This is a genomic window from Rhizobium sp. 768_B6_N1_8 (assembly GCF_051811225.1).
Taxonomy (GTDB): domain Bacteria; phylum Pseudomonadota; class Alphaproteobacteria; order Rhizobiales; family Rhizobiaceae; genus Rhizobium.
In genome coordinates this window covers 1,620,714-1,677,941 of record NZ_JBPWPV010000001.1, presented here as the reverse complement: position 1 = coordinate 1,677,941, position 57,228 = coordinate 1,620,714, and the positions used below count along the sequence as shown (strand labels likewise).

Annotated in this window: 51 protein-coding genes, 1 tRNA gene and 1 pseudogene (1 of these 53 cut by a window edge); 34 read left to right on the top strand and 19 right to left on the bottom strand. The window is 61.0% G+C overall.

The window, feature by feature from the left end:
• Positions 1-47: 47 nt before the first annotated feature.
• On the top strand, positions 48-887 hold the full coding sequence (locus tag AB8B33_RS08540; RefSeq protein WP_439015017.1) for a lysophospholipid acyltransferase family protein: 840 nt from the start codon (positions 48-50) through the stop codon (positions 885-887).
• 27 nt (positions 888-914) lie between these two features.
• On the opposite strand, the gene AB8B33_RS08535 is transcribed toward AB8B33_RS08540, so the two are convergent.
• Positions 915-2,021: a hypothetical protein gene (locus tag AB8B33_RS08535; RefSeq protein ID WP_439015015.1), complete on the bottom strand. Its 1,107-nt coding sequence runs from the start codon at positions 2,019-2,021 to the stop codon at positions 915-917.
• A gap of 113 nt (positions 2,022-2,134) precedes the next feature.
• Between AB8B33_RS08535 and AB8B33_RS08530 the strand changes: the two genes are divergently transcribed.
• The 3 genes from AB8B33_RS08530 (at position 2,135) to AB8B33_RS08520 (ending at position 4,574) form a co-directional block, all read left to right on the top strand.
• The gene (locus AB8B33_RS08530; RefSeq protein WP_439015013.1) at positions 2,135-2,719 is read left to right on the top strand and encodes a nitroreductase family protein; all 585 of its coding nucleotides are present in this window, start codon (positions 2,135-2,137) and stop codon (positions 2,717-2,719) included.
• Positions 2,719-3,321, top strand: a complete 603-nt coding sequence (locus AB8B33_RS08525; RefSeq protein ID WP_439015011.1) for a flavin reductase family protein — start codon at positions 2,719-2,721, stop codon at positions 3,319-3,321. Before AB8B33_RS08530 ends, AB8B33_RS08525 begins: the two co-directional genes overlap by 1 nt.
• Positions 3,322-3,443: 122 nt before the next feature.
• Positions 3,444-4,574, top strand: coding sequence for a DUF2336 domain-containing protein (locus tag AB8B33_RS08520; RefSeq protein ID WP_439015010.1), 1,131 nt, complete (start codon positions 3,444-3,446; stop codon positions 4,572-4,574).
• On the opposite strand, the gene AB8B33_RS08515 is transcribed toward AB8B33_RS08520, so the two are convergent.
• Complete coding sequence (locus tag AB8B33_RS08515) at positions 4,571-4,978, bottom strand: hypothetical protein (protein ID WP_310388107.1); 408 nt, start codon at positions 4,976-4,978, stop codon at positions 4,571-4,573. The genes AB8B33_RS08520 and AB8B33_RS08515 overlap by 4 nt on opposite strands.
• A gap of 130 nt (positions 4,979-5,108) precedes the next feature.
• Between AB8B33_RS08515 and AB8B33_RS08510 the strand changes: the two genes are divergently transcribed.
• A complete protein-coding gene (locus AB8B33_RS08510; RefSeq protein ID WP_439015007.1) occupies positions 5,109-5,567 on the top strand; it encodes a GNAT family N-acetyltransferase in 459 nt (152 codons plus the stop codon).
• Positions 5,568-5,579: 12 nt separating this feature from the next.
• On the opposite strand, the gene AB8B33_RS08505 is transcribed toward AB8B33_RS08510, so the two are convergent.
• The 3 genes from AB8B33_RS08505 to parE form a co-directional block, all read right to left on the bottom strand.
• Positions 5,580-6,764 (bottom strand): AI-2E family transporter, encoded by a 1,185-nt coding sequence (locus AB8B33_RS08505; protein WP_113323448.1) that lies wholly within the window; start codon positions 6,762-6,764, stop codon positions 5,580-5,582.
• Positions 6,765-6,869: 105 nt separating this feature from the next.
• Positions 6,870-8,006 carry an esterase-like activity of phytase family protein gene (locus tag AB8B33_RS08500; RefSeq protein ID WP_439015005.1) on the bottom strand — a complete coding sequence of 379 codons (1,137 nt, stop codon included), beginning with the start codon at positions 8,004-8,006 and terminating at the stop codon, positions 6,870-6,872.
• 143 nt (positions 8,007-8,149) lie between these two features.
• Complete coding sequence (gene parE, locus AB8B33_RS08495; RefSeq protein ID WP_113323450.1) at positions 8,150-10,219, bottom strand: DNA topoisomerase IV subunit B; 2,070 nt, start codon at positions 10,217-10,219, stop codon at positions 8,150-8,152.
• Positions 10,220-10,423: 204 nt separating this feature from the next.
• Between parE and AB8B33_RS08490 the strand changes: the two genes are divergently transcribed.
• From AB8B33_RS08490 to AB8B33_RS08475, 4 genes are all read left to right on the top strand, one after another.
• Positions 10,424-11,308, top strand: a complete 885-nt coding sequence (locus AB8B33_RS08490; RefSeq protein ID WP_439015003.1) for an alpha/beta hydrolase — start codon at positions 10,424-10,426, stop codon at positions 11,306-11,308.
• 126 nt (positions 11,309-11,434) lie between these two features.
• Positions 11,435-12,205 (top strand): triose-phosphate isomerase, encoded by a 771-nt coding sequence (gene tpiA / locus AB8B33_RS08485; protein ID WP_310388097.1) that lies wholly within the window; start codon positions 11,435-11,437, stop codon positions 12,203-12,205.
• Between the two features lie 108 nt (positions 12,206-12,313).
• On the top strand, positions 12,314-12,841 hold the full coding sequence (gene secG / locus AB8B33_RS08480) for a preprotein translocase subunit SecG (RefSeq protein WP_439015001.1): 528 nt from the start codon (positions 12,314-12,316) through the stop codon (positions 12,839-12,841).
• Positions 12,842-12,984: 143 nt separating this feature from the next.
• Positions 12,985-14,613 carry a CTP synthase gene (locus AB8B33_RS08475; protein ID WP_310388093.1) on the top strand — a complete coding sequence of 543 codons (1,629 nt, stop codon included), beginning with the start codon at positions 12,985-12,987 and terminating at the stop codon, positions 14,611-14,613.
• Between the two features lie 47 nt (positions 14,614-14,660).
• On the opposite strand, the gene AB8B33_RS08470 is transcribed toward AB8B33_RS08475, so the two are convergent.
• Positions 14,661-15,749, bottom strand: a complete 1,089-nt coding sequence (locus tag AB8B33_RS08470) for a citrate synthase/methylcitrate synthase (protein WP_439014998.1) — start codon at positions 15,747-15,749, stop codon at positions 14,661-14,663.
• A gap of 84 nt (positions 15,750-15,833) precedes the next feature.
• Here AB8B33_RS08470 and AB8B33_RS08465 point away from each other — a divergent pair, with 84 nt between their 5' ends.
• From AB8B33_RS08465 to AB8B33_RS08450, 4 genes are all read left to right on the top strand, one after another.
• Positions 15,834-16,973, top strand: a complete 1,140-nt coding sequence (locus tag AB8B33_RS08465) for a citrate synthase (protein ID WP_439014997.1) — start codon at positions 15,834-15,836, stop codon at positions 16,971-16,973.
• A gap of 137 nt (positions 16,974-17,110) precedes the next feature.
• Entirely contained in the window at positions 17,111-17,629 is a 519-nt protein-coding gene (locus tag AB8B33_RS08460) for a FecR domain-containing protein (protein ID WP_310388315.1), read from the top strand.
• A gap of 8 nt (positions 17,630-17,637) precedes the next feature.
• Positions 17,638-19,494 carry a CHASE2 domain-containing protein gene (locus tag AB8B33_RS08455; RefSeq protein WP_439014996.1) on the top strand — a complete coding sequence of 619 codons (1,857 nt, stop codon included), beginning with the start codon at positions 17,638-17,640 and terminating at the stop codon, positions 19,492-19,494.
• A 98-nt stretch (positions 19,495-19,592) separates the two neighbouring features.
• Entirely contained in the window at positions 19,593-21,530 is a 1,938-nt protein-coding gene (locus AB8B33_RS08450; RefSeq protein ID WP_439014994.1) for a DEAD/DEAH box helicase, read from the top strand.
• 54 nt (positions 21,531-21,584) lie between these two features.
• Here the strand turns inward: AB8B33_RS08450 and AB8B33_RS08445 are convergent, their stop codons facing one another.
• A complete protein-coding gene (locus AB8B33_RS08445; RefSeq protein ID WP_113323459.1) occupies positions 21,585-22,367 on the bottom strand; it encodes an alpha/beta fold hydrolase in 783 nt (260 codons plus the stop codon).
• A 163-nt stretch (positions 22,368-22,530) separates the two neighbouring features.
• On the opposite strand from AB8B33_RS08445, the gene AB8B33_RS08440 reads away from it, so the two are divergent.
• From AB8B33_RS08440 to AB8B33_RS08430, 3 genes are all read left to right on the top strand, one after another.
• Complete coding sequence (locus tag AB8B33_RS08440; protein WP_439014992.1) at positions 22,531-23,193, top strand: class I SAM-dependent methyltransferase; 663 nt, start codon at positions 22,531-22,533, stop codon at positions 23,191-23,193.
• A 97-nt stretch (positions 23,194-23,290) separates the two neighbouring features.
• Positions 23,291-23,743 carry a MarR family winged helix-turn-helix transcriptional regulator gene (locus AB8B33_RS08435; RefSeq protein WP_439014990.1) on the top strand — a complete coding sequence of 151 codons (453 nt, stop codon included), beginning with the start codon at positions 23,291-23,293 and terminating at the stop codon, positions 23,741-23,743.
• Positions 23,740-24,981 carry a multidrug effflux MFS transporter gene (locus tag AB8B33_RS08430; RefSeq protein WP_439014989.1) on the top strand — a complete coding sequence of 414 codons (1,242 nt, stop codon included), beginning with the start codon at positions 23,740-23,742 and terminating at the stop codon, positions 24,979-24,981. The genes AB8B33_RS08435 and AB8B33_RS08430 overlap by 4 nt, the downstream gene beginning before the upstream one ends.
• On the opposite strand, the gene AB8B33_RS08425 is transcribed toward AB8B33_RS08430, so the two are convergent.
• Genes AB8B33_RS08425 through AB8B33_RS08405 form a run of 5 tightly spaced genes read right to left on the bottom strand, consistent with a single transcriptional unit; the run spans position 24,950 to position 30,413 of the window.
• Positions 24,950-26,173 carry a molybdopterin molybdotransferase MoeA gene (locus tag AB8B33_RS08425; protein ID WP_439014987.1) on the bottom strand — a complete coding sequence of 408 codons (1,224 nt, stop codon included), beginning with the start codon at positions 26,171-26,173 and terminating at the stop codon, positions 24,950-24,952. The two genes, AB8B33_RS08430 and AB8B33_RS08425, sit on opposite strands and share 32 nt — an antisense overlap.
• A complete protein-coding gene (gene moaC, locus AB8B33_RS08420; RefSeq protein ID WP_439014985.1) occupies positions 26,170-26,667 on the bottom strand; it encodes a cyclic pyranopterin monophosphate synthase MoaC in 498 nt (165 codons plus the stop codon). Before moaC ends, AB8B33_RS08425 begins: the two co-directional genes overlap by 4 nt.
• Before the next feature lies 1 nt (position 26,668).
• Positions 26,669-27,481: an indole-3-glycerol phosphate synthase TrpC gene (trpC, locus tag AB8B33_RS08415; protein WP_439014984.1), complete on the bottom strand. Its 813-nt coding sequence runs from the start codon at positions 27,479-27,481 to the stop codon at positions 26,669-26,671.
• Positions 27,482-27,490: 9 nt separating this feature from the next.
• Positions 27,491-28,507, bottom strand: a complete 1,017-nt coding sequence (gene trpD, locus AB8B33_RS08410; RefSeq protein ID WP_439014982.1) for an anthranilate phosphoribosyltransferase — start codon at positions 28,505-28,507, stop codon at positions 27,491-27,493.
• Positions 28,508-28,520: 13 nt separating this feature from the next.
• The gene (locus AB8B33_RS08405) at positions 28,521-30,413 is read right to left on the bottom strand and encodes a SurA N-terminal domain-containing protein (protein WP_439014980.1); all 1,893 of its coding nucleotides are present in this window, start codon (positions 30,411-30,413) and stop codon (positions 28,521-28,523) included.
• 217 nt (positions 30,414-30,630) lie between these two features.
• Here AB8B33_RS08405 and AB8B33_RS08400 point away from each other — a divergent pair, with 217 nt between their 5' ends.
• Positions 30,631-30,912, top strand: coding sequence for a hypothetical protein (locus AB8B33_RS08400; protein ID WP_113319955.1), 282 nt, complete (start codon positions 30,631-30,633; stop codon positions 30,910-30,912).
• 65 nt (positions 30,913-30,977) lie between these two features.
• Here the strand turns inward: AB8B33_RS08400 and AB8B33_RS08395 are convergent, their stop codons facing one another.
• The 3 genes from AB8B33_RS08395 to AB8B33_RS08385 all read right to left on the bottom strand — a co-directional run bounded on the left by AB8B33_RS08395 (position 30,978) and on the right by AB8B33_RS08385 (position 33,150).
• Entirely contained in the window at positions 30,978-31,232 is a 255-nt protein-coding gene (locus tag AB8B33_RS08395) for a GlsB/YeaQ/YmgE family stress response membrane protein (protein WP_037102415.1), read from the bottom strand.
• A gap of 494 nt (positions 31,233-31,726) precedes the next feature.
• Complete coding sequence (locus tag AB8B33_RS08390) at positions 31,727-32,839, bottom strand: NAD(P)/FAD-dependent oxidoreductase (protein WP_439014978.1); 1,113 nt, start codon at positions 32,837-32,839, stop codon at positions 31,727-31,729.
• Between the two features lie 221 nt (positions 32,840-33,060).
• A tRNA-Ser gene (locus AB8B33_RS08385) sits at positions 33,061-33,150 on the bottom strand.
• 454 nt (positions 33,151-33,604) lie between these two features.
• Between AB8B33_RS08385 and AB8B33_RS08380 the strand changes: the two genes are divergently transcribed.
• The 4 genes from AB8B33_RS08380 to AB8B33_RS08365 all read left to right on the top strand — a co-directional run bounded on the left by AB8B33_RS08380 (position 33,605) and on the right by AB8B33_RS08365 (position 37,840).
• Complete coding sequence (locus AB8B33_RS08380) at positions 33,605-34,732, top strand: septal ring lytic transglycosylase RlpA family protein (RefSeq protein ID WP_113319946.1); 1,128 nt, start codon at positions 33,605-33,607, stop codon at positions 34,730-34,732.
• A gap of 83 nt (positions 34,733-34,815) precedes the next feature.
• Positions 34,816-36,009, top strand: coding sequence for a D-alanyl-D-alanine carboxypeptidase family protein (locus AB8B33_RS08375; RefSeq protein WP_439014976.1), 1,194 nt, complete (start codon positions 34,816-34,818; stop codon positions 36,007-36,009).
• A 135-nt stretch (positions 36,010-36,144) separates the two neighbouring features.
• Positions 36,145-36,822 carry a dTMP kinase gene (gene tmk / locus AB8B33_RS08370; RefSeq protein ID WP_439014974.1) on the top strand — a complete coding sequence of 226 codons (678 nt, stop codon included), beginning with the start codon at positions 36,145-36,147 and terminating at the stop codon, positions 36,820-36,822.
• Positions 36,815-37,840 carry a DNA polymerase III subunit delta' gene (locus tag AB8B33_RS08365; protein WP_439014972.1) on the top strand — a complete coding sequence of 342 codons (1,026 nt, stop codon included), beginning with the start codon at positions 36,815-36,817 and terminating at the stop codon, positions 37,838-37,840. Before tmk ends, AB8B33_RS08365 begins: the two co-directional genes overlap by 8 nt.
• On the opposite strand, the gene AB8B33_RS08360 is transcribed toward AB8B33_RS08365, so the two are convergent.
• The gene (locus AB8B33_RS08360) at positions 37,841-38,629 is read right to left on the bottom strand and encodes a sulfite exporter TauE/SafE family protein (RefSeq protein ID WP_439014970.1); all 789 of its coding nucleotides are present in this window, start codon (positions 38,627-38,629) and stop codon (positions 37,841-37,843) included.
• Between the two features lie 234 nt (positions 38,630-38,863).
• Here AB8B33_RS08360 and metG point away from each other — a divergent pair, with 234 nt between their 5' ends.
• Genes metG through AB8B33_RS08345 form a run of 3 tightly spaced genes read left to right on the top strand, consistent with a single transcriptional unit; the run spans position 38,864 to position 42,018 of the window.
• Positions 38,864-40,414 (top strand): methionine--tRNA ligase, encoded by a 1,551-nt coding sequence (metG, locus tag AB8B33_RS08355; protein ID WP_439014968.1) that lies wholly within the window; start codon positions 38,864-38,866, stop codon positions 40,412-40,414.
• Positions 40,415-40,418: 4 nt separating this feature from the next.
• Complete coding sequence (locus AB8B33_RS08350; protein WP_439014967.1) at positions 40,419-41,201, top strand: TatD family hydrolase; 783 nt, start codon at positions 40,419-40,421, stop codon at positions 41,199-41,201.
• Positions 41,202-41,205: 4 nt separating this feature from the next.
• Positions 41,206-42,018, top strand: coding sequence for an MBL fold metallo-hydrolase (locus tag AB8B33_RS08345; protein ID WP_439014966.1), 813 nt, complete (start codon positions 41,206-41,208; stop codon positions 42,016-42,018).
• Here AB8B33_RS08345 and AB8B33_RS08340 read toward each other — a convergent pair.
• Complete coding sequence (locus AB8B33_RS08340; RefSeq protein WP_439014965.1) at positions 42,015-42,626, bottom strand: TerC family protein; 612 nt, start codon at positions 42,624-42,626, stop codon at positions 42,015-42,017. The two genes, AB8B33_RS08345 and AB8B33_RS08340, sit on opposite strands and share 4 nt — an antisense overlap.
• Before the next feature lie 192 nt (positions 42,627-42,818).
• On the opposite strand from AB8B33_RS08340, the gene AB8B33_RS08335 reads away from it, so the two are divergent.
• The 5 genes from AB8B33_RS08335 (at position 42,819) to AB8B33_RS08315 (ending at position 50,413) form a co-directional block, all read left to right on the top strand.
• Positions 42,819-43,487: a DUF2161 domain-containing phosphodiesterase gene (locus AB8B33_RS08335; protein ID WP_439017202.1), complete on the top strand. Its 669-nt coding sequence runs from the start codon at positions 42,819-42,821 to the stop codon at positions 43,485-43,487.
• Between the two features lie 131 nt (positions 43,488-43,618).
• Positions 43,619-44,986 (top strand): ISNCY family transposase, encoded by a 1,368-nt coding sequence (locus AB8B33_RS08330; RefSeq protein ID WP_439017201.1) that lies wholly within the window; start codon positions 43,619-43,621, stop codon positions 44,984-44,986.
• A 322-nt stretch (positions 44,987-45,308) separates the two neighbouring features.
• Positions 45,309-46,736, top strand: a complete 1,428-nt coding sequence (locus AB8B33_RS08325; protein ID WP_439014963.1) for an ISNCY family transposase — start codon at positions 45,309-45,311, stop codon at positions 46,734-46,736.
• A gap of 417 nt (positions 46,737-47,153) precedes the next feature.
• Positions 47,154-49,991, top strand: coding sequence for a M16 family metallopeptidase (locus AB8B33_RS08320; protein ID WP_439014961.1), 2,838 nt, complete (start codon positions 47,154-47,156; stop codon positions 49,989-49,991).
• 194 nt (positions 49,992-50,185) lie between these two features.
• Positions 50,186-50,413, top strand: a complete 228-nt coding sequence (locus AB8B33_RS08315; protein WP_113319935.1) for a hypothetical protein — start codon at positions 50,186-50,188, stop codon at positions 50,411-50,413.
• On the opposite strand, the gene AB8B33_RS08310 is transcribed toward AB8B33_RS08315, so the two are convergent.
• A complete protein-coding gene (locus AB8B33_RS08310; RefSeq protein ID WP_439014960.1) occupies positions 50,377-50,859 on the bottom strand; it encodes a phage regulatory CII family protein in 483 nt (160 codons plus the stop codon). The two genes, AB8B33_RS08315 and AB8B33_RS08310, sit on opposite strands and share 37 nt — an antisense overlap.
• Before the next feature lie 333 nt (positions 50,860-51,192).
• Between AB8B33_RS08310 and fdhA the strand changes: the two genes are divergently transcribed.
• Complete coding sequence (gene fdhA / locus AB8B33_RS08305) at positions 51,193-52,383, top strand: formaldehyde dehydrogenase, glutathione-independent (protein WP_439014959.1); 1,191 nt, start codon at positions 51,193-51,195, stop codon at positions 52,381-52,383.
• A gap of 254 nt (positions 52,384-52,637) precedes the next feature.
• Here the strand turns inward: fdhA and AB8B33_RS08300 are convergent, their stop codons facing one another.
• A complete protein-coding gene (locus AB8B33_RS08300) occupies positions 52,638-52,859 on the bottom strand; it encodes a hypothetical protein (protein WP_439014958.1) in 222 nt (73 codons plus the stop codon).
• 185 nt (positions 52,860-53,044) lie between these two features.
• Here AB8B33_RS08300 and AB8B33_RS08295 point away from each other — a divergent pair, with 185 nt between their 5' ends.
• From AB8B33_RS08295 to fabF, 4 genes and pseudogenes are all read left to right on the top strand, one after another.
• Positions 53,045-55,393 carry a calcium-binding protein gene (locus AB8B33_RS08295; RefSeq protein WP_439014957.1) on the top strand — a complete coding sequence of 783 codons (2,349 nt, stop codon included), beginning with the start codon at positions 53,045-53,047 and terminating at the stop codon, positions 55,391-55,393.
• A 125-nt stretch (positions 55,394-55,518) separates the two neighbouring features.
• Positions 55,519-55,826, top strand: a pseudogene (locus AB8B33_RS08290) (hypothetical protein).
• Between the two features lie 63 nt (positions 55,827-55,889).
• Entirely contained in the window at positions 55,890-56,396 is a 507-nt protein-coding gene (locus AB8B33_RS08285) for a winged helix-turn-helix transcriptional regulator (RefSeq protein ID WP_439014955.1), read from the top strand.
• Positions 56,397-56,510: 114 nt separating this feature from the next.
• A protein-coding gene (fabF, locus tag AB8B33_RS08280; RefSeq protein WP_439014953.1) for a beta-ketoacyl-ACP synthase II crosses the window boundary here: on the top strand, positions 56,511-57,228 show its 5' portion. The gene runs 548 nt beyond the window's last position; only the first 718 of its 1,266 coding nucleotides appear in the window; its start codon is at positions 56,511-56,513; the stop codon falls past the right edge of the window.

The window sequence follows — 57,228 nt, the reverse complement described above, 5'->3', positions numbered from 1 at the left end:
TAGCCGCCAAAAAACAGGGGACGGGTTTCATCCCGGCAGGCATTCGAGTGCGCTTCAAAGAGCTTTCCTACGCGAACGAACGGGATCCGCGCCTGAAGCGCTGGCTCATCCGCTCCATCGAGGGCCTTTCCGGCCGTGACCGCTATGTACGGCTCTACGACATCTGGCGCTCCGACATTGTCGGCAAAAGCGACCGCGTCTTCGGCAAGATGCTCGACCTCATCGATGTCGAGATCAATGTGAAGGGCAGCTGGCCGCTCGAGCCGGTGCCGGACGAGCCGATCGTCATCGTCGCCAACCATCCCTTCGGCATCGGCGATGGCATTGCAGTGCTGGCGCTAGCCGAGCAGATTGGTCGTCCATTCCGGGTACTGATCCACAATGATCTCCTGAAGGTGCCGGAAATGGCGCCTTATTCGCTGCCGATCTCCTTCGAGGAGACCAAGGAAGCGATGGCGATGAACATGAAGAGCCGGCACGAGGCAGTTCGCCTGCTGAAGGAAGGCACGACGATCGTGATTTTTCCGGCTGGTGGCGTGGCCACCGCCAAGAAGGGCTTCGGCCGCGCCGAAGACCTGCCGTGGAAGATGTTCCCGGCCAAGCTCATCCAGGCGACCCGCGCCAGCGTGCTGCCGATCTATTTCGAGGGCCAGAACGGCCGGCTCTTCCATCTCGCCAGCAGGGTTTCGATGACGCTGCGCCTGTCGCTGCTCATCCGCGAATTCCGCCGTCTTTCAGGCAGCACGATCACCGCGCATGTGGGTAGGGTACTGTCCTGGGAAGAACTCAGCAGCGGCAGCGACCGCAAGGATCTGCTCGCCCGTCTCTTTGACGCAGTCTTCTCGATGGCGCCGAAGAAGAAGGCCTTCCTCAAGCGCGCAAGCTGAGCATTTCCGGAGATTTCGGACGCGGCGTCAGTCGAGGCTGGCGCCGTCGCCGCTTTGCAGATCTTCATAGGACGGCAAGGGCGGCTGCGGCGGGATCTCGCCGCCCGGCTGGGGCACACCCTTCGGCCCGGCCGCGGCCTGTCCTGGCGGCACGGCTGTGGCGGCCGGAGCAATCGGCTGCTGGGCCTGCTGGTTCTTCATCAGCACTTCGACATCGGTATTGACGCCGGCAGCGACGGTGAAGTCACGCTGATAGATCTTGTCCTTGTTGCGGGCGACCGCCGTGTATTCACCTTCCGCCAGGACCATGGCCGGAAAGGCGCTCACACTTTCGCCGACGCTGTCGCCGGCTGCCGTCAGGATCGACCAGGCGGTATCGGCGATCGCTTCGCCACCGGTTTCCGAGACCAGCTTGAAATTGATCTGTGCCGCCCTGTGCTGGATCGTCGCTTCGGTGAGCTTGCCGGCCTCCACCTGGATGTCGGCACGGATGGTCGCGTTGACATTGCCGTATTCGGAGACGACGTGATAGGTGCCGGCGTTGAGGCGCACGACCGTATTCGGTGGCACATCGGCCATGACAAGGCCGCGCTCGCCGTCGTCGCGGACTTCCGCGGAATAGATCGAGAAGCTCAGCTGGTTGGGCCGAATGCGGACATCGGAGCCGGAGACGGCGTTGAGCAGCAGCCCGCCGGCATCGAGAACCATCACCTGCTTGTCGACTGCGCCTTCATCCGACACCGTCAGCTTCTTGGTGACGCCGGCGCGGCCGAAGGAAACGTTGACGAAATAATCGCCGGCAGCGAGCTGGAAGGCTGCGGTGCCACCGCGGGAGCTTGCGATGAGCGGCAGCTTGCCATCATTTCCAGCGACGGGACTGAATACATACCAGGAAAGCCCGTCTTCGACAGGCGCGCCATCGGCCGTGAGCTTGGCTTCCAGCGAGACGTCACGCAGATGCACGCCCTCCTGCGTCGTGCCTGGCGCGATGAACGCGTTGAGCTTCGGCATTTTCGGCGTCGATTCGAGCTGCTTGAACTCCTTGAAGGCGTCCTGGGCGGCGGCGCCAAACGGCGTCAGCAACATCAGGGCAACAGCAAGGCCGATCCGTGCAAAAGGCAAAATGCCAAACATCCTGTTCGTGAACCGATTGACTTCTGAAATCGCAGAGTCCACTTCAAGACCAATGCCATGGCAAATTCAAGACCTGTGGCCAGCCTCTGCATACAAATGAGAGTTTCTCCCGCATGAAATCCGACATCAAGCTGATCGATTATCTCGCCGTGCGCCGCTCCATCCCTGCGTTCCAGATGTGCGAACCGGGACCGGCAAGGGACGAGATCGAGGAAATCCTGCGCCTTGCATCGCGCGTTCCCGATCACGGCAAGCTCGCCCCCTGGCGCTTCATCGTCTATCGCGGCGAAGAGCGCGTGCGGCTGGGCGAAGAACTGCTGAAGCTGGCGCTCGAAGCAAAACCCGATCTCTTAGAGGAAATGATCCTGGTGGAACGCGCACGCTTTACCCGTGCGCCTGTCGTCGTCGGCATCGTCAGCAAGGCCGGTCCGCATTTCAAGATCCCGGAATGGGAACAGATCATGTCGGCGGGCGCGTTGTGCCTCAACGTCATCCTGGCTGCCAATGCGCATGGTTATGTCGCCAACTGGCTGACAGAATGGTTCGCCTTCGACGAGCGCGCCTATCCGCTGCTCGGCGTCCAGCCGGGCGAAAAGGTTGCCGGTTTCATCCACATCGGCTCCACTACCTTTCCACCCGTCGAGCGTCCACGCCCTGAGCTAACCGAGACGGTCACCTGGCTCGGCGGTGAAGACTGATGTTCTACACAACGGACACCAACCGGCACGGGTTGGCGCATGATCCCTTCAAGGCGATCGTCGCGCCACGGCCGATCGGCTGGATCGGCAGCAAGGGCAGGGACGGGTCGATCAATCTCGCGCCCTATTCCTTCTTCAATGTGGTAGCCGACAAGCCGAAGCTGGTGATGTTCTCATCGAGCGGGCACAAGCATAGCCAGAAAAACGCCAGGGAGACCGGCGTCTTCACCTGCAATTTCGTCAGCCGCAACCTCGCGGAGAAGATGAACCTGACCTCGGCCGCCTTGCCCTACGGCACCAACGAGTTTGAATTCGCCGGGCTGACCCCAAAGCAGGCAGAGCTCATCGATGCGCCCTATGTGACAGAGGCCTTCGCCGCGCTGGAATGCAAGGTGACCGAGATCATTGAGCCGAAGACGCTGTCCGGCGAAGCATCCGAGAATGTCTTCGTTTTCGGAGAGGTCGTCGGCATCCATATCGATGAGGCGATCGTCAGAGATGGCCGGTTCGATGTGGCGCTGGCGCGGCCGATCGCACGCATGGGCTACATGGACTATTGCGAAGGCAGCGAGGTCTTCGAAATGTTCAGGCCGAAGGTCTGACCTCGGCACAAGGCTTGAACAAAGCCTAATAAATATGGTGAACCAATCATAAACTTTTTCCGGCTATCGTCCTTGTATTAAATAAGACGCGAAGGAATCGCGTTCAGTGCTGGGGCGTTGTCGTGATCATTGAAGCATTTCTTCGTTGGGTCGAAACGGCCAAGACGGCTGACAGGGCGGCCGCTGCAAATGCTCTGGGACGCGTCTATCTCAAATCGGAAATGTCGGACGAGCGGCGCGACGCTGCTGAAAAGGCGATGACCTACCTGCTCGACGATCCGTCGCCGCGTGTGCGGCTTGCGCTCGCCGAAGCGATCGCCTGGGCGCCGCATTCGCCGCGCAACATCATTCTCTCGCTTGCCGAAGACCAGCCGGAGATCGCCTGCCATGCGGTGACCTGCTCGCCGGTCCTGACCGATGCCGATCTCGTCGATCTCGCAGCACGCGGCAGCGGTGCAACGCGCATGCTGATTGCGGCACGCGCCCATCTGACCCGCCCCGTTTCGGCGGCACTTGCCGAAGTCGGCGACGAGGACGAAATTCTCTGCCTGCTCGAAAATGACGGCGCGGCGATTTCCGCCCAATCCCTGAAGCGGATTGCCGAACGGCTCGGTGATGTCAGCGACATCAGAAACCTGCTTCTCGACCGCATCGATTTGCCGGCCGATGCCCGCCAGCTTCTGACGCAGCATGTCAGCAATGCGCTGGTCGGCCTGCCGCTGGCGCAGGCGGCAATCGGCCTGCAGAGGCTGCAGCGCATCAGCCGCGAGGCGACGGAAGCGGCGATCGTTTCCATCGCCGGCGATATCGCGCCGATCGAAGTGCCAGATCTCGTCGAACATCTTCGCCTGAACGACCGGCTGACGCCTTCCTTCCTTATGCACGCGCTCTGCTGCGGCAAGGTGGAATTCTTCGCCTGCGCCATCGTCAACCTGTCAGGTTGCAGCGACCGGCGCGTGCGGGCAATCCTTGCCACGGGCCGCATGCATGCCGTGCGCGCGCTCTATGAATCGGCGGGCCTGCCGCGCGATATCAGCATCATTTTCGTGGAAGCGACATTCCTGTGGCGCGAGGCTTCGCGCAACACCTCGGCCTCGCTGCTCGGCAGCATCTGCGGGCGCTTGCTCCAGAAATTCCACAGCCGGGTCGGGCAGCATGACGCGGTCGGCGAGTTGCTCGATATGGTCGAGAAGCTTCATGTGGCCGAGCAGCGCCGGTCGGCCCGTGTTTATGCCTCGCTTGCAGCGGCCTAGTCGGTAAACCGGGCCGCAGCCCAGGAATAGCTTGCAGAGACGAAGTGCAGCGGTTTCGCCAGGCTGTTCTTCACGTCCTGGCCGGAAGGCAAGTTGGCGCGCACGCGCCCGGCAATAGTATCCACAAAACCGCCAAGGCCATCCCGTTGTTCGGCTACCTCGGGCGCTGCTGGCGCAGCGGGCGCCGGATTGGCCGGTTCGGTAGCGGCAAGCGACTTCGGCGCCTCGCAGACGGCAATGACGGTCGGATAGCTGGCATTGGCATAAGTCTTCAGCCGCTGTTCGGCCTCGGCATCGCAGGCGACGACGGTTTCCCAGTGTTTGTCGACCGTGGCGACGTAATTGCACTGGCTGACGGAATCGTCGCAACCGAGGATCGTCATGGCGATGAGGACGGCTTGCATATTTTGCCTCCATGGCTATTGAGCGTGTCATCCCCTTCGAAAGCACAATTCCAACGGAATGAAGGCAGCGATATTAACTCCTTGTCATCAAGGGAAAAATCACGCGTTTCGCCGGAACAGGAGAGAGAAAATGTCCGTCACCATCGCTCTGGAACCGCCGCGCCAGGATGGCGTGATCCGCCTTCTTGATCTCTCCGACGCCTATGCGCAGTCGCTCTATCCGCCCGAGAGCAACCACCTCGTCGATATCTCCACGCTGGAAAAGCCATCCGTGAGCTTCTTCGTGGCGCGTAACGGCGGCGAGATCGTCGGCTGCTGTGCTTTGGTGGAGGCAGGTGACGGGACGGCCGAGATCAAGCGCATGTTCGTCGATCCCGAGGCGAGGGGCCTGAAGATCGCCAGCCGCCTGATGGACCGGCTGGAGGAGATCGGCAGGGAGAAGGGTTTCGACGCAATCCGCCTGGAGACCGGTATCTATCAGCCGGAGGCGATCAGCCTTTACAGGAAATACGGATATCGCGAGATCGAGCCGTTCGGCTCCTATCAGCCGGATCCGCTCAGCCTCTTCATGGAAAAGCGGCTGGCCTAAGCCGGAAAGGCCCTAGCCTTCGGCAGCACGCTGCACCGGCGGCGCCTGCTCGTCGAGGATGATCTGCGGTCCCGCATCGGCGGCGCGGACTTCATGTATCCATTCGCGCCAGATCGCGACCAGCAGCGCCATCAGCACCGGGCCGATGAACAGGCCGAGGAAGCCCATCGTCTTCACGCCGCCGACGAGGCCGAAGAAGGTCGGCAGGAACGGCAGCTTGATCGGTCCGCCAACGAGCTTGGGGCGCAGTGTCTTGTCGACAATGAAGAGTTCGACCGTGCCCCAGACGAACAGACCGATACCGGCGACATGCGAGCCGCTGGCCAGCAGATAGACGGATACCAGGGTGAAGGAGAGCGGCGCTCCGCCCGGGATCAGCGCCATGACGCCGGTCAGCACGCCAAGGGTGACGGGCGAGGGTACGCCGGCAATCCAATAGGCAACGCCGAGCACGATGCCTTCGCCGATGGCAATCAGCGTCATGCCCATGACGGTCGAGCTGATGGTGGCAGGCACGACGCGGGAAATACGCTCCCAGCGGTTCGGCAGGATACGCTCGCCGAGCATGTCAATCTGCTTGGAGAAGGAGAAACCGTCGCGATAGACGAAGAAGAGCGCGATCAGCATGAAGAGCAGCGTCAGGAACAGGTGGAAGGCACCACCGCCGGCCGCCAGAATTGCGCGGTAGATATTGCCGATATTGGCACCGCTGACGGCCTGGATGAGCTCACCCATGGCGCCGGGGCTACCGATATATTTCGTCCAAAGTTCGTCGAGGTAGGAACCGGCCAGAGGCAAGGCGACGATCCATTGGGGCGTTTCCGCCCCGAAGCGGTTGGCGTGGATCGCCCATGCGACCCAGGTGCGCACTTCACCGGTCGTATAGGCAACCGCAAGGCTGATCGGAATGACGAGGAAGGTGACGATGAGGATGATCGCGATCGTCGCGGCGATCGTCGTATTGCCACCGACGCGGGCAACCAGCTTGCGGTAAAGCGGCCAGCTCGCAAAGCCTATGACGAGGGCTGCGAGCACAGGCACCACGAAGCCATAGAAGAAATAGACGCCGGCTGCGGCAACAAGCACGAGCAGCCAGCGGGCAGCCGAAATGGAGGGTATCAGCGGCGTACGTATCGTCGCCGACGGCCCCAGCCATCGCGGCTCCGTATTGGTTTTCTGACGATCAAACACACCCACGCGCGCCTCTTTTTATTGTTGTCCTAGTTTATGGGCTATGAACCGGGCGGTTTCAAGGTCCGCCCGGACAAAGCGTGGTTATCTGGTCCGTAAATCCTTGAGATATTATTGCGGGCGGCGGTTGATCTTGAAGGCGTGGAACTGAGTCTTCTGGCCGGTCGAGAAATTATTGTCCGCGCCGAGGATCAAAACGTCGGTCCCGTCCTTTGCCTTACCGATCGCCATGGCCTCGATATTATCAGGCGTCAGGCCGATGGCGCGCAGATCCAGCACCTGGCTCTTGCGAGCCGGGACGACGCGCTGGTCGTTCTTGGCAAGCGAAGCGATGCCGGAAACGTCGGTCGCGCCGTCGAGATCCATCATGAAGAGCTTGATGTTGTTGCCGAAGCCCTGGGCATAGCTGCGCTCGACGGCGAGGAGGCGATGATCGTCAAGGGCGATCATTTCCGACATGCCGTTGTCGTTGCCGCCGTCGGGCTTGGCGGCAGCCTGTGGGATCGGTGAGACCGGATAGACATATTGAGCCTTCGGCTCGCCGGTTGCGCCGTCATAGCGGATGATGCGTGAGAGACTGCCGGTTGTCAGACTGGGGTTCGGGCCGTCCTGGTAGAGGGCTGCCTCGACGCCGACGAAAACGTCACCGGATGGGGATACGGCAAGATCCTCGAAAGCGAGATTGTCGCGGATGCCGGTCGACTTGTCGGCGGTCGGTGCAAAACCGTCCGGCAGCTTGAACTCGCGCACGAAAGCACCGTCAGGCGAGGTGACGCGGACGAAGGGGGCAATCAGCGCCTTGGCGTCACCCTCGCTGCCCCAGTAGATGCCGTCCTTGCTGAAGCGGATGGATTCCGGATCGACGGTGCGGATAGCGAAAGGCTGGCCGTTCTTGTCCTGAAAGGTAACGTGCTTGACGATGGTGACGCCTTTGAGGCCTTCGGCGCTGACATCGATATCCAGATCGTAGAAGCGGGCCGGGGCCTTTTCGGAGCGGTCGTCGCTGATGGCGACGTAATGGCCGGTCGCAGCATCGAAATCGAGGCCGGAAATGCCGCCGAATTCGACGCCGTTTTCCATCTGGCCGGTCGGGATGACGAATTCACCGAGATAGGAAAGGGAGGTCGCTGCCGCGCAATCGCCGAACGGGCAGGCGGTCTCGACGGTCGCGCCAATATCGGTCGCGTAAACGGAAGCGGCGCTGGACAGAAGAACGAAAGCGGCAGTCGCAAGAAAACGCTTGGTCATGGCAAATATCCGGCAAAGGGTTGAAACAGAACGGCCGGCGCTGCGTGGACCTCGCTGGAGGACAGAGCGCCGGCCGTTCTATTGCGCCGGTAATTTGACGGACTCGTAACGGTTCTTCGTCAGTTCGATGAATTCGCTACAACTTAAATATCCAGATCCTCTGCGAAGGCCGCACGCTCCTGGATGAAGCGGAAACGGGCTTCGGCCTTGGTTCCCATCAGGTCGTCGACAGCGTTACGCGTGCCCTCGAAATCCACCTCGTCGATCAGCACCCGCAGAAGCGTGCGCTTGGACGGATCCATCGTGGTTTCCTTGAGCTGGGCGGGCAGCATTTCGCCGAGACCTTTGAAGCGGCTGATCTCGATCTTGGCCTTGCCCTTGAATTCCGTCTCCATCAGCTCGGCACGATGCTCGTCGTCGCGGGCATAGGCGGATTTTGCCCCTTGCGTGATCTTGTAGAGCGGCGGCACGGCGAGGAAGAGGTGCCCGCCGCGAACGAGCTCCGGCATCTCCTGATAGAAGAAGGTAATCAGCAGCGAGGCGATATGCGCGCCGTCGACGTCGGCATCGGTCATGACGATGATGCGTTCGTAGCGAAGGTCCTCTTCGCGGTATTTCGAGCGCGTGCCGCAGCCGAGCGCCTGGACGAGATCGGATATCTGCTGGTTGGCCGAGAGCTTCTCGCGGCCGGCGCTGGCGACGTTGAGGATCTTGCCGCGTAGCGGCAGGATCGCCTGGTTGGCGCGGTTGCGCGCCTGCTTGGCGGAACCACCTGCCGAGTCACCCTCGACCAGGAAGAGTTCGGCGCCTTCGGCGGTGTTCTGCGAGCAGTCGGCGAGTTTGCCGGGCAGGCGCAGCTTGCGCACTGCTGTCTTGCGGTTGACTTCCTTCTCCTTGCGGCGGCGCAGGCGCTCTTCGGCGCGCTCGATCACCCAGTCGAGAAGCTTCTCGGCCTCGTTCGGATTGTCGGCGAGATAATGGTCGAAGGGGTCGCGCAGCGCATTTTCGACAAGGCGCTGGGCTTCGACGCTCGCGAGACGATCCTTAGTCTGGCCGACGAATTCCGGCTCGCGGATGAAGACCGAGAGCATGCCGACTGCCGAGATCATCACGTCATCGGTGGTGATCTGTGCGGCACGCTTGTTCTGCGTCAGCTCGGCATAGCTCTTCAGGCCCTTGGTCATCGCAATGCGAAGACCGGCCTCATGCGTGCCGCCTTCGGGCGTCGGGATGGTGTTGCAGTAGGAATGGACTTGCGGATCGCCGCCATACCAGGTGATCGCCCATTCCAGTGCACCGTGGCCGGCTACTTTCTCGGTCTTGCCGGCGAAGATCTCGCGGGTGACCGTGAATTCCTTGCCCATCGTTGCCTGCAGGTAATCCTTGAGGCCGCCGGGGAAGTGGAAGACGGCCTTGTCGGGCAGATCCGATCCCTCAGGCAGCACTCCCGGCTCGCAGCTCCAGCGGATCTCGACGCCGCCGAAGAGATAGGCCTTGGAGCGGGCCATGCGGAACACACGCGCCGCATCGAACTTCGCATGATCACCGAAAATCTGCGGGTCGGGATGAAAGCGAACCTTGGTGCCGCGACGGTTGTGCACATCGCCCAGCTCTTCGAGCCCGCCCTGCGGCACCCCGCGCGAGAAGCGCTGGCGATAGAGCTTGCGGTTACGGGCGACCTCGACTTCGAGATGATCCGACAGAGCGTTGACGACAGAGACGCCGACGCCGTGCAGACCGCCCGAGGTCTCATAGGCCTTGCCGTCGAATTTGCCGCCGGCATGCAGCTTGGTCATGATGACTTCGAGCGTCGATTTGCCGGGAACCTGCGGATGGTTCTCTACTGGAATGCCGCGGCCGTTGTCGGTGACCGTCAGATAGCCCTGGGTATCCAGATGGACATCGATGAAATCGGCATGGCCGGCCACCGCTTCGTCCATCGAGTTGTCGATGACTTCGGCGAAGAGGTGGTGCAGCGCCTTTTCGTCGGTGCCGCCGATATACATGCCGGGGCGCATGCGAACCGGTTCCAGGCCTTCCAGAACGCGGATCGAGGATGCACCGTAATCATCGCCGTTCGACGTCGCCGGGGCGGGGCGAGGGGCTGCCGGTGCCGCTGCAGCGGGCCGTTCGGCTGGCGCGGCAGGCTTTGCAGCCTCCTCCTGCTTCTGGGACAGGGGCATTCCGGAAAAGAGGTCGTTGCTGTCTTCCATGGAACCGTTCAGATCTTATTCTCGTGAAGGGCCGCCGCTGGCCCACAATAGTCACAGTCCGCATCGCGTTTGCGAATCAGGGGGATTCTGACAGAAAGCGCCCCGATACGCGACGCGCCCCGGATTTGCGGAGCTTTTCAAGATGTGATTTGCGTTGCTGGACGCCGAATGGCAAGTCGCGGCAGCTCTCTGGGAACCATCCGCATGCCGATGTCCACAAGTCATTGCACCATAATTACCGCAATTGCGGCCTTTTTCCTGTCCGCGGCCATCACGACCGCCACAGCCGATGCCCTGCCGCCCTACAAGGACGATCTGTTTTCAACGCAGAAAGTGCTGCAGACGGGCGATGACGGCGCCTTCGATGTGATCGATTACGATGAGATGCGCGACATCAACGGGCGCGACCAGATCCCGCAAAAGCGGGTGCAGCAGAAATATGTCTCGCTTGGCGTGAAGAAACTGCAGGCAGATGAAACGCTGTCGCTCGACGGCATCAGGCTCGATGTCACCAGCGTGGGACCGACTCAGAATGCCGCCTTCACGGTCATCTTCATCCACGGTCGCGACGGCGACCGGCGGCTCGGCGCCAACGACTATTCCTTCGGCGGCAATTTCAACCGGCTGAAGAACCTTACGGCCGGCAATGGCGGCATCTATTATTCGCCGACCGTCAGGACCTTCGACGCCAATGGCGTTGCAGCCATTGGCGGGCTGATCCGCTATGCGAGCGTGCAATCGCCCGGCCGGCCGGTCATTCTGAGCTGCGCCTCCATGGGCAGCCAGATCTGCTGGGGCATCACGCGCGATGCCGAAAGCGTCAAGCGGTTGAAGGGCATGCTGATCATGAGCGGGGTCTCTGATCCGGATTTTGCGAAGAGCCCGTTCTACAAAGCGAAGCTGCCGCTGTGGTTTGCCCATGGCAGCCGCGATCCTGTTTATGCGGCAACCGACCAGCAGGCGCTGTTCGAAAAGCTCTACAAAGCGAAGTACCCGACGCATTTCACGCTCTTCCAGAATGGCAACCACGGGACGCCGATCCGCATGATCGACTGGCGGAAAGTGCTGAACTGGATTCTGGCGTCCTGAACGGACGGATTTCACACCGCGCAGAGCTTTTAAACGATCATATTCCCCCAACGTTACGCGGGGCGCTTTCCTTTACCGCAAGCTTTTGCTAAGGCCGCCCGATATGCGGATTTTGGGAGGAGCAGCATGACACCTGACGTACGCCCGCTCGTGGCGGGGAACTGGAAGATGAACGGCACACGTGCCTCATTGGACCAGATCAAGGCGATTGCCCAAGGCGTCAGCTCCCCCTTGTCGGAAAAAGTCGAAGCCCTGATCTGCCCGCCGGCCACGCTGCTTTATGTGGCGACCGCACTCGCCACCGACAGCCCGCTCGCGATCGGCGGCCAGGACTGCCATCAGGCGCAATCCGGGGCGCATACCGGCGACATTTCGGCCGAAATGATTGCCGATTGCTACGGCACCTATGTGATTGTCGGCCATTCGGAACGGCGCATCGACCATGCCGAGACCGATCATATGGTGCGGGCCAAGGCGCAGGCCGCCTATCTGGCTGATCTCACCGCAATCGTCTGCGTCGGCGAGACCGGCGACGAGCGTGACGCCTATCAGACGCTCGACATTCTCAAGCGCCAGCTTTCCGGCTCGCTGCCCGAGGAGGCGACGGCCGAAAATACTGTCATCGCTTATGAACCCGTCTGGGCGATCGGCACGGGACTGACGCCGACGGCAAAGGATGTGGAAATCGTCCATGCCTTCATCCGCGACGAACTCGTCCTGCGCTTCGGCGACGAGGGCAAGGGTATGCGCATTCTCTACGGCGGTTCGGTCAAGCCCGCAAATGCCCGCGAGCTGCTCGCCGTCGACAATGTCGATGGTGCGCTGATCGGCGGGGCGAGCTTGAAAGCCACGGACTTCCTCGCCATCTACGGCACATATGAAGCGCTGCTTGCCTGAGGCGATTGTATATTCCTGGCCGAAGGGCTTGGAATAGCTCAAGACCTCATGTAAAGAGCCGCCAGATTTTTACTTTATGTCCGTCCTCAGACGGGCAGGACTGGACCCATGCAGACCGTATTGATTGTCATCCATCTCATGATCGTGCTCGCGCTCGTTGGCGTCGTGCTCATCCAGCGCTCCGAAGGCGGCGGCCTCGGCATCGGCGGCGGATCGGGCTTCATGTCGGCCCGCGGCACGGCCAATGCGCTGACGCGCACGACGGCGATCCTGGCGACGCTGTTTTTCCTCACCTCGCTCGGCCTCGGTATCCTGACCCGTTACGAAAGCCGCCCGACCGATATTCTCAACCGCATTCCGGCAACGAGCGGGCAGGGCAACGGCATCCTCGATTCGCTCGGCGGCACCAATACGCCGGCTCCGGCACAGCCGGCTGACAATAGCGGCATTCCGAACGGCGGCGCTGCCGCTCCGGCACCGGCTGCCCCTGCAGCTTCGGCACCAGCAACCCCGGCTCCGGCTCCGGCTGCGAGCGCCCCTGCGGCGACTGCTCCGACGACGACGGCTCCGGCTCAGCCTGAGGCACCGGCCGCGACTGCGCCGGCACAGCCTTCCGGCGTCCCCACGGGACAATAAGCCGGTTCAGAAAATAAACCGCCGGCAGGCCTTCGGGTCTGCCGGTTTTCTTTTGTTCAGATTCCTGCGCCACGCACCAAAAGTTCCGGAAAAGAATTTTTGGGCTGGTGGAATCGTTTTTGAAAAGGTATCCGGTGACTCCCATGGCGCGATACGTATTCATCACTGGCGGCGTGGTTTCTTCCCTCGGAAAAGGAATTGCGGCCGCGGCTCTCGGAGCGTTGTTGCAGGCCCGTGGTTATCGGGTCCGGCTTCGCAAACTTGACCCCTATCTGAACGTGGATCCGGGCACTATGAGCCCGACCCAGCACGGCGAAGTCTTCGTCACTGACGACGGCGCGGAAACCGACCTCGATCTCGGCCACTACGAGCGCTTTACAGGGCGCTCGGCGACCAAGACCGACAACATCACCACCGGCCGCATCTACAAGAACATCATCGACAAGGAACGCCGCGGCGACTATCTCGGCGCGACCGTTCAGGTCATTCCGCACGTCACCAACGAGATCAAGGATTTCGTCACCGAAGGCAATGACGACTACGACTTCGTCATCTGCGAGATCGGCGGCACGGTCGGCGACATCGAGGCGATGCCCTTCATGGAAGCGATCCGTCAGCTCGGCAACGACCTGCCGCGTGGCACGGCTGTTTACGTCCACCTGACGCTGATGCCGTATATTCCGGCAGCCGGCGAGTTGAAGACCAAGCCGACGCAGCATTCCGTCAAGGAACTGCAGGCGCTCGGTATTCATCCCGACATCCTGCTGGTACGCGCCGACCGGGAAATCCCGGAAGCTGAACGCCGCAAGCTGTCGCTGTTCTGCAACGTGCGTCCCTCCGCCGTCATCCAGGCGCTCGACGTCGCCAATATTTACGACGTGCCGATGGCCTATCACAAGGAAGGCCTGGACGACGAAGTGCTCGCGGCCTTCGGCATCGAGCCGGCTCCGAAGCCGCGCCTCGACCAGTGGGAAGAGGTCTGCAACCGCATCCGCACGCCGGAAGGCGAAGTAACGATCGCAATCGTCGGCAAGTATACCGGCCTCAAGGATGCTTATAAGTCGCTGATCGAAGCGCTGCATCACGGCGGCATCGCCAATCGCGTCAAGGTGAAGCTCGAATGGATCGAGTCGGAAGTCTTCGAAAAGGAAGATCCGGCGCCCTACCTCGAAAAGGTCCATGGCATCCTGGTGCCCGGCGGCTTCGGCGAGCGCGGTTCGGAAGGCAAGATCCATGCGGCGCGTTTTGCCCGCGAGCGCAAGGTGCCGTATTTCGGCATCTGCTTCGGCATGCAGATGGCCGTCATTGAGGCTGCCCGCAATCTGGCTGATGTTCCGAATGCCTCCTCGACCGAATTCGGCCCGACGCCGGAGCCGGTCGTCGGCCTGATGACAGAGTGGGTGAAGGGCAATGCGCTGGAGAAGCGCGCCGCTTCCGGCGATCTCGGCGGCACGATGCGTCTCGGCGCCTACAAGGCGGCGCTGAAGAAGGGCACCAAGATTTCGGATATCTACGGCTCGACCGATATTTCCGAGCGTCACCGCCACCGCTATGAAGTCAATATCGACTACAAGGACCGGCTGGAAAATTGCGGCCTGGTCTTCTCCGGCATGTCGCCTGACGGCGTGTTGCCGGAGACGGTCGAATATCCTGACCATCCCTGGTTCATCGGCGTTCAGTACCATCCGGAACTGAAGTCCCGCCCGCTCGACCCGCATCCGCTCTTTGCAAGCTTCATCGAAGCTGCGACGGAACAGAGCCGGTTGGTTTAAAATTCGGCCGCTCCCTCAACAACGAGGGAGCGGCCTTTTTCTTCACATCACGCCGCTTCCGGCAACGGCCCGACATAGACCGAGCGCGGGCGGATGAGGCGACCTTCCAGTGCCTGTTCGCGGGCATGGGCAATCCAGCCGACGGTGCGGCCGATGGCGAATACGCCAGTGAAGGCGTCGCGGGGGAAGCCGAGGCTTTCCAAGAGCAGCGCGGTATAGAACTCCACATTCACGTCCAGCGGCCGGTCGGGCTTGCGTTCCCTGAGGATTGCGAGCGCTGCCTGCTCCACGGCTTCGGCAAGTGCGATTCTGATGGCATTGACCTGGCCTGCGGCAACGAGCGGCTTCAGCGCATTTTTCAGGGCGTCCGCACGTGGGTCGCGCACGCGATAGACGCGGTGGCCGAAGCCCATCAGCCGCTCACCGCGATCGAGCGCGGAACGCAGCCAGGGGCCGGCATTGGCCTCGCTTCCGATCCCATCGAGCATATCGAGCACCGGTCCCGGCGCGCCGCCATGCAGCGGTCCCTTCAGCGCGCTGATCGCCGCCAGCACCGAGGAGGTGAGGCCGGCGCGGGTGGAGGCGATGACACGCGATGCGAAGGTCGAGGCGTTCAGGCCGTGATCCGAGATCGTCACGAGATAGGTGTCGAGGGCTGCGGTCTGCTCGGCGCTCGGCACCGCGCCTGAGAGCATGCGCAGGATGTCCGTCGACTGTGAGAGGCCCGCATTGGGCTTTAGCGGCTTTTCGCCTCGCTGCAGGCGCAGAACCGCCGGCAGGAAGACGGCGGGTGCGGCAAGCAGACGGAGCACGGTATCTATATCCTCGCCGTCAGGTAGGCGGGCAACAAGAGCACGCATAGCATCGACCGGCGGCAGCTTCAGCAGGCGAGTATCGGCAGTCTTGACTTCGGCGAAAACCTCCATGCGCGCCTGGCCGAGCCGGCGGCGCAATTCGCTTGCGTCGAGATGCGGCTCGATCAGGCCGTCCAGCAGCAGGGCGGCGACATCCTCATAGGTGCTGCTTCCTGCCAGATGATCCAGCGATACGCCGCGGATGATCAGCCGGCCGGCTTCGCCGTCGACATCCGAGAGCTGGGTTTCAGCGGCGATGACATCTTCCAAACCATTTTTCATAGGTCTTTCTCCTTTACCGGATGAAAGATCGGCTCTAGTTTAGTTGACGTCAATCTTGACGTAATTGATCAATGTGAGGCTGACATGAGCTGGCTGACAGCGGAGGAAGCGTTGGCCGAACTCGGCACCAAGCCGCAGACACTTTATGCCAATGTCAGCCGCGGGCGGATCCGCGCCAAGGCCGACCCTGCCGATCCACGCCGCAGCCTCTATCAGGAAAGCGATGTCACGCGGCTTGCCGAGCGGCATGCCGGCCGGCGCAAGAGCGAGACGGTCGCCGCCGAAGCGATCAGCTGGGGCGATCCGGTACTGACATCGTCAATCTCGACCATCGCCGCAGGACGATTGCTCTATCGGGGGCAGGATGCGGCAGAGCTTTCAGCTCATGCGACGCTGGAAGAGACGGCGCTGATACTGTGGAATGCAGAGAGTTTTGCCTGCGTACCGGCCTCTGCCCTGGAGCCGGCGGCGCCTTCCATTCAAGCCGTGCTGCTGGCGCTGGCGGGACGGGTGAGCGCCGATCTGCCGTCTCTCGGACGTGCGCGCGCTGCCTTGCAGATGGAAGCATGCAGCGTGCTTTCAACCGTCGCCGATGCGCTGGCGCCGGGATCGACGGATCATCCGCTGCATCACCGTCTTGCTGCATGCTGGGGCAGGCCGGAGGCTGCCGATTGCCTCAGGCGGGCGCTTGTCATGCTCGCCGATCATGAGCTCAATGCCTCTACTTTCGCCGTCCGCGTCACGGTTTCGACGGGGCCAGCACTTTCTGCCGCCGTGCTCTCGGGTCTCGCAACACTGACCGGACCATTGCATGGTTCGGCATGGCGAAGCGTCGATGCCCTTGCCAAGGCAGCATCCGGCGCTGGGGCGGAGCATGCGATCCGCCACCTGCTGCTGCGGGGAGGTAAGCCTGTCGCCTTCGGGCATCCGCTTTATCCCGATGGTGATGTGCGGGCGAGCGTGTTGCTCTCCTCTTTCGACGTGCCGCCTGTCTTTCGCGATGTGCAGGTGGCCGGCGAAGAAATGGTGGGCGAGAAGGTCAATGTCGATTTCGCGCTTACCGCCATGACCGCAGCCTTCGACCTGCCTGAGGAGGCACCGATCATCATCTTTGCGCTGGCGCGCACGGCCGGCTGGTTGGCACATGCGATGGAGCAGATCGAAAGCGGCCATCTGATCCGCCCGCGTGCCCGCTATGTCGGGCCTTCGCCAGCCGACGCATGAGTTGAGCGACGCGCGCCCTGAATGACTTGCGCAATTTCACGTTTTTGCATAGGGAAACCGGCGAATTCAGCTAGTATGGGCCGGCCGGCGCATTTGCGAATGTGCCGGCGAGTCACGAGGGGCGGATCATGAAAGCCATGTCAGCAATCTCCCGCAGCCTGTTTTCCGCTGTGCTGATCACCAGCCTGCTGCCTGATGGCGCAGCTTATGCCCAGTCTGCCGGCTGCGCGATTTCGCGTGCGGCAAACGGCAACCAGATTTTCCGTTGCCCTGGTGGCGTCAACATCACGGCTGAGCGTGGCGCGTCCTTCAAACTCACCGACCGCAATCGCGACGGCAGTCCGGATTCGCTTGCATTGCGCAGCAAGGCTGCGCTCGTCGACGTCGACAGCAGCCAGCACCGCGGCGGCTTCCAGGTGGTGACACCGCAGGCGATCGCAGCCGTCCGCGGTACGCAATGGGCCGTCGATGTCAAAGGCGGCACGACTTCCGTACTGGTCACACGCGGGCGCGTTGGCGTACGGCGTCCGGCAGGTGCAGCCGTCGTGCTTGGACCGGGCGAGGGTGTGGACGTAACGCGCGGAACCGCTGCGCTCACCGTTCGCACGTGGCCGGCGCCCCGCGTCGCGGCGCTTCTTTCACGCCTCGGTCAATAAGTCGTCTCATGAACCGTCGGCTTCAGACTGTGATCGCGCTGCTGCTCGCCGGTCTGTGGGGAGCGGTGCTCGGCTATTTCCATCTGCAGTCGGACTCCGGCCTCATGGAGCGCATGGAGGCCACGCTAGCCGATCTGCGCAGCACGATCGTCGGCGTCCGCGCGCCGCCCGATATCGTTTCCATTATCGCGATCGATGACCGTACCGCCGCAGCACATGGCTACCCGCTCAAGCGGGAGAGGCTTGCGGAGCTCGTCACGTCCATCGGCGCGTTGAAACCAAAGGCCTTGGCTCTCGATATATTGCTTGTCGATTCCGACACGGAGGAGGGGGATGCGGCGCTTGCAACAGCCATTGGGGCGACGCCCAGCATCATCGCCGGTGCTGCGACCTTTCCGCAGAGTCTCCAGTCGGTGACAGCGAATGCGGAGGATCCGCTTGCCGCGATCCCCGAAGCGCAGCAGCTTCTGCTGCCGCAGCCTCGCTTCGCAGAGGCTGCGGCGCTCGGCATCGTCAATGTGGCGACGGACCAGAGCGGCGTACCGCGATTCATTCCGCTGTTTTCTCGCGCCGCCGACCGGCTGGATGCAGCCTTTCCGTTGCGCGTCGCCTCGGTTGCGCTCGGCGCCGAACCATTGATCGAAAAGGATGGCATCCGGCTTGGCGCCCGCCGCATTCCAACGGACACGGGCCAGCGCCTGCCGCTGACCTTCTATGGTCCTGCAGGCAGCATCCGCACCTTCAGCGCTGTCGACGCGCTCGATGGCAAGCTGCCGGCGGATGCCATTACCGGCAAGGTGGTGGTGATCGGTGCGACCGTGACCGGCGGCGGCGATGTCTTTCCGACGCCGTTCGATCCCATCCTGCCGGGCGTCGAAGTGATGTCGACGGCGATCACGCATCTGATAGCAGGCGACGGCATGGTGCGTGACAGCAGGACACGGCAGGTGGATGCCGGCATTGCGACGGCCTTGCCCATTCTTCTGGTCGCACTGATCGCATGGCGCCGCAGCGCCCTCGGCTTCGTTATCATCGGCCTGACGGTCATTGTCTGGGCGATGCTCAACCTTGCTGCCTTCGCGAACGGTTACTGGCTGAGTGCTGCATTGCCGATTGCCGCCGCCCTTCCACCCGCAGTTATTTTCGGGGCCGCAGAACTCTGGCGCGACCGCAGCCGTGCGCGGCACTTCGCCGACCAGTCCGAGCGGCTGCAGCGCATCGAAGCGCCGGGCCTCGGGGAATGGCTCGCGCGCGACCCGGCCTTTTTGGCCGAGCCGGTGCGCCAGAATGCATCCGTCGTCTTCATCGATCTTTCGGGCTTCACCGGCCTCAGCGAGGCGGTCGGACCGGCCGCGGTACGGGAGATCCTCAGCAGCTTCTTCGAACTGATCGACGAGGAAGTAAGGTTGCTTGGCGGGGCGATCACCAGCTTCATGGGCGATGGAGCCATGATCCTCTTCGGGCTGCCGGAACCAACAGCGGACGATGCAGCCCGGGCAGCAGCCTGCGCCGTGCGGCTTGCCGACCGTACACGCAGCTTCCTTGCAGGCCATCCAGAGCTTCGCCGCAGGAAGATAGGCTTCAAGCTCGGCGCCCATTGCGGCCCGATCGTCGCCTCACGGCTCGGTAGCGGCGACCGGCAGCAGATCACCGCGACGGGTGATACCGTCAATGTCGCACAGCGGCTCATGGAGGTGGCGGCAAGCCGCGGCGCAGAGCTTGCACTCAGCGCCAACCTGCTCAATGCTGCGGGTCCGGGGGCTGTTCCATCGCAGGCAGGCCAGTTGACCGGACCGTTCGAAACAAGGATTCGCGGACGCTCCGGCGGCATCGCCATCTACACATGGCGTGGCGAGACACTTTGACATTCGCAGCCGGAGCGAGTAGGAACGGCCCAACTCTTCGGCCGGACGATTCCGGCTACGACGCGTTATGCGTCTGACAGCTCCGAAAGATCGAACACATGACTGACTATAACGGCGTCTCTCCGGCGATCGCCAAGGCGTTGCAGAAGCGCGGCTATACCGAGCTCACACCTGTCCAGAAGGCGATGCTCGATCCGGCGCTCGCAGCATCGGATGCACTCGTCTCCGCACAAACCGGCTCGGGCAAGACCGTTGCATTCGGGCTAGCACTCTCACCAACGCTTCTGGGAAGCGCGGAGCGGTTTGGCCCCGCCGCCGCTCCCGTTGCCGTTGTGATCGCGCCGACGCGCGAACTGGCGCTGCAGGTGAAGCGCGAGCTGGAATGGCTTTATGAAATGACCGGCGCCGTGATTGTCAGTTGCGTCGGCGGCATGGATATCCGCAGCGAGCGCCGCGCGCTGGAGCGTGGCGCCCATATCGTCGTCGGCACACCGGGACGCCTCTGCGACCACATCCGCCGCAATGCGCTGGATATGAGCGAACTGAAGGCCGCAGTGCTGGACGAAGCGGACGAGATGCTCGATCTCGGCTTCCGCGAAGATCTGGAATTCATCCTTGACGCGGCACCCGACGAGCGGCGTACGCTGATGTTTTCCGCCACCGTTCCCGCAGCCATCGCCAAGCTGGCGAAGAGCTATCAGCGTGATGCCGTGCGCATCAGCACGCAGGCGGAAGAAAAGCAGCATATCGATATCGAGTATCGCGCGCTTGCCGTCTCGCCGAGTGACCGCGAAAACGCGATCATCAACGTGCTGCGCTACTACGAAGCGCGCAATGCGATCGTTTTCTGTTCGACGCGTGCTGCCGTCAATCATCTCACGGCACGGTTCCACAACCGCAATTTCCACGTTGTGGCGCTGTCGGGCGAACTGACGCAGAACGAACGCAGCCACGCGCTGCAGGCAATGCGTGATGGACGGGCTCGCGTCTGCATCGCAACCGACGTTGCTGCACGCGGCATCGACCTGCCGGGCCTCGACCTCGTTGTGCATGCCGATCTGCCGACCAATCCGGAAACGCTGCTTCACCGCAGCGGCCGTACGGGCCGTGCGGGTCGCAAAGGTGTCAGCGCTCTGATCGTGCCGCTCAATGTTCGCCGCAAGGCAGAGCGGCTGCTCGACAATGCCGGCATCGCCGCCACCTGGGCGCGGCCGCCTTCCGTGGAAGAAGTGACGGAGCGTGATGACGAGCGGCTGCTGGCGGACCCGATCTTCGCCGACAAGCCGCAGGAGGAAGAGCAGGGGCTGGTGCAGAAGCTGATCGCCAGCCATGGCGCCGAGACGCTTGCCGCCGCTTTCGTGCGTCTTTACCGCGCCAACCAGTCGGCGCCGGAAGACCTGATCGAAGTTACGGTGCAGGACGATCGCGCCCGCAAGCGCCGCGACAATGGCGAGGCACGCGAATTCGCGCCGGCGCAGAAAGGGCCCCGCGATGATTTCGGCCCCAGCGTCTGGTTCTCAGTCTCCGTCGGCCGCAAGCAGAATGCCGAGCCGCGCTGGCTGATCCCGATGCTCTGCCGCGCCGGCAACGTGACCAAGCGGGAGATCGGCGCGATCAAGATGCAGCCGGATGAGACCTTCGTGGAAATCGCCGCTGACAGCGCTGAGAGCTTTCTCGGCGCCCTCGGCCCGAACAAGACAATGGAGCGCGGCATCCGGGTGGTGAAGCTGAACGGTACGCCCGATTTCAGCAAGCAGGCCAAGCCCGCCTACGCCAAGAAGCCGTTCGAAGACCGCGGCGAAGACCGTTTCCGCAGCGACAAGCCGAAGGGCAAGTTCGGGACGGACAGGCCCGTCGGCGCCGGGCGTCAGGACGACAAGCCCTGGACGAAGAAAGGCCCGAAGCCGAAATTCGAAGGCGCCAAATTCGAGGGCGGCAAGAACAGGTCCGAAGGTGCAAAATTCGACGGTCCCAAGTTCGATGGCCCCAAGTTCGATGGTGGCAAGGGCAAATTCACCAAGAAGAAAGACCGCTGAGGCGGGTCGCCGGCCGCACCAATAAGGTGATGCGGCCGGCAGGCCGCAGCGGTCTCAGATCTTGTCGCTTTGACCCGCTGCTGCGAGGATGAGATTGGCGACGGCGAGCGGCTGTGAAATCAGCGAAACGTGGCTGGCGTCGAGTTCGATCGTCGTTGCGTTCATACGCTTTGCCATGAAGCGTTCGAGATCCGGATTGATGGTGCGGTCGTTTTTCGAGACCGCGTACCAGGATGGCTTCGAGCGCCAGGCAGCGACGGTCGTCTTGGCGTTGAACAGCGTGTCGGAAATGCGGCCCTGCACGGCATAAAGCGCTTTGGCGCGGGCAACCGGCAGATCGCCGGCGAAATCCCTGACGAAAGCTTCTTCACTCAACTGGGCATAACCGCCGTTGTGAACGAGGCCTGCACTTGCAGGCGGCGTCGGATACTGCTTGGCGAGCGCGGTATAATCCTCGCCGGCGTCAGGGGCGCGGGCAGCGATATAGACGAGCGCAGTTACTTTGGGATCAACGCCAGCCTCGGTGACGAGCATGCCGGAATAGGAATGGCCGACGAGTACGGTCGGGCCGTCCATCAGCGCCAGGATGCGCTTGGTCGCCTCGACGTCATCGGCAAATGAGGTGAGGGGGTTCTGCACGGCCATCACATTCAGGCCGGCAGCCTGGAGATGAGGGATGACGTCCAGCCAGCAGGATGCATCGGCATAGGCGCCGTGGACGAGAACGACATTCTTCGCCTTGACGATATCGGCGGCCCGGCCGGCGGCCGGAAACATGCTGAGTGCGGCCCCTGCAACGAGCGCGGCCGAAAATGAGCGTCTGGTGATCGGTTGCATAACGTGTCCTCCGGCTTGTAGGAAATCTGGGGCGATGCCCTTCGGGATCGCTGAAAAAAAGTTAGCCCGAGACGTGGGCTTCCATAACTATACAAAGGTCCAGCGAGGTATTATGCCATCCAACGGGGCCTGATAGCCTGTCGCAGCGAGGGCAATCGACCAGATGAGACCGGCTTCAGCAGATGATCGTCTCGACCTGACGGCCTTCATCGAAGCGAACCTGCCGCTTGCGAGTGTTCCTTCCATCCCTAACGTAAGATTGCATATGGCGACTCCGAGGAGCGGCCTCTATCGCCTTGCAATGGCTGACGATTCCGATCTGATGCCGCCTTACTGGGCCTATCCCTGGGCGGGCGGCGCCGTGCTTGCGCGCTATCTTTTCGACCATTCCGAAGAGGTGGCCGGCAAACGTGTCGTCGACCTCGGCACCGGCTCCGGCCTTGTCGCCATCGCAGCGATGAAATGCGGTGCAGCCCATGTGCTCGCCATCGATATCGATGCGAAGGCGATTGCTGCGGCGCAGCTGAATGCCAATGCCAATGATGTCGTGATCGAGACGCGACTCGGCGACATCATCGAGGATGCCCCGCCTGTCGCCGACATAATCCTGGCCGGCGATATCTTTTATGACGAGGCCTTGGTGGAACGTGTTCTGCCTTTCCTTGAACGTTGCCGCACGGCCGGTCTCGATGTGCTCATCGGCGATCCGGGCAGGGCGTCTCTTCCTATGAGCTCCCTGCTGCAGATTGCGGACTATGCCGTGCCGGATTTTGGCGGAGCCAAGGGCAACTCGACCGCCAGTAGCGCGGTTTTCCGATTGAGGTGAAACGAGGCGAATGCCTCTCATCAAGCTACGTGGCGACACTTTGGCCTTGCACCAAAATAGATGACATGTCATCTATTGCTATCTCATCGATATTCCTATGACCGACGACAAGATCACAACCTCATTCGGGAGCCTCGTCTCCCAGACCGCGCGCTACTGGCGCCGGGTCGCGAACCTGCGCCTGCAGCCCTTCGGACTGACCGAAGCGACATGGCTGCCGCTGCTGCGCATCGCCCGTTCACCGACAGCAATGCACCAGAAAGAACTGGCCGCCTCGCTCTCGCTCGACAATTCATCTGTCGTGCGCCTGATCGACAATCTGGAGAAAGCCGGACTCGTCGAGCGGCGGGAAGGCGGGGACAGGCGGGCCAAGGAGATTCTGCTGACGGAGGAGGGCAGGAAGACCGTGGAGGAGGTAGAGCGCGTGGCACAAGGTATCCGCGAGGAGGCGCTTACTCTTCTCCCGCGCGAGGACATCGAAACCACATGGCGCGTGCTCGATCACATCAGCGACGTGCTTGCCCGGCAGCTTGAGGAGCCTGAACAGTGAACTCGCATCCCGGCCCGATAACCGAAGCCCGACCGCTTGGCGCAAAGCTTCACATACCGATCTGGCTGCTCGGGTTGATCACCTTCAGCGGCACGCTTGCCATGCATATTTTCGTGCCCGCTTTGCCGGCAGCGGCAACTGATCTCGGTGCATCGATCGGCGAAATGCAACTGACCGTCAGCCTCTACATCTTCGGTCTTGCCGTCGGCCAGCTTATCTACGGGCCGCTTTCGGACCGTTACGGGCGGCGGCCGGTACTGATGAGCGGGCTTGTGCTCTATACAATTGCCGGCGTTGCGGCGCTGGTTTCACCCGGCGTGCATGCGCTGATCGCAGCAAGGCTCTTTCAGGCCTTCGGCGGCTGCGCCGGTCTCGTGATTGCACGCGCCATCGTGCGCGACATGTCCAGTCCCGATGAAACGGCGAAGCGGCTTGCGATCATGAACCTGATGGTCACGGTCGGGCCGGGGCTTGCACCGATCGTCGGCGGCGCTCTTGCCGCCACGCTTGGCTGGCGCTCGATCTTCGTGGCGCTCTGCGTTCTCGGCATCGTTAACCTCCTGCTGACGTGGCGCAAGGTACCGGAAACCGGCACGCGCAATGTCGAGACCTCGGTGAAATCGCTGAGCCGCGATTATCTCGGCCTGCTCGCGTCGCGCTCCTTCGTCGGCTACGCCATCGGCGGCGGCTGCGCGACGACCTCCATGTATGCTTTCACGGCGTCTGCGCCCTTCATCGTCATCAACGAGCTCGGCCGTCCGGCAACCGAAGTCGGCATTTGTCTTGCGCTGCTGATCTTCGGCTACTGGATCGGCAGCATGATCGCCACACGGCTGATCGGCCGGTTTGCGATGAAGCGGCTGATGGTGATGTCCAACCTCGTCAGCATCGCGGCCGCGCTCGTCTTCTTCGGCTTTGCCGCTACCCACCATCTGACGCTGCTGCCGATGATGGCCTCGATCATGGTCTATACGGTCGGGGCGGGTGTAGCTTCGCCCAACGCGCTGACGCTCGCCGTCAGCGTCAATCCAAAGGTCACCGGTTCGGCTTCCGGCCTTTATGGCTTCACGCAGATGGCTATTGGAGCCGTCTGCAGCGCACTTTCCGGCATCGGCAGCGATCCCGGTCTTGCGGCTGCTACCGTCATTCTAGGCGCAAGCGTACTGGCTCAGATCTGCTTCTGGATCGCGGTGACTTCAGGAAATATCAGGCGAAGAGATCTGGCCGCAGAAGCATGACCGGGCAGATGGTTCCTGCCGGCAATTCCGGTGCATGCGGCGGGCGGATGATCAGGCAGTCCGAATGGGCGAAAGCCTTCATCATCGACGAATCCTGCTTGTCGAAGGGTTCGACCAACCATCCGCCGGCGGCCGATTTCGAAAGCTTCGCGCGCACGTAATCCTGGCGGTGATCATTGGCGCGCAGCGTCGCGGCGGCTTCCACCGTTATCTCCCGTTGGACAGCTGGCAGCGAGGCGAGCTTGCGGATCAGCGGCTCAAGGAAAAGCAGCGAGCAAACGAGGCTCGAGACCGGATTGCCGGGCAAGCCGAGCACCTGCGTCTTGCCGAAGCTGCCGACCATCAGCGGCTTGCCGGGGCGCATGGCGATGCGCCAGAAATCGAGCTCCATACCGGCTTCGATCAACGTGGCCTGCACCAGATCGTGGTCGCCTACGGAAGCCCCGCCGAGTGTCACGATCACGTCGACCTTGGCGTTACGCGCCTTGTCGATCGCCGTAGTGATCTGAGCCTTGTCGTCAGGCACTATGCCGAGATCGAGCACGTCGGCGCCGGCCCTGCGGGCAAGAGCTGTGATGCCAAGGGTATTGGATGCGATGATCTGCGACGGGCCCGGCGTGCTTCCGGGCGGCAGCAGTTCGTCGCCGGTCGCGAGGATCGCCATCAGCGGGCGACGCAACACCTCGACATCAGGCCGGTTCATGCCGGCGGCTACCGTCAGCCGCGAGAAATCGAGCACCGTACCGGCGGAGAGCACGGCCTCACCCTCGACGAAATCCTGGCCGCGGGGGCGAACATTCTGGTTCTGCCGTACGGGAAAATTCGTTCTGATCCCGCCTTCGATCTTTTCCGCATCCTCCTGCAGCAGGACACTATCGGCACCCGAAGGAACAGGCGCGCCGGTGAAGATGCGAACGGCCTCCCCCTGACCGACACTTCCCTCGAAGCCATGTCCGGCAGACGATGTACCGATGACCTTCAGCACCGCGCCGGGCTCTGGCGCGTCCTCGCGGCGCAGCGCATAGCCATCCATGGCGGAGGAATTGAAGGGCGGTTGCGTCAGGCCAGCCGTCAGATCAACGGCGAGAACACGGCCTTCGGCCTCGGCAAGGGGCAGCGTTTCGGATGCCTTGACGGGATTTGCGCTGGAGAGCAGGCGGCTCAGCGCCTCGGCGACCGGCAGAAGGTTCATCTTGCCTCCGGATGGCGGAAATCGCCGGATTTGCCGCCGGATTTTTCCAGCAGCCTGATGCCACCGATTTCCATTGCCTTGTCTGCGGCCTTGGCCATGTCGTAGATGGTAAGACACGCGACCGAGACGGCGGTCAGCGCCTCCATCTCCACACCGGTCTTGCCAGTGAGTTTTGCGGTTGCGGTAACGCGCAGGCCGGGCAGGGCCGCGTCTTGCTCGATCTCGACCGTGACCTTTGTCAGCATCAGCGGATGGCAGAGCGGTATGAGGTCGGCGGTACGCTTGGCGGCCATGATGCCGGCAAGGCGAGCAGTGCCGATCACATCGCCCTTTTTCGCATTACCTTCACGGATCAGCGCCAATGTTTCCGCCGCCATCTTCACATGCCCCTCGGCGGTGGCGATGCGCACCGTTTCGGCCTTGTCCGAGACATCGACCATATGCGCCTCGCCGGACGCGCCGATATGGGTGAGGCCGGGTTTTGCGCCGCTCATATCATTCGGCCGCGATGGCGGCTTCACCAAACAGCAGCGAGCGGGTGGCAGCCGTCACGTCGTCCTTGCGCATCAGGCTTTCGCCGACGAGGAACGTATTGATGTCGACGGCTTGCAGGCGCTTGCAATCCTCATGGGTGAAGATGCCGCTCTCGCCGACCAGAAGCCGGTCATCCGGGACCATGGCAGCCAACGTTTCGCTCACCGTAAGACTGACTTCGAAGGTGCGCAGGTTGCGGTTGTTGATGCCGACGAGCGGCGAAGACAGCTTCAGGGCACGTTCCATTTCCGGCGCATCATGAACCTCGACCAGCACGTCCATGCCGAGCGAGAAGGCCTCGTCCTGCAGGCGCTGCGCGTCGTCATCCGTCAGCGAGGCCATGATGAGCAGGATGCAATCAGCACCCCAAGCGCGGGCTTCGTGGACCTGGTAGGTCTCGAACATGAAATCCTTGCGGAGCGCGGGCAGGGCACAGGCAGCACGCGCAGCCGTCAGAAATTCCGGCGCGCCCTGGAAGCTCGGCGTATCGGTGAGAACCGAAAGGCAGGCGGCCCCACCGGCTTCGTACGCCTTGGCAAGTGCCGGCGGATCGAAATCCGGACGGATCAGGCCCTTGGACGGGCTTGCCTTCTTGATTTCGGCGATCAGACCGAACTGGCCGGCATCGCGCTTTGCGACGAGCGCCTTGTGGAAACCGCGCGGCGCGGACTGGCCGGCCTGCATGGCCCTCAGATCCGCAAGCGAGGTCTTCGCCTTCGCGGTGGCGATTTCCTCACGCTTATAGGCTTCGATCTTCTTCAGGATATCGGTCATGAGGCAATCCTAGTCGATATCGTTGGATACGGCGATCAGTTTGTCGAGCGCTGCGGCCGTGGCGCCGCTATCCAGCGATTCCGTTGCGAGCTTCATGCCGTCACGGATCGTCCCGGCCTTGCCTGCAATGACGAGGGAGGCGGCGGCATTAGCGAGCGCTATATCGCGATAGGCATTCTTTGCGCCACCGAGCACATTTCGAAGCGCGGCGGCATTGACCGTGCCGTCGCCACCCCTGATATCGGCGAGCACGCAGGGCGTTACGCCGAAATCGGCCGGCGACAGCTCAAAGGTGCGGATCTGGCCGTTCTCGAGTGCAGCAACGCTGGTCTTACCGGTCGTGGTGATTTCATCGAGGCCATCGCCGTGGACAACCCAGACACTTTCGGAGCCGAGATCGCGCATGACTTCGGCAAGCGGCACGACCCATTGCGGCGAGAAGACGCCGAGAAGCTGGCGCTTGACGCCGGCCGGATTGGAGAGAGGGCCAAGCAGATTGAAGATGGTACGCGTGCCGAGCTCGACGCGCGTCGGGCCGACATGGCGCATGGCCGAATGATGCTGCTGCGCGAACATGAAGCCGACGCCGGCCTCGGCGATGCAGCGCGAGATCATTTCGGGGGTGACCTCGAGATTGACGCCGAGGGCGGCAAGACTGTCTGCCGCGCCGGATTTCGAACTCAGCGCGCGGTTGCCGTGCTTGGCAACCGGAACACCCGCGCCGGCGACGATCAGCGCCGCCAGCGTCGAGATGTTATAGGTGCCGCTGGCGTCACCACCCGTTCCGACGATATCGATCGCGTCGGCGGGCGCTTCCACCCGCAGCATCTTGGAGCGCATCGTGGTGACAGCGCCGACGATCTCGTCAACCGTCTCGCCGCGGACGCGCAGCGCCATCAGGAAGCCGCCGATCTGCGAAGGCGTTGCCTGGCCGGACATCAGGATATCGAAGGCCTGGCGGGCCTCGTCACGGGTCAGTGGCTCGCGGCTTGCTGCCTTGGCCAGAAGCGGCTTCAGATCGGTCATGCGTCGCTTCTCCCTAGCGGACGGTCGCCTGTTCGGCGAGGGTCCGGTTGACCTCTGCACCATACTGGCTCTGCAACAGGTTGACCATCTGATCGAGAATGTCGTCACCGGCCTGATTTGCGATGGTGGCGATCTGCTGGTCGCGGTTGTTCAAGGCATCGGTCGTCGGCTCTTCGTTGACGTCGGTCACCTTCAGCAGAATCTGCGTGCTCGGATCGGCGCCGATGGCCGTTGCGACGGTATCTACAGGACCAGAGAATGCGGCGTTGACGCCGGCGCGGCCGAGAACGGGATCGTCGGTCGAGCGGGTAACGCCGCTCTTGCTTTCGACGGCGATGCCGAGCGGGGTGGCGATATCGGCAAGCGAGGTACCCTTCTGCGCCTGGGCCTTCAGCTCGTCGGCCTTCTTGGCGAGCTCGGCCTTCTGCTGCTCGGCTGTCCAGTCCTGAACGGCCTTGTCACGCACTTCGGCGAGCGGACGATCGCGATCCGGCATGACGTCGCGCACGTCGAACCAGACATAGCCGTCATTGCCGAGGGAAATTGCGACCGCATCAGCGCCGACATCGGTCTTGAAAGCTTCCGGCAGAAGCTGCTGCTGTGCCGGGATATCCTTGACCGGATTGCCGTCCTTGTCCGCACCCGTCATGTCGACGGCGTCGATGACGACGGCCTTCAGCTTGAGTTGGTTGGCGATTTCTTCAAGAGAGGTGCCGCCGGCGCGCATATCCTCGATACGGTCGTGAACGTTGATGACTTCCTGCGAAGCATTGGCAACCGAAAGCTGCTTGCGAAGCTCTTCCTTCACCTCGTCGAAGCTCTTGGTGGTCTCCGGCTTGATATTGGTCACGCGCAGGATCACAGGACCGAAGGTACCGTCGACGACAGCCGTGGTACCGCCATCCGCCTTCACCGCAAAGGCAGCCTCGGCAACGGCCTGATCCGGAACCTTGTCCTTGGCGAATTCACCAAGCAGCACGTCACTTGCGGTCTTGCCCTGATCGGTGACGAGCTGGTCGAAGCTCGTGCCGCTCTTCAGCGCGGTTTCGGCTGCATTGGCGAGATCCTTGCTGGCGAAGGTCAGCTGTTCCAGGGTGCGGCTTTCCGGCGTCGTGTAAGCCGCCTTGGCCTTGTCGAAAGCTTCCTTGATCTGGTCGTCGGTAACGGTCGTGGGATCAGCGATATCATCAGGCTGAAGCTTCAGATAGGCGATCTTGCGGTATTCCGGCGCGCGGTAGCGCTGTTTGGCGTCTTCGAACCACTTGGAGAGCACATCGTCGGCCGGCGCCTTGATCGGCTCGATATTGGCGTTGGTGAGCAGCAGGTAATCGACGCTGCGGCTCTCATTGCCATAGAGTTTCAGCGCGTTGACGAGCGTTGCAGGCGCCTGGAAGCCGTTGGCTACGGCTTCGATGATCTGGCTGCGGACAGCCTGCTTGCTGCGATCCTTGATATAGTCGTCTTCCCGGATGCCGGCATTGCGCAGACGAGAGGTGAAGAGCGAGCGGTCGAACTGGCCGTTGACTGCCTTGAAAGCCGGATCGTCGCCGATCAGCTGGGCAAGGCGGTCCTCGGAAAGGCCGAGACCCATATCATCGGCAAGCTGGTCCAGCGAGGCACCGGCCAGAAGCTGGGCAAGCACCTGCTGTTCAACGCCGAAAGCGCGGGCCTGCTCGGGCGTCAGGCGCACGCCATATTGCTGGCCGAGTTGGGCGACCTGGCGCTGATAGGCAAGGCGGAATTCATTGACGTCCACATGCTGGTCGCCGACGGTGACCACCGTCGTGCTATTGCCGCCGCTTATCAGCTCTCGCGATACGCCCCAGATGCCGAAGGAGCCGACGAGCAGGAGCAGGAGCAGCTTGGCAACCCAGGTCTGAGCAGCTCTTCTCAGAAGATGGAACATGGAAACGCAAACCTCGCATTATCATTGGCCCAGAAGGGCAGACATTCGTCGTTCCATAAAACAAAGCTGCGAGGAAATGAAGGCTTCTCGCATGAAAAGCTTGCGGGATTTGCACACGCTCTCGCCAACCCGCCGCAAGCGACAAAAGATGCTTGGTTGCGGAACCTTTACAGTCTTCATTTCGTTGAAGCGGCATTCGATCAAACAGGAGCAGACCATGGCCGAATTGAAAACCGCTTCCGCCGAATCCACCGCTGCGCGCGTCAAGGCCGAAGTAGCCGCCGAAGATCTGTCCGCGCAGGTTGCTGCGTTGCGCGATGATCTGGCCCGCCTTTCGGAGAGCGTGATTGCGCTGGGGCAGGGCGCAAAGACCGCAGTGACCGACGAAGCCTCCATCATGACCGAGCGTGTCCGCGACAAGGTGCGTGAAGAGCCGCTGACCGCAATCGCCATTACGGCAGGCGTCGCCTATCTCTTTGGTCTCCTCAGCCGTCGATAGACGAAAAAAGCCGGACGCAGGACGTCCGGCCTTTAATCTTTTTTGGCAATCTTTTCCGTGTCAGGTCAGCGGCGGATGAGGCGTCCGATCGCAATTAGGATGCATGCGCCAACAAAGCCCGTGATCAGGTATCCGAGCCAGCCGCTGAGTGGCTGGATGTGAAGGATACCGAGAATCCAGTTGGCGACGATCGCGCCTATGATGCCAAGCAATATGTTCATGAACACGCCCATATTGCTGTGCATGACCTTCTCCGCCAGCCATCCGGCGAAACCGCCGATAATGATGGCTGCAATCCAACCTACACCTGCGTTTTCCATGATAATCTCCCTCCTGGTTAAAACGTGGGATAGAACGCGCGCAATCGAAAAAAGTTCCGGTATGGCAGCGGCTTAGCGCTGTCAGGGATGAAGTAATGTAACCGGCGCGGAAAACGCATGAGCCGCGATCTGAAACATCAGTCCTGAAAAGGCCAGTGCGGCAAAACCGGCCGGCATCAGCAAACTCTTCGTGAACATCAAATCCTCCCGTTGTTGGGAGCAAGCATAATTCATCGCCTTAACTGCGCAAGCTGCTTATTAATAAGTAGTTAAGCATGAAGTTTAAGTAAAATTTTCACGACGCAACATGCATTACACCTAATATTAAATCATCCGGAACCGGAGCTTTCTCAATTTGCGCTAGCAAAGGAGAGGCTTTGGTCGATACCACCTCCACGGCCCTCGCCTCATGGCGAACTCGGCCGAAAGAAGCGAGCAGCGTATTGAAGCGAAGCGTCAGCTCGCCGTAACGCCGGCAGACGACAAAAGGCTATCTATTCGGTAAGTCGCGCCACCCTCTGCCCGATGGCGAGCGAAGCGGTCAGGCCGGGGCTCTCGATTCCGTAAAGCGCCACATAGGCGGGGTGACCGGTTTGCTCCGGCCCTTGAATCACGAAGTCACCACCACCGCCCGCAGCCGGGCCGGCGATCTTCGGACGGACGCCCGAGTAGGCGGGCTGTAGCGCGCCATCCACCAGATTGGGCCAATAGCGGCGGATTGCGGAATAGAACTTATCCGCACGGCTTGGATCGACGTCGTAGTTAATCGTCTCGATCCACTCGACATCAGGACCGAAACGCGCCTGGCCAGCAAGGTCGAGTGTCAGATGCACTCCGAGACCGCCGGGTTCAGGGACGGGGTAGATCAGCTGCGTTGCAGGTGCGCGGCCGGTCAGGGCAAAATAACATCCCTTGGCATAGTGACGCGGCGGGATGGTGCTGGCGTCCAGGCCGGACAGGCTTTCTGATAAGGCCCAGGCGTTGAGGCCAGCGGCATTGACCACAAGGCATGTCTCGATCTCTACCGGATCGCGGCCGCCGACTGCGAGGCGAACCTTGTCCGCGGTGAATTCACCTTTGATTACGGGAGAATTGCAGATAACGGCTCCGCCATTGGCCTCGATATCCACAGTGTATGCCTGCATAAGGCCGTGACTGTCGATGATGCCGGTCGAGGGAGAAACAAGCGCCGCAAAGCCTCTGATCTGTGGTTGCCTGCCGGCGAGTTCCGCAGCATCGATCAGATAGCAATCCTCCACGCCATTGGCGGCGGCCTGCCTGGATAGCTTTTCAAGATATCCGACTTCCTCCTCACTCGCAGCGACGACGAGTTTGCCACAGGCTCTATGGGGGATATTTCGCTCCCGGCAATAGTCGTAAAGCCTGTGTTTTCCGGAAACGCAGAGTTCAGCCTTCAAGCTGCCGGTGGCATAGTAGAGCCCGGCATGGATGACTTCACTGTTGCGGGCCGATGTGATGCTGCCGGTTATCGGCTCCGCCTCGAGAAGAACCACGTCGCGGCCGGACATTGCAAGTTCGCGCGCTATTGCAAGCCCCACGACCCCTCCGCCCACGACGACGCAGTCGAGGTCCAGCACCTCCGCCATGCAATTCCCCTCTCATCCTCCAACTGCGCCATTGAACTCGCCGTTTTGGAGAGCTCAGACAACGCAATCCAGCTTTTAGGTATCGTTCGGGCGAACCTATCCCAAATCAAGAGGATGATGAAATACGATTCGAAGCATTTAGCCTGGATCATCTTCGTCGGCGCGAGCGACGCGGAAATTCGGCTTCAGAAGGATAAATAATTGATAATTTCAACGATTTATGGCGGAAGAGGTGGGATTCGAACCCACGGTACGGTTTCCCGCACGCCGGTTTTCAAGACCGGTTCCTTAAACCACTCGGACACTCTTCCATCCAGTTGATCTGGTTCGTCTTTGTTGTCAGGCCTTCGTTTTTGACGAAGCCTCCTTCCAACGACGGCCAAATCGTGGTTTGGCAGGCTTTATAGCGGTTCGGATTTCAGCGTCAACGTGCTCTGACATATCGGGCGGCAATTGAGCAGATAAACTGCTTCAATGTGTTCTGACGCGGGGCAGGGCGGTCATGTCCGCTGAAAGTTGCTGTCACGATCCGAAACGGTCCAATATGCGGAAATACATTCGCGATTTCATTCCCGCACAGATTAAAATCAACCAAATATTAACCATAATCATTAGAATTCTCGCTATCGCCCCGAAATTGTTCGCAAATTAGCCACGATATCCACAAGATTAAAGTCTCGTTAGGCAGGCAGGGAATAAGGCAACTCCAACTCATTCACGAGTGAGTTCCTTAACCATAAAACGGTCTTGAGTGGCGTGGGGCATATGAAACTGAATTACGGGGCGGCGTCTTTCGCAACGACGGCACGGTGGCTGGCATTGTCGGCCATGTGCGCAACAGTGGCGGCCTGCGGCACGACGCAGGCGGTTCCCAAGAAGAAATCCCACGGCAAGGAATATTTCTCCGAAAGCGAATATGGCGTCAAAGCCAGCCCGCGCGTTGCCAACGGCAACAATATTCCCAAGGGCGGCGGCCGCTACATCGTGGGCGATCCCTATGTGGTGAAGGGCAAGATGTATTACCCCAGGGAGGATTACTCCTATAACAAAGTGGGCATCGCTTCCTGGTACGGCTCTGCCTTCCACGGCCGCCTGACGGCGAATGGCGAAGTCTACGACCAGATGCATCTTTCCGCCGCGCATCCGACCTTCCCGCTGCCGAGCTATGCGCGTGTGACGAACGTTGAAACCGGTTCGTCCGTGATCGTCCGCGTCAACGACCGTGGGCCCTATCACGAAGGTCGCATCATCGACCTTTCGAACAAGACCGCCTCCATGCTCGACCTGCAGCACAGCGGCACGGGCAATGTTCGCGTGCAATATGTCGGAAAGGCGCCCCTCGACGGTCATGACATGCCCTATCTGATGGCCTCCTATATTCCGAAGGGTAGCCGCATCCCGGGCATCAATCCGGGCGGGGGCCAGATCGCCTCCGGCGTCATGGTCGCCTCCAACAACAAGAAAATCACCGGCGACCAACTCCAGAGCCTCGGCGATTATTCCAGTCCTTCGCCGGCCAACGTGCCGGTACCATTCCGCTCGACTGCCTATGCGGGCTCCACGCCGAGCGCCAAGTATAATGCGGCTCCAGTTCCTGCGCCGATGCAGGCGCCGGCAGGCGGCCATTTCCTGACGCCGCCGCCGGCCTTCACCAATGGCGCTCAGACGATGGAACAGATGGTGGTTCTGCCGGAAATCGGACCCATTCCCTTTGAGCGTCCGAATGGCTGGTCGAAGGGCACATCGCTTGCCATGGGCTATCAGGAGGAGGCGAGGACAGTCAACGTTCCGCTCGCTTTCGACGCCGTGATGGTACGCAATGATGGCCTGACGCAGGAGTCTATCCTCGCCTCCTTCAAGCGTCAGAATGGCGGCAGCGCAAAGGTGCGATAAAAGCCTACAACAAAGTGTAATTGCATCGGCTTCCGGCTCGCTTTACCCTCCTGAATCAACCCGCACGATCAATGGGATTAGCGATGTTGAAGCCGCTGCTTCGCCTCCTTGCATGCCTGCTTTTGCCTGCTTCTGCAGCCTTTGCCGCAGAAGGCACCGAGGCCGGTTTCGTCACCAAGGCCGCGCAGGCCTATATGATCGAGGCCTCGACCGGGACTGTGCTTCTCGCCAAGAACGAGAACCAGGTCTTTGCGCCTGCCTCGCTTGCCAAGCTGATGACGATGGATCTCGTTTTCAGTGCCGTCAGCAAGGGACAGATTTCGCTCGATACCGAATATCCCGTCTCCGAATATGCCTGGCGTACCGGCGGCGCGCCTTCGCGTGCGGCCACGATGTTTGCAGCGCTGAAATCGAAGGTTCGCGTCGAGGATCTGATCAAGGGCGTTGCGATCCAGGGCGCCAATGACGGCTGCATCATCCTTGCCGAGGGCATGGCCGGCAGCGAGGACCAGTTTGCGGCATCGATGACCCGGCGCGCTCGCGAGCTTGGCATGGAAAAGGCTATCTTCGGCAATTCAACCGGGATTCCCGACGGCAAGAGCAAGGTGACGGCTAGGGAGTTGGTGACGCTCGCCGTCGATCTGCAGGCTTCCTATCCCGATCTCTATCCCTATTTTGCCCAAGCGGATTTCGAATGGAACAAGATCTTCCAGCGCAACCGCAATCCGCTGCTCGGCATGGATCTCGGCGCTGACGGGCTGGCGACGGGCTTTACGGAAGGCGAGGGCTATTCGATCGTCGCCTCGGTGCAGCGCAACGGACGGCGGCTCTTCGTGGCGCTTGCCGGCATCGCCTCCGACAAGGAGCGCACGGAAGAAGCCAAGCGCGTGCTGGAATGGGGGCTGACGGCTTTCGAAAGCCATCAGGTCTTTGCAGACAAGGAAGTCATCGGTGCGGCGAGCGTCTATGGCGGCACGGCGCGCACCGTCGATCTCGTCGCCAAGGCGCCGGTCAGCGTCTATGTTCCGATCAACAATCCAGACCGGCTCGCAGCCCGCATCGTCTACCACTGGCCGCTGATGGCGCCGGTGAAGGCCGACACGGAAGTCGGCACGCTGCGCATCGTTTCCGGCAACAGGATGTTGCGCGAAGTGCCACTCTATACAGTGCAATCGGTGGAGGTTGGATCGCTCACCAGCCGGGCGGTCGACGCGCTGCTGGAGCTTGGCGAATCGCTGTTCTTCTCATGGCTCTGGGACAAGTCCGAGCAGAGCTGAGATCCTTTTTGCCCGCGGATTTTGCCGCAATTTGCCGGGGAAGGTGAATATGTCGCCGCGGCAAAAGGTTTCGTTCCGCACTATCTTCGGATAGATAGAGGCAGAGCGTGGCGCTCAGAATGCGGGAAAGTATCATTGTCGTCCGGTACAGGATTGTTCGTTACGTTTGAAGGCGGAGAGGGGGCTGGGAAGTCCACGCAGATCCGCCGTCTTGCCGAGGCCCTTAAAGCCGAAGGCCATGACGTGCTGTTGACCCGGGAGCCTGGGGGCTCGCCGGGCGCCGAAGCGGTGCGCCATGTGCTGCTTTCGGGCGCTGCGGAAGCCTTTGGCACCCGCATGGAAGCGATCCTCTTTGCCGCCGCCCGCAACGATCACGTGGAAGAAGTCATCCGGCCGGCGCTTTACAAGGGCAAGATCGTGCTCTGCGACCGCTTCATGGATTCCTCGCGCGTCTATCAGGGCGTTACCGGCAACCTGGAGCCTGAATTCATCGAGACGCTGCAGCGCATCGCCATCAACGGCGTGATGCCTGATTGTACGCTGATCCTCGATATTCCGGCCAAGCTGGGGCTGGAGCGTGTTATCAAGCGAAACGCCGACGGCCCTGATCGTTTCGAGAAGGAAACGCTCGAAACGCACGAGAAGCGCCGCGAAGCCTATCTCGATATCGCCGCGCGCGAGCCGGAACGCTGCCATGTCGTCAACGCCACGCAGCCGGAAGAGGCGATTGCCGCGGAGATCCTCACCATAGTCAGGCAGTTGCTGAAACCATCAGCCGAAGCGCGGATGCCGGAAGCGGCGCATCATGAGTGAGGACAGGCCCGGACTGCTCGACGGCGCCATCTGGCCGGCCGAGAACACGAAGCTCTTCGGCCATGAAGATGCTGAGGATTTCCTGGCGCAGTTCTACCGCTCCGGCAAGGGGCATCATGCAATCCTGATCGAAGGGCCTGAGGGGATTGGCAAGGCGACATTGGCCTTCCGTTTCGCCAATCACGTTCTGTCGCATCCCGATACCGCAAGCGCGCCGGAGCGGATCGCCGATCCAGATCCAGACTCTGCTGTCAGCCGGCAGATCGCCTCAGGCGCGTCGCACAATCTCCTGCATCTTGCCAGACCCGTGGATGAGAAGACCGGGAAGGTGAAATCGGCAATTACCGTCGATGAGGTACGCCGGGCCGGCAAGTTCTTCTCGCAGACCTCGGGCACCGGCAACTGGCGCATTGTCATCATCGACCCTGCCGACGACATGAACCGGAATGCGGCAAATGCCATCCTGAAGATCCTCGAGGAGCCGCCGAAGCGGGCGATGTTCCTCGTTCTGTCGCATGCGCCGGGAAAGCTACTGCCGACGATCCGGTCACGCTGCCTGCCGCTGAAGCTTGCACCCCTTGACGATGGTGCGCTGGTTTCAGCACTTGCCCATCTCGGGATCCAGAGTGAGGGGCAGGCCTTGCTTTCTGCCGCAAAGGGCAGCGTCGGTGAGGCGCTGAAACTGCTGAATTACGGCGGCGGCGAGATCATTCAGGCCTATAACGAGGTTCTGTCCTCCGAAGGGCCGGCAGCACGCAAGGCCATGCATCGGCTTGCGGATGCGCTTTCGGGCAAGGAAGCCGATACGATCTTCGATTTCTTCGTCAGCCATGTAGGCGATGACGTCATGAACCGCGCGCGCCTTGCTGCGGGCGAGGGGCAGATTGCGGCCGCCGAACGTCTGGCGCGGCTCTATTCCGAAATCACCGAGAAGCTGACCGTCTCCGACGCTTACAATCTCGACCGCAAGCAGACGATCATGGAAGTGCTTTCCGAGATCAAGCAGCCGCGCGCCTGATCAGCCGGCCAGCAGTTTCCAGGCAACCACGGCGAGCGTGACGGCCAGTACGATGCGGATGGTGCGCTCCTGCAGTTTCGGCGCAAGCAGGCTGCCGACAATGATGCCGGGAATGGAGCCGACCAGCAGGGCAAGCAGCATTGCCCAGTCGATCTCGCCGATGAACCAGTATCCCATGCCGCCGATCAGGGTGAGCGGCACCGCATGGACGATATCCGAGCCGACGATCTCGCGCACGTCGAGGCGGGGGTAGAGGATGAGCAGGATCGTCACGCCCAAGGCGCCGGCGCCCACCGACGTCAAGGTGACGAGCACGCCGAGCACAAAGCCCAGACCGACGGTGAAGACTGCGATGGTCGCCGGTTTCGGCGGCATGCGCTCGCCGATGGCACGGCGGGCAAATTCAAGGATCTGGCCGCGGAAAACCAGCATGATCGCGGTCATGACCAGAAGCCAGCCGAGCGCGGTGGTGATGGTATTCGTGACGCCAATACTTTTTCGGTCGACGCCGGCCATCAGCCAGAGCATTGAAAGCGCGGCAGGGACGCTGCCGGCCGCAAGACTGCCGACGATCTTCCAGTTGACGCGGCCATGCATGCCGTGAACAGCCGTGCCGGCCGTTTTGGTGATTGCTGCGTAGAGAAGATCAGTTCCGACGGCCGTCGCCGGATGGACGCCGAAAAAGAGCACGAGCAGGGGCGTCATCAGCGAACCGCCACCGACGCCGGTGATGCCGACAAGCGCTCCCACCATGAGACCGGAAAGGGAATAAAGAGGCTCGAACGTCAAATACGCGCCTCCGAGGACGCGCGGCCATGACTATTCCGATCGATGAAAAATGGCACTTTGCTTCCGTCCCGCCCTCTTGCGACAGAAGGGGTAGATTGCGCCAGAACACGAGTCAAGGTCACCAATACGTGGCCCGGAAATCGTCGGTGGCTGCCAAACTTGATGTTTCGCTTGTGCGAGACATGCGCTAATAGCGGCTGACGATTTTTATAGAGTAAGCCGGAATTGGCCGCCATGACAGACAAGACCCCCTTCTACATCACGACAGCGATCTCCTACCCCAACGGCAAGCCACATATCGGCCATGCCTATGAGCTGATCGCGACCGACGCCATGGCACGCTACCAGCGCCTCGACGGCAAGGATGTCTTCTTCCTGACGGGGACTGACGAGCACGGCCAGAAGATGCAGCAGACGGCGCGTGCCGAAGGCATCACGCCACAGGCGCTTGCCGACCGCAATTCCGGCGAATTCCAGGCGATGGCGAAGCTGCTCAATGCTTCGAACGACGACTTCATCCGCACCACGCAGGAACGTCACCACGAGACTTCGCGGAACATCTGGAACCTGATGGCCGCAAATGGCGACATCTACAAGGATTCCTATGCCGGCTGGTACTCGGTGCGTGACGAAGCCTATTACCAGGAAAACGAAACCGAGCTGCGCGCCGATGGCGTGCGCTATGGGCCCCAGGGCACGCCGGTCGAATGGGTGGAAGAGGCAAGCTACTTCTTCCAGCTCTCCGAATACCAGGACCGGCTGCTGAAGCATTACGAGGAAAACCCCGATTTCATCGGCCCGGCCGAGCGCCGCAACGAGGTGATCTCCTTCGTCAAGTCCGGTCTCAAGGATCTGTCCGTCTCGCGCACGACCTTCGACTGGGGTATCAAGGTCCCGAATGACCCTGATCATGTCATGTACGTGTGGGTCGATGCGCTGACGAACTATATTACCGCAACCGGCTATATCGAAGACCGCAGCGGGCCGCGGGCGAAATACTGGCCTGCCGATGTGCATATCATCGGCAAGGACATCATCCGCTTTCACGCCGTCTACTGGCCGGCCTTCCTGATGTCGGCAAAGCTGCCGCTGCCGAAGCGCGTCTTTGCTCACGGCTTCCTGCTTAACAAGGGCGAGAAGATGTCGAAGTCGCTCGGCAACGTCGTCGATCCGGTCAATCTGGTGAACCATTTCGGCCTCGACCAGGTGCGTTACTTCTTCCTGCGCGAAGTCTCCTTCGGCCAGGACGGCAGCTACAGCGAAGAGGCGATCGGCACGCGCATCAATTCCGACCTCGCCAACGGCATTGGAAACCTCGCCAGCCGCTCGCTGTCGATGATCGTCAAGAATTGCGATGGCCAGATTCCGGAATGCGGACCGCTGACCGATGAGGACAGGGCGATGCTGGCACAGGCCGATGCATTGCACGCTTCCACGCGCGACGACATGGGCAAGCAGCTCATCCACCGCGCGCTGGCCTCGATCATCGCCGTGGTCTCCGAGACCGACCGCTATTTCGCCGGCCAGGAGCCTTGGGCGCTGAAGAAGACCGATCCGGCGCGCATGGGCACGGTGCTCTATGTCACTGCCGAAGTGGTACGCCAGATCGCCATCCTGCTGCAGCCCTTCATGCCGGAATCGTCCGGCAAGCTGCTCGACCTGGTGGCTGCGCCGGCCGACAAGCGCGACTTCGCAGCGCTTGGCGAAGCCGGCCGTCTGGTGCCGGGAACGCCGCTCGAAGCGCCGAAGCCGGTCTTCCCGCGCTACGTGGCTCCGGAGGCTTAAGGCCGTGCTGATCGATACGCATTGCCATCTAGACTTTGCCGATTTCGAGGCGGAACGCGACGAAGTAGTGGCGCGCGCCCATGCGTCGGGCGTGGCGCAGATGGTGACGATCTGCACCCGCGTGCGCAAGCTCGACGGGCTGCTCGCCATCACTGAAAAATATCCCTCCGTTTTCTGCTCGGTCGGCACGCATCCCAACAATGCGGGTGACGAACTGGATATCCAGACGGAAGATTTGGTACGGCTCGCGAATGCCCATCAGAAGGTCGTCGCGATCGGCGAGGCCGGTCTCGATTATTTCTACGATACGCAGAAGCCCGAAGACCAGCAGACGGGCTTTCGCCGTCATATCGCCGCGGCGCGTGAGACGCAGCTTCCGCTCGTCATCCATAGCCGCAGCGCCGACGCCGACATGGCGGCGATCCTGACCGAGGAAACAGGGAAGGGGGCCTTCCCTTTCATCCTGCATTGCTTCTCGGCCGGCCCGGAGCTGGCGAAGACTGGCGTCGAGCTCGGCGGCTATATCTCCTTTTCGGGTATTCTCACTTTCCCGAAGTCGGAAGAGCTGCGCGACATCGCCAAGACCATTCCGCACGACCGGTTGCTCGTCGAAACGGATGCGCCGTATCTGGCGCCGAAGCGCTGGCGCGGCAAGCGCAACGAGCCATCTTACGTGGTGAATACGGCCGAGGTGCTAGCCGATACGATCGGCCTCCCTTACGAGGAGGTCGCGCGGATCACCACCGACAATGCTTTCCGGCTTTTTTCGAAGATGCCGAGGATCTAGCAGCGTGGCACGGCGGCAGCGGTTCACCATTCTCGGCTGTTCGTCGTCACCCGGCGTGCCACGCATCACCGGTGACTGGGGCGCCTGCAATCCGGACAATCCAAAGAACAGAAGAACACGCGCCGCCTTTATGGTGCAGCAGTTTTCTGATGATGGCGCTACAACGACCGTCGTCATCGATACGGGCCCGGATTTTCGCGAGCAGATGATCAGGGCAGGGGTCGACCATGTCGACGCGGTCCTCTACACCCATCCGCACGCGGACCATATCCACGGCATCGACGATCTGCGTGGTTATTTTCACAATACCCGCCGGCGCGTGCCGATCTTCGCCGATCAGTTCACCATGAGCCGGCTGCGCGATGCCTTCGGCTACTGCCTGGAGACGCCGCCGGGCAGCAATTATCCGCCAATCGTGCTGCCGATCGTGATCGAGGATCTGGAAAAGCCCATTGAAATCCACGGGCCAGGCGGAACGATCGCCTTCATGCCGCATCTGCAGCAGCATGGTGACATCCATTCGCTCGGTTTCCGCATCGGCGATGTGGCCTATTGCAGCGATATCAGCGACTTCCCACCGCAGACGGTGGAAAGGCTGCAGAACCTCGACATGCTGATCATCGACGCCCTGCAATATGCCTATCATCCCAGCCATCTCTCGCTGGAACAGTCACTGGACTGGATCGAGCGGCTAAGACCGAAGCGGGCGATCCTGACGCATATGCACACGCCGCTCGACTATGATGTAGTCATGGCGCAAACGCCGGATCATGTGGTGCCGGCGTTCGACCAGATGAGCTTCGAAGTCGAGGTTTAGCTGCCGATAAATGGAGCAACCTCGAGGTATCCGCGATGGATCATGTCGAGCGCGACATAGAGAATGATCAACAGGCCGACATAGGCGATCCAGCGATGTTTGTTGAGCAGGCGGGCGATAAAGTTCGCGGCGATGCCCATCAGCGCAATGGAAAGACCGAGGCCTAGCACCAGCACGCTCGGATGTTCGCGAGCGGCACCGGCAACGGCAAGAACATTGTCCAGCGACATAGAAACGTCGGCGATGACGATCTGCGTTGCAGCCTGAAAGAAGGTCTTCCTCGGCGCAGCTGCGCCAGCCTCGGCCGCATGTTCTTCGCCATGGCCGGCACGCAGCTCGCGCCACATCTTCCAGCAGACCCAGAGCAGCAGCAAGCCGCCGGCCAGCAGAAGGCCGACAATCGCCAGAAGATAGACTGCGACAGAGGCGAACAGGATGCGGAGCACCGTTGCCGCCAGAATGCCGACAATGATTGCCTTGCGGCGCTGCGTGGCTTCCAGGCCGGCAGCAGCAAGGCCGATGACGACGGCGTTGTCGCCGGCGAGAACAAGGTCGATAGCAATGACCTGCAGCAGGGCCGTCACACCGGCCGCTGTGAAAATATCCATATTGAACTACCCCCGGATATGCTTCGAGCGTGCTAGCGTCTTGAGGGTTTTCCGTCAACCGGTGAAGGGATGCGTTGACGACTGCGTCCACGGTCATGCCGTGTAATCCGGGCGGATGTGATCGATGCGGTGTCCCGCATGGATGGATCGATGTAGATTATGGAACGATTCTTTTCTTCGATCCGCAGGCCCATGGAAACGTCGCTTTATCTGCCCGTCAAAGGCTTTCTCGAAAAGGCAGGTTACGTCGTCAAGGGCGAAGTCGGCGGCTGCGATCTGGTTGGCCTGAGCGACGACGATCCGCCAGTGGTGGTGGTCTGCGAGCTGAAGCTCAGCTTCAATCTCGAACTCATCCTACAAGCAGTCGATCGCGCGGCTGTCTCTGACGAGGTCTGGATCGCGGCCCGGGTTTCCGCCAAGGGTAAAGGCCGGGAAGCCGACAAACGCTACCGCGATCTCTGCCGCAGGCTCGGCATCGGCATGCTCGGCATTTCGGATAGCGGCGACGTCAGCGTGATCGTCGGCTCCGTATCGCCGATGCCACGGACCAATCCGAAGCGCCGGTCGCGGCTGATGCGCGAGCACCAGAAACGCCGCGGCGACCCGGCGCTCGGCGGCAGCACGCGCACGCCGCTCATGACGGCATATCGCCAGCAGGCGCTTGGCTGCGCTGCGGCGCTGGCATCAGGACCGCTGCGCGTGCGCGATATCAGGTCTTGGGTACCGGAGGCCGGCAAGATACTGCTGTCCAATGTCTATGGCTGGTTCGAAAGACTAGACAGAGGCGTCTACGGCTTGACGGATGCCGGACGGGAAGCGCTGCAGCGATGGCCACAGCAGGAGATGCAGGCGGCGCAGTAGTGGGTATGGTTTTTAGTTCCATAACCTATCTTATGCGATCTTTGTGTGTAGCCGCAAAGTTAGAATGTCCTGTTTCTGCAAAGTTGGAATGTCACTCTCCCCGGGTCCAAGCGACGTCTGGGAGATTGCGAATGGGATTGATTGCGATGAGCGAGCGCGATCTGCAGCGGATCGAGATTTTATCGAAAGTGATCGCCGGCCGGATGACCACGGTGTCTGCGGCACATATTCTTGACCTGAGCGAGCGCCAGGTGCGTCGGCTGCTGCAGCGGATACGAACCGGCGGCGCGGCTTCGATCCGGCACAAGGCGATCGGCCGGCCGTCGAACAACCGGATCAGCGATGGTGTTCGCGATTACGCAGTGACGCTGGTTCGTGAACGCTACGCGGACTTCGGTCCGACGCTGGCGGCCGAGAAGCTGACCGAGCGTGATGGTCTGCGGGTGTCGCGCGAGACATTGCGTGGCTGGATGTCGGAGGCCGGGCTTTGGCTGTCGCGCAAACAGCGTCGAACGTTTCATCAGCCGCGGCTGCGACGCGAGGCCTATGGCGAGCTGGTGCAGATCGATGGGTCCGAGCATCGCTGGTTCGAGGATCGCGGTGACCCGTGCTCGCTGCTGGTCTTTGTCGATGATGCGACTGGTCGATTGATGCAGTTGCGCTTTGTGCGATCGGAAAGCGCCTTCACTTACTTCGAGGCATTGGAGCTCTATCTCGAGCGTCATGGCGCACCGGTTGCCTTCTATTCGGACAAGCATTCGGTGTTCCGGGTGGCGAAGAAGGATGCCAAGGGTGGCCAGGGCATGACCCAGTTCGGGCGTGCGCTTTGCGAGCTAAGCATCGAGATTCTTTGCGCAAATTCCAGTCAGGCCAAGGGCCGTGTCGAGCGGATGAACCGGACGCTGCAAGATCGGCTGGTCAAGGAGTTGCGGCTGGCCGGGATCTGCAACATGAAGCCAGGCAATGCGTTGTTGCCTGGCTTCATGGAAGACTACAACGCACGCTTTGCGATTGCCCCTGCCCGGCCCGACGATCTGCATCGTCCAATGAATCTTGCGCCGGATCGGTTGAAGGAGATCCTGTGCAAACGAGAGCAGCGCTATGTCGGATCGCAGTTGACGTTTTCGTTCGAGCGCAAGCGGATCATGCTGGAGGAGACCGAGGTGACGCGTGGTCTGGTCGGACGCTATGTCGAGACCTATGCCTATGCTGACGGACGCCTGGATGTGCGCTGGAAGGGGTATTGCCTGCCCTACACGGTGTTCGACAAGGATCAGCGAGTGACACATGCGGCGATTACCGAGAACAAGCGGCTTGGCGATGTGCTGGCCTATATCAAGGAACGCCAGGATCAGCCGCAGCCGAAGGTGAAGACCAACAGCGCCAAGAATGGCTATACGCCGCGTGGCCGCAAGCCTGGGCCAAAGACGGATTTCATGAACGATCCGGCGGTGATTCTGCGGCGCGCGAAGGCGTTATCGCGACCTGCTGCGGAGTGAATGGTCGATCGGATAGTCTCAAAGCTAAAGCCGAAGCGGTGTGCCTCACCCGCCCCGATCTGATCTTGCAAGCGGGATCAGCCGCTCAGATCGGAGCTGATCGCCGTGCCGTGCCGAAGCGCAAAGTGACATTTTAACTTTGCGCACAAACGGACATTCCAACTTCCCCGCCACATTGTGTGTAGGGGCTATTTAGTAATGCGACAGTTGGGCCTGTTAGAGATGCGACAGTCTCGCCTGTCGACGTTCTGGTCAATGTCAACGTTGGGAGCAAGGATGACGATCTTCAGCCTGGTCGAGACCAGGAGCGGTCGGAGTCGTCATGTCCTTTACGATCACCATGTCGCAGAAAGAATTGCATCGCCTCGAAGTCATCCAGAAGATCCGTGACCGGCGTCTGAGCGTCGTCCAGGCCGCCGAGTTGCTCAGGCTTAGCCGAAGTCAGGTGCACAGGCTGCTGCAGGCCTATGTTCAGTATGGTCCGGCCGGTCTGGTTTCGAAGAAGCGATCGCGGCCAAGCAACCGGCGCCACAGCGAGGAGTTTCGCAATGCGGCGCTGGACCTGATCCGCGAACGCTATCTGGATTTCGGTCCGACGCTGGCACGCGAGAAGCTGATCGAGCTGCACCGGATCTCGGTGGGCAAGGAAACGCTGCGGCAATGGATGACCGAGGCCGGCATCTGGATCTCGCGCCGCGAGCGCAAGAAGCGGGTTTTCCAGCCACGCGGCCGGCGCGACTGCTTTGGCGAACTGGTGCAGATCGATGGTTCGCATCACTGGTGGTTCGAGAACCGCGGCCCCAAATGCGCCCTGCTCGTCTATATCGATGACGCCACCGGCAAACTGCTGCATCTGCGGTTTGCCGGATCGGAGAACACATTCGACTATCTGCACGCGGCGAAGGCCTATCTGCAGCAATGGGGCAAGCCGCTGGCGTTCTACAGCGACAAACATGGCGTTTTCCGCAGTACGCATGCGTCTGAGAAAGACCGGACGAGCGGCCTGACACAGTTCGGCCGGGCGCTTTATGAGCTGAACATCGACATTATCTGCGCCAACACTCCGCAGGCCAAAGGTCGCGTGGAACGCGCCAACCAGACGCTGCAGGACCGGCTGGTGAAGGAGATGCGGCTTCGCGGCATCGACACGATCGAGGCTGCCAATGCCTATGCGTCAGAATTCATTGCGGATTTCAATATCCGTCTCGGTAAGCCGCCGCGCAATCCGAAGGACATGCATCGTCCGCTGGCCGACCATGAGAATCTCGATGGCGCCATGTGTCGGAAAGAAGTCCGCACTCTGTCGCAGTCCCTGACGCTGCGTTACGACAAGGTGTTGTTCATTCTTGATCCGACAGAGCAGGCAAAGGCGCTGGCAGGAAAGAAGGTCATCGTTTGCGACTATCCGGACGGCCGCCTCGAGATCATGCACGAGAGCTTTGCCCTGCCCTACAGAACCTTTGACACCTTGCGATCGGTGCACCGACCCGAAGTGGTCGAGAACAAGCGGCTGGACGACATGCTGTCGATCATGGCCGAGATGCAGGCCGGGCGGGAACAGCGGCGCAGCAAGAGCGGGCCTCGGCGCACCGGCCAGACGGATCATATGTTCGGCATTCGCGATGGCAGCCAGAGCAACGGTTATCAAAAACGCGGCCACAAGCCCGGTCGGAGGACCGATTTCGTGAATGATCCGGAGGTCATTGCGAAACGGCAAAAGGCGCTGGCGAGGATGGAGGCTGCGGAATGAAGGGTGCGGACAGAGTCTCAAAGCTAAAGCCGAAGGGGTGCATCCCACCCGCCCCCGCTCCGCCCTTTCCACCCGGCCCAGCCGGTCGGATCGGGGGCTGACCGACGGCGCCAGTGTCGCATCTCTAACTGGCTGACCACGTCGCAGCCCTATTCAGCTTTGACATTATGTGTAGCCGGGTACATTCTATTTTCAAGCGCGACATGCCAATGATTTCAATGGCTTCCTGTCGAATGTTTTGGCGTGTCTCTATGCTATCAGCCATTGTCCCTCGCCGACGACGCGCATGGCGATGATTGTAGCGACGCATCCATCCCGTAAATAGACGTTGATGTGAGATGCAACCTGTCTGATAGTTCGCGCAACGTCACATACTCTCTTCATGCTCACCATCAGAACAGAATGCGCATTAAACATATGAGATTCCCTATTTTTCTTCGTTTCCTGGCAGCGTTCACGCTTGCTGCAGCCTGCACGCCAGAGTCGCCGGCCCACGCGGAAAGCCCGGCCGCACCATGGCCACAGACACTCAGCGATCTGCCGGCGGAACCTGGCATCCGCTTCGGCACGCTCGAAAACGGTATGCGGTTTGCGATCATGCGCAACGCCACACCGCCGGGACAGGCCGCGATCCGCTTCCGTATCGGCGCCGGCTCGCTTGATGAGAACGACAATCAGCAAGGGCTCGCGCATTTCCTCGAACATATGGCCTTCAAGGGCTCGACGCATGTTGCCGGTGACGAGATGATTCGCATCCTGCAGCGCAAGGGCCTGGCCTTTGGGCCGGACACCAACGCCAATACCTCCTATGATGAGACCGTCTATGCGCTCGATCTTCCCGAGGTCGATGCGGACACGCTTTCGACCGGCCTGATGCTGATGCGCGAAACGGCGAGCGAGCTGACGCTGGATGCTGGCGCCTTCGACCGCGAGCGCGGCGTCATCCTGTCGGAAGAGCGGCTGCGCGACACGCCGCAATATCGCGCCGCAATCGGCGTCACGAACTCCCTACTCGCTGGCCAGCGCGTGACGAGGCGCTCACCGATCGGCAAGATCGACATCATCAGCCATGCGCCTGTCGATCTGCTGCGTGATTTTTACCGCACCAACTACCGGCCTGATCGAGCCACACTGATCGTAGTGGGCGATGTCGACCCTGCTGCCATGGAAATCGAAATCAGGCAGCGCTTCAGCGACTGGAAGGCGGCCGCCCCGGCCCCGCAAAAACCCGATCTCGGGCCGTTGAAGCCGAAAAGCGAAAGCGCCGAGGTCATCACGGTCCCCGGCGGCACAACGAATGTTCAGATCGCCTGGACGCGTCCCTATGACACTTCCCCTGACACGTTCGCCAAACGCCGGGCAGAACTGATGGAGGACCTCGGACTTCTGGTGCTGAAGCGCCGTCTGGGTGCTATCGCCAGCAAAGGCAACGCGCCCTTCATCAGCGCCGCCGTCGGCTCCCAGGATCTTTTCGACTCCGCCCGTCTCGTTGTCGTCATGGCGAATTGCGAGCCCGATAAATGGCAGGCGGCGGTCACGGCCCTCGACCAGGAACAGCGCCGCTTCCAACAATTCGGGGCCGACCAGGCAGAGGTCGATCGCGAGATCCTCGAATATCGCTCGCTCCTGCAGGCCACTGCGGCAGGCGCCTCGACCCGCACGAGCACCGACGTCGCTTCGATGCTGGCCTCCAGCGTCGATGACAATCAGGTCTTCACCTCGCCAGCGGAAGATCTGTCGATGTTCGAGACCATGACAAAGGGTGTTACGGCTGCCGAGGTCAATCAAGTCCTGCAGCATGTCTTCTCCGGTAACGGCCCGCAACTCGTGCTGCAGACTGCGCAATCACCGCAGGGTGGTGCCGACGATGTCAGACAAGTCTATGACGCGTCTCGGGCGGTATCGGTCACGGCTCCATCGAGTACAGCAGCCGTCGTCTGGCCCTATACCCATTTCGGTGCGCCTGGCGCCATCGTCGAACGCCGCACGGTCGAGGATCTCGGCCTGACAATGGTGCGCTTTGCCAACGGAGTGCGGCTCACCGTCAAGCCAACCAAGCTGCGAGCCAACGAGGTGCTGGTGCGCGAGGATATCGGTCGAGGCCGCCTGGACCTGCCGGATGACCGCCCCTTGGCGATCTGGACATCGCCGGCCGTGGTATTATCAGGCACGAAAGCCATGGATTACCAGGACATGCAGAAAGCGCTGGCGGCCAATATCGCCAGCATCGATTTCTCCGTGGACGACAGCTCCTTCCAGTTCGACGGGCGTACGCGGACGGAGGATCTTGCGACGCAGCTGCAGATGATGACGGCTTACACCTCAGATCCCGCTTATCGGCCCGAAGCCTTCAAGCGCGTCCAGCAAGCCTATTTGAACAACCTCGATCAGTATGAGGCGACGCCGGGTGCCATTATCAACCGCGATTTCGCCGGCCTCGTTCATTCCGGCGACCCGCGCTGGACCTTCCCCGATCGCGCCCAATTGTCAGCCGCGAAGCCGGAAGATTTCGAGGCGCTGTTCGGGGGCCATATTTCCACGGGGCCGATCGATATCACCATCGTCGGCGATATAACGGCGGACGATGCCATCCGCCTGACGGGCGAAACCTTTGGTGCTCTGCCGGCCCGCCCGGACAAGACGTCGAGCGACGACGCAAAGAACGTGCATTTCCCGATGCCCACCGCAACACCCGTCACGCAGACCCACAGCGGCAGGGCCGACAACGCCGCGGCGATTGTCGCCGCCCCTATCGGCGACATGCTCTCGGATATGCAGCGGGGCTTTACCGCAAACGTCGCCGGCCAGATCTTCGAAAACAGGCTGATCGACCAGTTCCGCATTGCCGAAGGCGCGACTTACAGTCCGCAAGGCGATATGGACCTCTCCTGGGAGATTCCCGGTTACGGTTACGCCTATCTCTATGTCGAAACGACGCCGGCCAAGATCAACGATTTCTATGCGCTTGTGGACAGGATCGCCACCGATCTCAGGTCAAACGACGTCTCGCCGGACGAACTGGTTCGCGCTCGTGAACCCATTATCGAGACATTGAAGCACCGGCAGCAGAGCAACGAATATTGGATTCAATATCTGCACCGCGCTCAAACGGACCCTCGCCGTCTGGAACGGATACGCGACAATCTCAGCGGCTACGGCAAAGTCACCGCCGAGGATATCCGTCAATTTGCCACGACCTATTTCCGTCCGGATAAATTCTGGAAATTCGAAGTGCTGCCGGCAGCGGTACGATAGGCACAGAGTACCTCAAAAGCCGGATCCCGACGGTGGCCGCGTGCTTCGGGATCCGCTTCCGATTTTGTTTCATCCACACCGCTTAATGCCTGACAATGCCGAGCGGGATTGTCTCCGTAAAAACGTCGAGATCGTTTTGATGGCGAAGCTGCACTCAGCTGGCTAGATGCCCAAACGAATTCACCGGTCTTCGCATGGCATCCGATCATTCTCATCCCATTCAGGAATATGCGCGTATTGTGCGCGAGAAGAACCTTTTGAAGCTTCGTCTTCTTTCTGTTGACCGGCAGCTTGCCACGGCCAGCGGCGCCTGGAAATCCTATCTGGAGGAGACGCGCCTCTCGGTCATCGAAGCGATGCTTGCGCTTGAGGAAGAGGGCGAAGGCTATCTCTTGCTGATGCGCAAGGACTGCCCGACGTAAGTTCCCTTCAGGCCGAGGCGAAGGGATGCGAGCGCCCTCTCCGCCTCCTCGATCTCCTTGAGCACCAGGCGTTGCTTGCGATGATCCATTCCGCCTCCGGCAAGTGCGGCATCCACCAGTTCGAGCACGTCCGTCGCCTCGACGACCACTCGCGTCGCACCTCTCTGCAGCGACGCGACAGGCTCTGCCTGTTCCACACCGGACGAGCGCTCCGCTGCAACAAAGATACTTCCCTCGAGGAGATAGGATGCGAGGCGCGGATCGGGCACGACTTCCAGCAGATTCTGGATTTCGTCAGCGGAAAAACAGGTTCTGCTGATCAGGCGCGAGTGGAAGGCCGCGTAATTCATCCCTAGAGCAGTGGCGACGACATCCACCGGATAGGCTTTCTCTACAATGAGGATAGTGTAGACGATGTCTGCGAAAGCACGGCCGCGTTGCGTCATGATCGCCCCCAGGCTCTGTTTCTGCAACTATAGCGGAAGTCGCGTCAAAAGGGAGCGGCTGTTTTGATATCGCATCGGTCAGGGCGATGCTAACGCGGCGCCTCGGTAGGAGACACCCCACCTGCCGGGGGAAGGCCACCTGCCTTCGAGTCCATCAAGGCGGGTGGCCGGACCGCACCTATAGCAGCGACGCTTTGGTCCCGTTTGCTGGTTTCCGCCCGCAAGGCGTCGCTTTCGGAACGGCGCTGGGATCTTTCTGGTCTACTCTGTAACAGGCAACCGCTGCGGGAGGAGCTGCTGGCGCGTTGCCTTGATTCAACGGAGGAGACGGAAATGAGCAAGAACCGTGGCGTCGTCTATTTGCGGCCCGGAAAAGTGGAAGTCCGCGACATCGACGATCCGAAACTCGAGGCGCCGGATGGCCGCCGTATCGAACATGGCGTCATCCTGAAAGTCATCTCCACCAATATCTGCGGTTCGGACCAGCATATGGTCCGCGGTCGCACCACAGCGATGCCGGGCCTCGTGCTCGGACATGAGATCACTGGCGAGATCATCGAAAAAGGCATCGATGTGGAAATGCTCGAGGTCGGGGACATCGTCTCCGTACCTTTCAACGTGGCCTGCGGGCGCTGCCGCTGCTGCAAATCACAGGATACCGGCGTTTGCCTGACGGTTAATCCGTCGCGGGCGGGCGGCGCCTATGGCTATGTCGACATGGGCGGCTGGATCGGCGGCCAGGCTCGCTATGTCACGATCCCTTATGCCGATTTCAACCTCTTGAAATTCCCCGACCGTGACAAGGCGATGGCCAAGATCCGCGATCTCACCATGCTCTCCGATATCCTGCCTACCGGGTTTCATGGCGCGGTCAGAGCGGGCGTCGGCGTCGGTTCGACCGTCTATGTCGCAGGTGCCGGCCCTGTCGGCCTTGCAGCGGCGGCATCCGCCCGTATCCTCGGTGCGGCCGTCGTCATGATCGGCGACTTCAACAAGGACCGCCTCGCCCATGCCAGCCGCGTCGGCTTCGAGGCGATCGATCTCTCGAAGAGCGACCGGCTGGGAGACATGATTGCCCAGGTGGTCGGCACCAATGAAGTGGACAGCGCCATTGATGCAGTCGGCTTCGAAGCGCGTGGACATTCCGGCGGCGAACAGCCGGCGATCGTGCTGAACCAGATGATGGAGATCACCCGCGCCGCCGGCTCCATCGGCATTCCCGGCCTCTATGTCACGGAAGATCCGGGCGCCGTGGACAATGCGGCCAAGCAGGGAAGCCTCTCTCTGCGCTTCGGTCTCGGCTGGGCGAAGGCGCAGTCGTTCCATACCGGCCAGACGCCGGTACTCAAATATAACCGCCAGCTGATGCAGGCGATCCTGCATGACCGCCTGCCGATTGCCGACATCGTCAATGCGAAGGTGATTTCACTTGAAGACGCCGCCCAAGGCTACGAAAGCTTTGACCAGGGTGCAGCGACAAAGTTCGTTCTCGATCCGCATGGTGCAATTGCCAAGGCGGCGTGATCGATCGTTACGACGTGCCGGGGCTGAATTGTCCCGGCACTCCTTTATGGAAACGCGATCGGCCGCCCCCTGCGCTTTCGCCAGCCGATTACCGCTTGCGCAACGTTTGGCTGATCTGATCCACAGCGACTCCGTCATGTAGAAGATGGCGGAGTGATCCGCGACCTTTGAAGACCTCCGCCGGCATGCCAGGATAAAGTGCGATCGGTGAGCTTTTCCAAGCTTGCTGGTTCCGGCCTGACGCGCACGGGATATTAATCAACGCCGCTACACTGTTCGGTCACCTCATCGGGCGACATCGATACGACACCGCCCTTCCTTTCCGGCGTCGATCTCTGATCGAAGGCGCAGAAACGGATATCGACTTTCTGGCCAAGCGTTAGCCGGTCGATATCGCGCGCGTGGCGATCGTCGTCTCGGCGACGACGCCCTCTCGCTTCGGCAGCGAGATCCTCTCCTGACACGCTGAATAGCAAGATGCCCAGGTCCGCATAATATCGGACCCCCGCAAAGCATCAGTTCGCAATCATATTGCGAGCAATACAATATAGTTAACGCGATCATAACTTTGGCGGATTCTACTGTGAATCAGGCCCTACTTTTGAGCGAATCACCATGAAATAGAAGTAATGTTTTACTACTTCCAGGCGAGGAGGATGAAATGGCCCAAGCTACTAGAATTACAGATGTTATCGATTCATTCGGAATTGATACACATATCGACTATACCGATGGGAAATATTCCAACATCGCGGAAGTTGTTAAAGCCCTGGGCTATCTTGGCCTCGACACAGTTCGCGATCACGCGCCCACCCCTGCCTCCGACCCTTACGGTCAGGGCCACCTTGGGGACGCGGCAGATGCCGGTGTCAAATTCGTTTTCGTCTCCGGGCGGGATGATACCCCCGCTACTGTGGTCCAGCGACTGCATGCCTTCGTGGAAGCGCATCCCGGTTCGATCGTCGGTATCGAAGGCCCGAACGAGGTCAACAACTGGCCGGTCGCCTATAAGGGGCTGTCGGGAGAGGCGGCTGCGCTTGCCTACCAAAAGGATCTGTTCAACGCGGTGAATGCCGATCCACTGTTGAAGGACATTCCGGTTCTCGGCTTTACCGGTTACACGGTTGCCTCTTCCAACGATTACACGACGATCCACACCTATGCGAAAGAGGGCGACCAGCCCTTCTCCTGGCTCTCGCGCGAATCCGGCGACCAGATGCAGGCCGATCCCGGCAAGCCGCTCACCATCACCGAGATCGGCTATCACACGTCGCTGACTGCCGATACCAACGGCGGATGGGAAGGCGTCGACGAGACGACGCAGGCAAAACTGCTTCTCAACACGCTGATGGACGGCGCCTTTCTCGGATCGGAGGGGACCTTCATCTACCAGCTTCTCGATGCCTATTCCGATCCGGGAGGCGCCGATCAGGAAAAGCATTTCGGGCTCTTTCGCCTGGATTATACTCCCAAGCCGGCAGCAATGGCGATCCATAACCTGACGGAAATTCTCGAGGATGACGGCGCGGCGCAGGCGACTTTCAATCCGGGAGCGCTCAATTACACCATCAACGGGCTCCCCTCCACCGCGCGCAGCTATCTGACGGAGAAATCCGACGGAAGCTACCAGATCATCATCTGGAATGAGCCTGATATCTGGAACCAGACGACCGACAAGGCAATCCAGGCAGCGGCGACCAGCGTCACCGTCAATCTGGGCGGAGCTTTCGGGACGGTGCAGGTCTACGATCCGCTGACAGGCGATACACCGGTCAAGAGCTTCAGCGACATATCCTCCCTCAATGTGGATGTCGTCGACCATCCCATCATTATCAACATAGCAGCAAGTGCCGGCGCAGCGCCGGCGCCTGGCCATATCTATGGCGGCACCGGAGACGACACCTTTACGGTCACCTCCCCGACCGACATCGTCGATGAAAGCCGCGGCGGTGGAACCGATACCGTCCTATCGTCGATCAGCTTCAGCCTGGCGGATACCGCCCATGCGATCGGCGCCATCGAGAACCTGACACTGACCGGCAACGCCAACATCAACGCGACTGGCAATGAACTCGCCAACGTTCTCGTGGGCAATTACGGAGCCAACGTGCTGGATGGCGGTGCGGGTGCAGACAGCATGAAGGGCGGAGGTGGCGACGACACTTATATCGTCGATAACACCAATGATGTCGTGATCGAAGCTGGCGGCTCCGGCAGGGATACCGTCAAGTCCTATGTCTCGCTCAGTCTGATGGACAAGGACCATGTGACGGGAACTGTCGAGAACCTGACCCTGTTGGGTGCCGGTAACATCAATGCGACCGGCAACGTCATGAACAACGTTCTCACGGGCAATTCCGGCAACAACAACTTCGATGGCGGCAGAGGCGAAGACCGAATGATAGGCGGCCTCGGCAACGACACGTACAAAGTGGATTCGGCAGGCGACATCGTCGACGAAACAGGCGGCGGTGGCAACGACACCGTCAATGCGTCCATATCCTTCTCTCTGGAGAATGTTCTCGGAACAGTCGAGAATCTGACGCTTACAGGCTCGTCAGCGATCAACGCCACGGGTAACGGCGAAAACAACGTGCTGACCGGAAACAGCGCAGGCAACATGCTGTCGGGCGGCGCAGGAAACGACCAGCTCATCGGCGGCAACGGCAACGATATCCTGAACGGCGGAGCTGGAGCCGACCATTTCATCTTCGACTTCAAACCCAGCGCTTACAACAACATCGACAGGATCGAGGACTTTTCGGAAGGTGCCGGTGACAAGATCGTGCTCGACCACGAGGTTTTCACAGCCATCGATCCAGCGAATTTTTCCGCCGCAAATTTCGTGCTGGGCACAAAGGCTTTGGATTCGAACGACCGCCTGATCTACGACCAGACGACCGGAAAGCTTTTCTACGATGCGGACGGTAGCGGGCGCGGTGCGGCCGTGCAGATCGCGACGCTTTCCAATCTGGCGACGCTTCATCACGACGATTTCCTGTTCCTCTGAGATCGGAACCTCGTGTCTTCATGCGGCGGTCCCATGGGGGGCTCCTTTCCGGAGCCCCTTTTTCTTGTCCTTTGCCGGCCCTGCACAACATTGTCCGCAGAGCCATCAGCCGAGCGGAGAGACCATTGCCCTGGACCGCCTATATCATTCACTTTATCGCCGCTGCATTCCTGACCAATGGCGTGCCTCATTTCGTCAATGACGCCAGCGGCCGGCCTTTCCGCACACCTTTCGTCCGCCTGCAAGGGGCGAAGCTCAGCTCGCCAGTCACCAATGTCATCTGGGGCTGGTTCAATTTTCTCGTCGCCCTCCTGCTCTTTGCCAATATCGGGCCGCTTTATATCGGCACGCGGGCGATACGACTTTTGTCGCAGCGGGCGTTCTTGTAACCGGCATTTTTCTGGCGCGGATCTTCGGGCGAGACAACGCCTGACAAGTTACTTGCGCATCGCAAGTCGCTTGCATCATGCAAGTGACTTCTATAGTGACTTGCATCATGCAACGAACAAGCTTCGCCAATTTCAAATGCCCGGCCGCCCGCGCGCTCGACAGCGTCGGTGACTGGTGGAGCATGATGATCCTTCGCGACGCCTTTCACGGGCTGACGCGGTTCGACGAATTTCAAAAGAGCCTCGGCGTCGCGCCGAACATCCTGACGCGGCGACTCGCGCATCTGATCGATGAAGGACTGTTCGAGAAGCGCCTCTACAATGAGCGCCCTGCCCGCTACGAATATGTGCTGACCGCCAAGGGACGTGATTTCTTCCCCGTTCTGATGGCCCTGTTTTCCTGGGGACGACGGCACGCTCCGCAAGAAGATCTTGCCTTCCTGCTGGGTAATGCCGCTTCCGGCGAGGAGCGCCGGCCTGTGCTGGTGGACGCAGCCAATGGTGAAGAACTGAAACCCGAAAACACCTGCCTGCTGCCGGGACCGGCCGCTGATGAAGGCGACCGCGAACGGATCGCCCGCATGCGCGCTTATTACCTCGGCATCGACGCCTAGAGCATTTCCATTTTCTGCGAGGCACGGGAATGCTCTATCTCTTTGTTTTTACGCAATTCCGAACGCAAAACCGCCGCGCACTTTTGCCGGAATTGCTTTAGAAAGGACAAATCCATGGAACGCATTGTTGTCACCGGCATGGGACTTACTTCGCCACTTGGTGTCGGCGTCGAGACGGCATGGAATCGGCTCGTTGCGGGCAGTTCCGGCCTGCGCGTGCTGCCAGAGAATGTGGTCGGCGATCTCGCCGCCAAGGTCGGCGGGGTCGTTCCCTCCATCGAGGAGGACGCCGAAGCGGGTTTCGATCCCGATCGCGCCGTTCCGCCCAAGGACCAGAAGAAGATGGACCGCTTCATCCAGTTCGCGATGGCGGCAACAGACGAAGCTGTGCGCCAGGCCGGCTGGATGCCCGAGGGCGTCGATGCGCGCGAGCGAACGGCGACGATCATCGCCTCCGGCGTCGGCGGCTTTCCGGCGATTGCCGATGCGGTACGCACGGCTGAGACGCGTGGTGTGCGGCGGCTCTCGCCCTTCACCGTGCCTTCCTTCCTCGTCAATCTGGCGGCCGGTCAGGTCAGCATCCGCTACGGCTTCAAGGGGCCGCTCGGGGCACCGGTGACGGCTTGCGCAGCAAGCGTTCAGGCAATCGGCGATGCGGCGCGGCTGATCCGGTCCGGCGAAGCGGATGTCGCTATTTGCGGCGGCTCGGAAGCCTGCATCGACAAGGTGAGCCTTGGCGGCTTTGCCGCAGCCCGTGCGCTCTCGAGCGGTTTCAACGACAGGCCCGAACTTGCCTCGCGTCCTTTCGATACGGCCCGCGACGGCTTCGTGA

Bases quoted from the DNA above. Each gene is read 5' to 3' on its own strand.
- AB8B33_RS08535 (WP_439015015.1), bottom strand. From the start codon at position 2,021: ATGTTTGGCATTTTGCCTTTTGCACGGATCGGCCTTGCTGTTGCCCTG.
- AB8B33_RS08530 (WP_439015013.1), top strand. From the start codon at position 2,135: ATGAAATCCGACATCAAGCTGATCGATTATCTCGCCGTGCGCCGCTCC.
- AB8B33_RS08525 (WP_439015011.1), top strand. From the start codon at position 2,719: ATGTTCTACACAACGGACACCAACCGGCACGGGTTGGCGCATGATCCC.
- AB8B33_RS08515 (WP_310388107.1), bottom strand. From the start codon at position 4,978: ATGCAAGCCGTCCTCATCGCCATGACGATCCTCGGTTGCGACGATTCC.
- AB8B33_RS08510 (WP_439015007.1), top strand. From the start codon at position 5,109: ATGTCCGTCACCATCGCTCTGGAACCGCCGCGCCAGGATGGCGTGATC.
- AB8B33_RS08500 (WP_439015005.1), bottom strand. From the start codon at position 8,006: ATGACCAAGCGTTTTCTTGCGACTGCCGCTTTCGTTCTTCTGTCCAGC.
- parE (WP_113323450.1), bottom strand. From the start codon at position 10,219: ATGGAAGACAGCAACGACCTCTTTTCCGGAATGCCCCTGTCCCAGAAG.
- AB8B33_RS08490 (WP_439015003.1), top strand. From the start codon at position 10,424: ATGCCGATGTCCACAAGTCATTGCACCATAATTACCGCAATTGCGGCC.
- tpiA (WP_310388097.1), top strand. From the start codon at position 11,435: ATGACACCTGACGTACGCCCGCTCGTGGCGGGGAACTGGAAGATGAAC.
- secG (WP_439015001.1), top strand. From the start codon at position 12,314: ATGCAGACCGTATTGATTGTCATCCATCTCATGATCGTGCTCGCGCTC.
- AB8B33_RS08475 (WP_310388093.1), top strand. From the start codon at position 12,985: ATGGCGCGATACGTATTCATCACTGGCGGCGTGGTTTCTTCCCTCGGA.
- AB8B33_RS08470 (WP_439014998.1), bottom strand. From the start codon at position 15,749: ATGAAAAATGGTTTGGAAGATGTCATCGCCGCTGAAACCCAGCTCTCG.
- AB8B33_RS08465 (WP_439014997.1), top strand. From the start codon at position 15,834: ATGAGCTGGCTGACAGCGGAGGAAGCGTTGGCCGAACTCGGCACCAAG.
- AB8B33_RS08460 (WP_310388315.1), top strand. From the start codon at position 17,111: ATGTCAGCAATCTCCCGCAGCCTGTTTTCCGCTGTGCTGATCACCAGC.
- AB8B33_RS08455 (WP_439014996.1), top strand. From the start codon at position 17,638: ATGAACCGTCGGCTTCAGACTGTGATCGCGCTGCTGCTCGCCGGTCTG.
- AB8B33_RS08450 (WP_439014994.1), top strand. From the start codon at position 19,593: ATGACTGACTATAACGGCGTCTCTCCGGCGATCGCCAAGGCGTTGCAG.
- AB8B33_RS08445 (WP_113323459.1), bottom strand. From the start codon at position 22,367: ATGCAACCGATCACCAGACGCTCATTTTCGGCCGCGCTCGTTGCAGGG.
- AB8B33_RS08440 (WP_439014992.1), top strand. From the start codon at position 22,531: ATGAGACCGGCTTCAGCAGATGATCGTCTCGACCTGACGGCCTTCATC.
- AB8B33_RS08435 (WP_439014990.1), top strand. From the start codon at position 23,291: ATGACCGACGACAAGATCACAACCTCATTCGGGAGCCTCGTCTCCCAG.
- AB8B33_RS08425 (WP_439014987.1), bottom strand. From the start codon at position 26,173: ATGAACCTTCTGCCGGTCGCCGAGGCGCTGAGCCGCCTGCTCTCCAGC.
- moaC (WP_439014985.1), bottom strand. From the start codon at position 26,667: ATGAGCGGCGCAAAACCCGGCCTCACCCATATCGGCGCGTCCGGCGAG.
- trpC (WP_439014984.1), bottom strand. From the start codon at position 27,481: ATGACCGATATCCTGAAGAAGATCGAAGCCTATAAGCGTGAGGAAATC.
- trpD (WP_439014982.1), bottom strand. From the start codon at position 28,507: ATGACCGATCTGAAGCCGCTTCTGGCCAAGGCAGCAAGCCGCGAGCCA.
- AB8B33_RS08405 (WP_439014980.1), bottom strand. From the start codon at position 30,413: ATGTTCCATCTTCTGAGAAGAGCTGCTCAGACCTGGGTTGCCAAGCTG.
- AB8B33_RS08400 (WP_113319955.1), top strand. From the start codon at position 30,631: ATGGCCGAATTGAAAACCGCTTCCGCCGAATCCACCGCTGCGCGCGTC.
- AB8B33_RS08395 (WP_037102415.1), bottom strand. From the start codon at position 31,232: ATGGAAAACGCAGGTGTAGGTTGGATTGCAGCCATCATTATCGGCGGT.
- AB8B33_RS08390 (WP_439014978.1), bottom strand. From the start codon at position 32,839: ATGGCGGAGGTGCTGGACCTCGACTGCGTCGTCGTGGGCGGAGGGGTC.
- AB8B33_RS08380 (WP_113319946.1), top strand. From the start codon at position 33,605: ATGAAACTGAATTACGGGGCGGCGTCTTTCGCAACGACGGCACGGTGG.
- AB8B33_RS08375 (WP_439014976.1), top strand. From the start codon at position 34,816: ATGTTGAAGCCGCTGCTTCGCCTCCTTGCATGCCTGCTTTTGCCTGCT.
- AB8B33_RS08365 (WP_439014972.1), top strand. From the start codon at position 36,815: ATGAGTGAGGACAGGCCCGGACTGCTCGACGGCGCCATCTGGCCGGCC.
- metG (WP_439014968.1), top strand. From the start codon at position 38,864: ATGACAGACAAGACCCCCTTCTACATCACGACAGCGATCTCCTACCCC.
- AB8B33_RS08340 (WP_439014965.1), bottom strand. From the start codon at position 42,626: ATGGATATTTTCACAGCGGCCGGTGTGACGGCCCTGCTGCAGGTCATT.
- AB8B33_RS08335 (WP_439017202.1), top strand. From the start codon at position 42,819: ATGGAAACGTCGCTTTATCTGCCCGTCAAAGGCTTTCTCGAAAAGGCA.
- AB8B33_RS08330 (WP_439017201.1), top strand. From the start codon at position 43,619: ATGGGATTGATTGCGATGAGCGAGCGCGATCTGCAGCGGATCGAGATT.
- AB8B33_RS08325 (WP_439014963.1), top strand. From the start codon at position 45,309: ATGTCCTTTACGATCACCATGTCGCAGAAAGAATTGCATCGCCTCGAA.
- AB8B33_RS08320 (WP_439014961.1), top strand. From the start codon at position 47,154: ATGAGATTCCCTATTTTTCTTCGTTTCCTGGCAGCGTTCACGCTTGCT.
- AB8B33_RS08315 (WP_113319935.1), top strand. From the start codon at position 50,186: ATGGCATCCGATCATTCTCATCCCATTCAGGAATATGCGCGTATTGTG.
- AB8B33_RS08310 (WP_439014960.1), bottom strand. From the start codon at position 50,859: ATGACGCAACGCGGCCGTGCTTTCGCAGACATCGTCTACACTATCCTC.
- fdhA (WP_439014959.1), top strand. From the start codon at position 51,193: ATGAGCAAGAACCGTGGCGTCGTCTATTTGCGGCCCGGAAAAGTGGAA.
- AB8B33_RS08295 (WP_439014957.1), top strand. From the start codon at position 53,045: ATGGCCCAAGCTACTAGAATTACAGATGTTATCGATTCATTCGGAATT.
- AB8B33_RS08285 (WP_439014955.1), top strand. From the start codon at position 55,890: ATGCAACGAACAAGCTTCGCCAATTTCAAATGCCCGGCCGCCCGCGCG.